Origin of the sequence: Bdellovibrio sp., assembly GCF_036384735.1 — a bacterium.
GTDB lineage: Bacteria > Bdellovibrionota > Bdellovibrionia > Bdellovibrionales > Bdellovibrionaceae > Bdellovibrio.
Genome location: NZ_DASVLT010000069.1, coordinates 1 through 42,375 on the forward strand (window position 1 = coordinate 1; position 42,375 = coordinate 42,375).

The following is a 42,375-nucleotide window of genomic DNA, read 5'->3' on the forward strand; positions in this document are numbered from 1 at the left end:
CAGCGCCACTTCTTCAGTTGTGATTTTGAAAGATGGCGTGAACTACACAGATTCTTACGAAGTGCAGGGGTTGCAAATTGTCTTCCAGAATAATCTGCCTGCGGGCAACTATACTTTAAGTTATAAATGTCAGTAATTATTGAACAGAGATGATCTCGTACTCAAGAACTTGCTCACCTTTTTCGACGATCGCAACTTGACCGACTTTTAAGCCCAATAGAGCCTCTCCCAGAGGACTATTGGGTGTAATAACTTGAATACGCTGTCCTTCAAACTCAATCGTGACCCCGCCCCCTTTAGACATAATAAAAAAGAAACTACGCTTATCGTGCAATTCAACTTCAACCAATGCGGTTGATGAAATCACATCATTAGAACCAAACTCTTTAGGTTCTAAATGCTTGTAGATAACCAGTAATTCTTCCGTTTCAACGATGCGTTTAGATTGAGCTCCGGCCAAATAGGAAGCCTCTAAGCCGCGGGTGTCGTATTCGTTTTCAGGTTTGCTTTCTTCATGAGTTGCCGCTTCCGCTGTGACACGAGCTGCTTCTTTTAAAACAGCCAGATCTTTTAGAAGCTGTTCACGAATGTGGGCAATGAATTTAATTTTATCCAAAGTAGACCCCTTAAAACTTAAGTCCTACCCTGAATTCATTCACCCTTTCATTATAGTTAAGAAGAGTTTCAGCAAAGCCATGGTAGTACTGCAAATAGAACGCTGGTACTACTTTAACTCCGCCCAAATGGAAGTCAAAGCTTAGCTGGTAACCGCCCTTATCCCATTCCGTCCCGTATTTTCCTCCGGGATTTGCGTTTAAGATAACTTCCAAATGATCCAACCAGTAATCAAATCTTTGAATGAATTTAAGCTGAAATTCAAAAGGGCTGACGTAATCAATAATATCTCTATTCGTATCATCGATATCGTAAAGGATCTGCGCCTTGGCGTCAAATTCCCACAGCCACCTTTTTGTGTCATAAATGATCTTCGCGCGAAGATAGCTATCGTCATAGGACCTAGAGTCGTCAGATCCCTTTCCATTTGAATGATGCTCCCAAAAACCAAAATCAAAGGAACGAAGCCACGGCAGATCTGATTTCATGCGATAGAAGAATTCAGGATTGTAGGTGGCATCCAAAAAAGGTTTTGAATTGGCAGTTAATTCCCAGAAAATGATCTGCGAGTAACCAAAATTTAAAGGAAACTCTTCAAACAACGGAACACGAAAACTCAGTTGAATCTTAGTCAAAGGATTTCCATAAGCAAAATACATCGGCTTGTAGGCAAGAATTTTAAGACTGTCCTGCAAATCTCGCAGATCTGGCTGGCTAGCTGCCTGTGTGTTCTGAGAAAGCTCCTCTGCAGGCTTTAGAACAGTTTGACCAAGGGAGAGCTTTGAAAATAGTAAAATTGCACACAGGCACCACGTACTTAGTCTCATAACATAAAGTGTAGGAGTTTTAGCAATTCAGATAAAGAATTGGCCAACGGAACTGCTCTATGACAACATAAAACAACTATGTCTGATTCAATTCTTGCCATTGATTTTGGTACAAGCAATTCCCTCGTAGGCGCCTATCACAACGGAAAGACCGTAGCGGCTCTTCCCTTGGATCCCAAGGCCAATGACCCAACGCTGATGCGCACGCTTTTGTATTTTCCAAATCCTGATCTTTGCTATTACGGCGTCGAGGCCATTGATCAATACATCGAGCAAGACATGGAAGGTCGACTATTTAGATCTTTCAAATCTCATCTTCCCAATCAAAATTATTTGGGCACTGTTTTAGACAATCGCATCCTGACTTTAGAAAGCATGGTGGGAATTTTCCTTCTTGAACTCAAAAAGCGTGCTGAAAAGGCTTTAGATACCTCTGTCGAGCGCGCCGTCATTGGTCGCCCCGCACGTTACTCGATGGATGCTGTGGCTGATGGCTTTGCCCTTCACCGTATGGAAAAAGCGGCTCAGTGGGCTGGTTTCAAAGAAGTTCAGTTTGTTCCTGAGCCACTCGCTGCCGCTTTTGATTACCGTCGTCAAATTGATAAAGAGAAAATTGTCCTGATCGGCGACTTTGGTGGAGGAACTTCAGATTTTACTTTAATTAAACTTCGCCCCGAAGGCTTTGACAAAAAAGATGTTCTAGCTATCGATGGCTGTCCTCTGGCGGGTGATGCTTTAGATAGTCTATTCATGAGCAACAAGCTCAACGAGCACTTTGGAGCAAAGTCTCGCTATCGTCTTCCCCTTAGTAGCAATGTTTTGACCATGCCTTTAGGTGTAAGCCAAAAACTAAATCACCCCGCCCATATTGTGCATCTCAAGGAAAAAGACACCTACGAATTTATTCGCGAAGTTCGCAAATGCACGATCACTGGTAAAGACAAGACTGCCATCGACAGACTCTTCATCTTATTGGAAGACCAACAGATCTTTCCTTTCTTTGAACGTATTGAAAAAACCAAACGCGACCTCTCTCAACAGGATCAGACCGTGTTTGACTTTAATTACCCTGGATTGGAAACCACCGAAGATTTTAAGAGCAGCCAATTCGTTGAATGGGCCCAAGATACACGCACACGTATATTTGAAGCCCTTGACCGTTGTCTTGAATCCGCAGGTCTTCGCAGCGATCAAGTGGATCTGGTATGCCTTACCGGAGGCACCGCCAAAGTACCTTTCATTCAAAAGGAGCTTCAGGACCGCTTTGGCCAACAACGCCTGCAAACGCAGTCCCACTTCCACTCGGTCTTAGGAGGCCTCGTAGAGTCAGCTGCTTTCTGGGGAAAAGGTCAGAAGGTGGTCGACTAAGTACAGCCTCTGATCAAATAAAGAACCAGCAAAACTGGGATTGGCACACCAATCAACCACAGGACAATCCAGCCGATTCTGCCGGCCCGATCTTTTAAGGTGAGGCTACGTTGAGTTTTATTCATAAAGATCCTCCCTTGTTCGTTAATCTTATCCATATCTTACCCTGTCTCATTTTTAGATGTTAGAAAATCGCGACTGTAATTTTCCTCTAGACACCTGTCTAAGGACTTTCAATTAAGAGACGTTTGCTTTGATTTTAAATTGGCTTCCTCTTTGCTTTGTAGCAACTCCACAGGGGGAATGAACCATGAAAACAAAACTTGTTCTAACGGGCACTCAAACAATTCCACGCATCTTTAAAAAGGAGAAAGATTTCGACGTGCAACTTGTAGATAGCCCGTACATTGTGAAAGATCTTGCTGCAGAAAATAACGAGCCCATGATTCTTGTCGCGTATTTGCCATTCATGGAAATGCGTCACTTCGATTTGTATTCGCATTTTCACAAAACCTATCCGCACATGCAGACCATCTTTGTCGTGAATGAGCTTTCCGCAAATATGAAATTAAAATTAAAACACAATGAAGAGTTCATAGTGCTCTGGAAAACCGAAGAAAACAGTCTTCTTGAAAATATCAAGCAGGCCTTGCATGGAAAACGCATCAAGCTTCGTCAAGACAAGCGTCAGTCCCACGACTTACGCGGGCTTTTAAGCCCTTCCGCATTGCCGTCGGGGAATAAAAATACAGGCTTCAGACCTATGTTGCCAAGCTCGTTCGAAAATATTTCCGATCACGGCTCATGCTTAAAGATTTCGGCCAAATATTACGAGCCGAAAGACTTCGTCAACTTATCTTATCAAAACAAAGAAGGCGACTTCGTCACCATTCAAGGCCAAGTGCGATGGTCAAAATGGAATGCCGACGAACAAACGCAAGAGCTGGGCTTGCACTTTGTTTCGTCGAATTAAATCTCACGACTGAGGGCTGACTCTTTCCTTTCCCTGAAGTAAGCGCAGGATTTTTAAAATCAGTGCGCGCGGTGATATACGCAAGGATTGCACCATTAACTTGTTTCCCAAGCCATGGATGGCCACCGTTTTTTTATTCATGAACGCTTTATATCCGTATTCAGCTACTGAGCGGGACGTCGGCATATTCAAGTACTGAAGAATTTTGGCTTTATCCATGTTGGCCGTTTTTTGAAAGCCAGACAATGTAGGCCCAGGGCACAATGCTGTGACGTGAACTCCCGTGCCCTGAAGCTCTTCATTGATGGCCTCTGAAAAACTTAAGACAAAGGATTTTGTCGCATAATACACGGCCATAAAAGGTCCTGGCTGAAAAGCAGCGGTGGATGCCACATTCAAAATACCTCCGCGCTTCGCGTTCACCATCGCAGGTAAAAAGGTATGCGTGATACGCACAAGACTTTCCATATTAAGCCTCATCATATCTTCTAACTTTTTCCAATCCGCATACAGGAAAGCTTCGTGGTCCCCAAAACCTGCATTGTTCACGATGTTTTCTAAAAAGATATTTCGGTCCTCGCAGAAGGTTTGAAAGTCATTACTGTTCTCAGGTTTCGTTAAATCCAAAGGCATCACATAGACATCGACGGAATGTTTCTTATGCAACTCATCTGCAAGCTCGTTCAAAACATCTTTTGAGCGAGCGGAAAGAATCAAATTATGACCGTGCTCTGCAAAGATCTTTGCAAATTCGTAACCGATTCCGCTACTGGCACCTGTGATAAGAGTAAAATTGGACATGCTGCCTCCAAGATCTAAAGAAATCCTCATTTGCTGCAGAAATCAAGAGGTCTTCCTGCTTGCCTCACCATAAAAAACATGAGTTCATTTAAAACATGATTGAAGCACTTCGCAGCAAACCTCACGTTGTCATTTCTCTTATTGTCATTTTGCTTTTGGGACTCTTTTTTTACATCAATCTTCCCTTTGCGATACCATTTATTTTGGCTGGAATTTTCGCTCTTGGCCTGCAGGACTTCGTCAGCCGCATGACCAAACGCTGGAAACTTCCGCGCTGGCTTATCATCACTCTTGTGATGATTGCAGGCCTTGCTATTTTTTGGATTCCGCTCAGCCTTGCCGTTTACCGTGGCATCATGGCAGTTAAGATTCCTGAGAATCTACAGGGTAGTCATCTCACAGAACAATTGGACATTTTAAAAAATTTCACAGTGGAACTTGTCGCAAAAGTATCAAACATTGTGGGCGTGGATTTAACCTCCCCCGTTCGTCAAACCTTGGAAAATCTAATTCGCAAATCAGGGGAATTAATTTTAAGTTTCTCGAGTGATATCATCCGCTCGGCACCAAGCATTGTTTTTAATGGCTTTATGTTCTTGGTTTTTCTAGCAGCTTTACTTGGTCAAGCCGAAGCCTTCAAAAGGTTTATCATGAAATACAGTGTTGTAGACGATACTGTCACCGAAAAGATGATCCAGGTTCTAAAGATCAGCTGCTCTGTTACATTGTTTTCAACTTTCATCGTGGGACTGATTCAGGCGGGCATCATTGGCTTCGGAAGTTTAATTTTTGGCGAAGGTGACTTCTGGCTTGTGACACCTGTTACTTTCGTTTTGTCATTCATTCCTGTCATTGGCGCTGGCCCTGTTGGTTATTTGATATCCCTACTGGCTTTCTTAGGCAATCGAACAGGGGCAGGCATCGGAATGCTTGTCATTGCAATTGTGGCAAGTACCATTGATAACGTTTTAAAACCCCTGCTTATCGGCGGGAAAGACAAGAAGATTCCAGCTCTTTTGGGTTTCACTTGTGTTCTTGGCGCCATCGTCATGATGGGACTTCCAGGCCTTCTTTTAGGGCCGGTATTATTAAATGTCGTCATTCGCGCAGTTCCTCTTTTACTTCCTGAACTTAAAAACCATGACTGATCAAAAAGGATGAGTGAGATGAAAACACTATGGGCTATTTTAGCTTTAATTGCTTTAGCACTTCCTGCCTTAGCTGATGAGGAAATCCAACGCACGACTTATGTTAGCGGCAACGGTCAATACAGTGCTTACTGTACTGCCAATGATATGTTTTGCAGTCACAATGTTCAGCAGTATGCAGAACGCCAAGGCATTCAAGACGCAGAGACAAGATGCGAAATCAACCAAGGCACTCCGCTAACCTACACGGCGACTTGCAACACATTCTGCACTCCCGCCTACATTCCCCCAGGCACAAGCACCTGGGTGTCTTGTAGAGCTGACTGCCGCATGCAATGTGATGTAAAAGACTAAAATTACAGTTTACGAATCACTGACTTGAAGAAATCATTTCCCTTATCGTCTACGATGATAAATGCCGGGAAGTCCTTCACTTCAATTTTCCAAACTGATTCCATTCCCAACTCTGGAAAGTCTAAAACTTCTACTTTGGTGATGCACTCTTTGCCCAAACGAGCGGCAGGCCCACCTATAGATCCAAGGTAGAATCCACCATATTGCTTACAAGCCTCTGTCACTTGTGGCGAACGATTGCCCTTGCCTAGCATGATCATCGAACCACCTAAGCTTTGGAATGTTCCCACATAAGGGTCCATACGCTCAGAAGTGGTTGGACCGAACGAACCCGATGCATAACCCTTTGGAGTTTTCGCTGGACCTGCGTAGTAAACCGCATATTGCTTGAAGTATTCAGGAACACCTTCACCGCGATCAACTTTTTCCTTCAACTTCGCATGCGCGATATCACGAGCCACGATCATAGGACCATTCAACATCACACGTGTCGCTACTTTTTGTTGAGAAAGAATTTTTAGATTCTCTTGAATAGGTTTATTCAAATCAATTGTGATCGCTTCTGCCGCGGCATCTTTCAAATGATTTGGAAGATATTGTTCTGGATGAAGTTCCAATTGCTCTAGGAAAATACCCTCACGAGTGATTTTACCTTTGATATTACGATCCGCAGAACAGCTCACGCCCACACCAATTGGACAGCTTGCACCATGACGAGGCAAACGAATCACACGCACGTCATGCACAAAGTATTTACCGCCGAATTGCGCACCAATACCTGTTTCACGAGCCCAGCCTTCAATCTTCTTTTCCATCTCAAGATCTCGGTAAGCGCGACCACCTTCAGAGCCTGAAGTTGGAAGACCATCCAAGTAACCCGCAGAGGCATACTTGACGATTTTCAAAGTTTCTTCCGCCGAAGTCCCACCTACACAGAATGCCAAATGATACGGAGGACAAGCCGCCGTTCCCAACGAATTCAAAGTATCGCGCACAAAAGTTTCAAATCCATCCGGATTCAAAACTGCTTTTGTCTTTTGATACAAATAGGACTTATTCGCACTACCGCCGCCCTTTGCTAGGAATAAGAAATTATACTCATCCCCTTGCTCGGAATAGATATCAATTTGTGCTGGAAGATTTGATCCGGTGTTTTTCTCTTCAAAGAAGGAAACCGGAGCCATTTGTGAAAAACGCAGATTTCTTTTTTGGTAGGTATTGTAAATACCCTTAGAAAGAAATTCTTTATCGTCAGCACCTGTGAAAACACGCTCACCTTTTTTACCAACCACAATAGCAGTGCCGGTATCTTGGCAAGATGGGAATTCCATTTGCGCTGCGATGATCGCATTTTTGATAAGATCTAAAGCAACGAAACGGTCATTGGCAGAAGCCTCGGGATCTTGAAGAATTTTTTCCAATTTCGACATGTGAGCCGGACGAAGAAGATGCGAAACATCGCTTAGTGCTTCTTGCGCTAAAAGCTCAAGAGCTTCCGGCTCTACAACTAGAACTTCCTTATCGCCGAATTTTTCGACGCGCACATGATCAGAAGAGATCTTTTTGTATTGAGTTGTATCTTTTTGCTTTTCATAGAGTGGGGAATATTTGAATGATGACATACCACAACATTAAAAGAAGCCTTACGCGCGCGCAAGCCTCGGTGCGGCTTTTAGATGGGATGTGAGGTGGGATCTGATGAGCCGTGATCACGGCATTTTGGGGACCGGGCACTCTCACGCTTGAGAGGTGGTCAAGGACCTTACCGAGGGGCGAAGGATCAATCTCTTGTCTCCTTCTGATACACAACATATCGCCCTGGACCTATAAGCACAAACAGATAATATTTGTACTTCCCATAACTTTTGCTTATGTATAACTCTACCCTGGTTTCATGTAAATTATGCCGCGCCTCTCAGTTGTGAACACTTCTGGTAACCCTAACAAAACCCTAAAGATTTCAGAGGAAAAATAGGGCTTTCCCAGATTGCAAAATCTTTATTTATCCTTTACGTTCTCCAGCGAAATTAAATCAAGGAGCCACCATGGCATTGTTTCTTGTGAGCCTATGTCTCGCTGCAGTAATCTTTCTGTATTTTGCGAACAATCCGCTAAATCATTCCCGTAAGTTCATGATGCGTCGTTTTGTAAACTGGTTCCCATTAGGAATGAGCTACGCATTCCTTTACATGGGTCGCTACAACTTGAACGTTGCGAAAAATGCTTTGGGCGACATGATGACCAAAGAGCAATTTGGTTTGATCTTCGCAGCCGGCACAATCGTTTACGGCTTCTCGTTTCTAATCAATGGTCCCCTGGTCGATAAGATCGGCGGTAAGAAAGGGATCATCATTGCCACTTTAGGCGCCTCCTTGATGAATATTTTCATGGGTATCGCAACATATCTGTATGTCATGGGCCGCATGCGCTCAAATATGGTTGCGATCTTCTCGCTTTTGTTTGCACTGAACATGTTCTTCCAAAGCTATGGTGCCGTTTCTATCATCAAGGTAAAAGCTTACTGGTTCCACGTTCGTGAACGCGGTGTCTTCGGCGCCATTTTCGGAACTTTGATTTCTTTCGGTGTGTACTTTGCCTTCGACTGGGGTCAAGCCATCGTAGAGGCGTCGAAACTTCACCCGACTGACAGTTCTTTCGTTACAAACACAATCCAACACCTTTTCGCGGTAGACACTGGAAAAACAGATGCGACTTGGTTGGTGTTCTTCATTCCGGCGATCATCTTGATTGCTTGGGCTTTGATCGACATGGTTCTTTTGAAAGATTCTCCGGCGGAAGCAAACTTTGGTGAGTTCGATACGGCGGATGCTTCTTCTGACGACGACGCTGACGTTAAAATCACAATGGGGCTTGTACTTAAAAAGGTATTTTCGAGCCCGATCATGTACACCATCGCCTTGGTGGATTTTACATCCGGAGTTCTTCGTAACGGTATTATGCAATGGTATCTTGTTTTCGCGAATGAAATGAAGGCAAGCAATCCTACTTACTATCAGGGCATGGAATTCTTCACGAAAAACTGGGGCCTTCTCTTATGCCTGACTGGCATTATCGGCGGCTTTGTTGCGGGTATGGTTTCCGACCGTCTTTTCCAATCTCGTCGTGGTCCTCCAGCAGCTATTAACAACGTGATCATGATTGTCCTTTTGATCATCATGGCGGTATTCTTGTTCCAAAGCCCGACAATCGTTGGTGGCGCTGCTGTTCTTATGGCCTTGGCGGTTATTGGCGTTCACTCTTTGATGTCTGGTACTGCGGCGGCTGACTTTGGTGGTAAGAAAATGACTGCCACTGCTTCTGGCATCGTCGATGGTTGTGTTTATTTGGGTTCTGGTTTGCAATCTTTGGCGATTGGTTACTTGTCAGCGAAGAGCTGGTATTTCTGGCCGATTTTCTTGATCCCATTTGCATTCCTTGGCCTATTCCTTTCCATGAAAATGTGGAACGAACTTCCAGAGGCGACTAAGAAGTACATTCTTAGAATGGAAAAGCAGGCTGCGAAAGAGCAGGCCGCTCAGTCTCACGTGGTAGATCCTGCGACTTAATTTTAAATTAAATTTCGATTTTTTAAGAGGATGGTCGCAAGCCATCCTCTTTTTTTATGACCATCAGGCAATAATCTGGCCTCGCTCCTGTATCGTGACACTTCATTCAGCCCACCCCTTGCGCGAAACATCCCTTATAAGGCGCAATAAAGGTAGGTCTATATTCTGAAGTTCAGAATCACAGGCGGAGGATCTATGAGAATCATTTGGGCGATGGATGCATTCGAAGACAACAAAGAGCTCAACGAAAAAATGGCCGAAAGTTTGATTCATCTTTTTGAGCAAACTCGTGCGGAAATAGAGCCTCTTTATCTTCTTCGTGAAAACGAAATCGTGCTTCCTACTTACGAAGTCCCGACCTGGGTGACGGATCACTCTCGTACGGCGGAGTCGCTTTTTAAAGAAGTTCTTGAAGATTACAACCTCCCCTTCTTGCAGGAACCTCATGTGATCCCTCACGCCTCACAATCCCATGCTGGTGCAGCAGAAGTTCTTTCCGACTATGCGGTTCGCACAAAGGCGGATCTGATTGTTGTCGGCAGCCATGGCCGCCATGGATTTCAAAGATTCATTTTAGGAAGCTTTGCAGAAAGTTTACTTCTACAGTCTGAAGTCCCCGTCTATGTCATTGGCGCTCAGTGCAATCATACGAATGGAGTAAAGAATATTCTTTTCCCTACAGAGTTCGGAGATCATTCAAAAGAAAACTTCAAACATGTCTTGAGTTTCGCACGCTTGTTCAATGCTGAAGTGACGCTCTTCCATGCGATCGCTCGTCCGATTGAAAGTTTATTTGATTTAGATACTCGTCCGAAAGTTTACAACTTCCGCGGTAAAATGCTGACCCTGGAACAAATTATCGAACATCAGATTGAACATCAAACACAACGAGCTCATCACTGGATTGACTGGGCGGCTCGCGAAGGTGTCCAAGCCGGTTTCCGTGTGGATAGCAGCTTTCAACCTATTGATAAGTTGATTTTGGATTCTATTGATAAAGACGATATTGATCTGATTATGATGGAAGCCCAGAGCGGCCCGATGAGTGCTGCTATTTTAGGAAGCTACACTCGCAATGTGGTTCGCGCCGCCCATTGCCCTGTCTATGTATTTACACGTCACTTTTACGACCAACAAGAAGACCGCTTCATCGAAACGGCTCCTTAAAAATTAGGCGCGTAACTGTGAAGGACGCATCGAAGAAGGAAGTTTCTTATACGCATTGTTTAGATGCGTCTTGAGTGTCGCTTTCGATATGAATAATTTTTCTGCGATTTGAGCGTTTGTTAATCCCTGCATCACCATCTGCATGATGCGGGCCTCGCTTTTTGTAAGACCACGATCGATAAAGAAGTGTTCCTGTTTTTCAATGCGCTCTTGATCACTTTCCAATGGGTAAAACATTGTTGTGATCTTGTCGCCGTCATTAACAACCATGGCGTCAACTTTAGAACCCTCAAGGTCTGTACTTTTAAATAGCTTCATTCCTTGAGAAAGGGCCGAGCACTCCTCGATCTGATTATAAAGTTGCATGCAGGCCTTGCTGCACACTTGCCCCGTTAGATTCCCGCACATGCGAAGGGAAACGTCATTTTGGAATAGAACGGTCTTGTCCTGATCCTTCACGCAAATACCCAGTTTGCTACCCATACATTTTAGACCATTAAATTCTTGATCTGTGCTCACATCAACCTCCAGCTGATACCATCATCATAAAAGGTTTAACTAGAACTCCGCGATGATCTGGATCATGAATTAAAAAGATTTTTTGTCTTTTATAAATGTGAGCCCGCGATTCGCAACAGCCATTGTGCATAGCGATGTATGACATATAGTGAGGATCCTTAACACTGCTTAAATCCACTGTTTTTCAGGTTTTACATAGGTGCTCTTAAAAATTTTCATTTAAAATTATGAATGTTTATTCTTATTTATAACTAATGAGTAATAACTTTTTGCTTAATATGTCGGCATTTTTATAAATTTGCACAGATTTTTGATTTCAAACTAGTAATAATAGATAAATATGGCACTCTCGTATCAGAATAAGACTATAGTTCATTAAAATGTTAAGATTTCTTTAAAACGTACCTCGTAATAACCCCGTGGTACTATATAACAATACTTTATTGTACAGTATTGAATATTAAACCCTAAACGACGAATATGAACCTGAGCAAAGTTACTGAACCTCGAAAGGAGGACATCATGGGCGCAGCTCCCGTTACTCACACAAATCCTGAAAAGAAATATATGCTTAAGATTCCGGTCCAGAAGAGATCTAAGGAGACCGTTGCAAGCATCGTAGAATCATGTGCAAGACTTCTCGTTCAAGAGCCTTACCACGCTATTACAACTGATAAAATTGCTGAAATGGCTGGGGTGAGCATTGGTTCCCTTTACCAATTCTTCGCGAACAAAGAAGCCATCGTAGCCGCAGTGATCGACGATCTTTTGCAAAAGGACTTGGTTTACATCGAAGACCAACTTTCTAAGCTACAAACTACGGATCTCGATGCAAAAGTTCACGCTTTCATCGACATCGGATTCTCAAGATTCCACGACAACCGACCTTTAAGAACTGCTCTTCAAGGCGTACAAGGTATGTTGGATTATTGGGAAACACGTCGCGTGTTCTTCGAGCACTACCAAAAGGCCGTTTTGGCTCACATGCCACAGCTTCCTGGTCGTGATCGTGACATGGTTGCACTTTTCATCGTCAGCTCCTTTAACAACATCTTGCAATTGAGCCTTCTCGGCCCCCAATCGCAAGAGAGAGAGCAGGCGGTTAAGAAAGAAGTGTACACTTTGATCAGCCGTTACTTACAACCTTAAAAAGAACTTGCCTCTTCAAACCCTCCTCGTATCCTTAGATACTAGGAGGGTTTTATTTTTTCCGCACACTTTAAATCCCCAGAACAAATTCGCATTCTTCCACAAGTTATTAAATGGCTATTTATTGCCCTTCTTGTTGGCATTTTTGCTGGAACAGCATCAGCCGGATTTCTAACGGCTCTTGATCTTGTCACTCGATATCGCGAAAGCCATGGCTGGTTGCTTTTCCTTCTTCCCGTGGGTGGAGTGATCATCGCTTTTCTCTATTCTCAATATGGCAAAGGAACTGACGCCGGAAACAATTTGATCATTGATGAGATTCACGATCCTCGCTCTGTAATTCCTCTGCGAATGACTCCTTTGGTTTTACTTGGAACTTTGGCAACCCATCTTTTTGGGGGTTCTGCTGGTCGCGAAGGAACTGCGGTACAAATGGGTGCGAGTCTCGCAGATCAATTCACGACGGTTTTCCGCCTTGATTCGGAAGATCGGAAATTGATTTTGATGGCAGGTATGTCGGCAGGTTTCGGTTCGGTGTTTGGAACCCCGTTAGCCGGCGCTATTTTTGGGCTGGAAGTCCTAAGTATTGGGCGCATGCGGTACTCGGCGCTTCTTCCCTGCTTTGCTGCTGCTATTATTGCAGATCGCGTTTGCCTTTCTTGGGGTATCACTCATACGCATTATAGTGTTGCGATTCTGCCGGCAGTGACGGCCTTAAATCTACTCTACGCTTTGATTGCGGGTGTTTGCTTTGGCCTTTGCGCCTATCTTTTTTCTTGGAGCATGCACAAGGCAACAAAGATTTTTAAAAATAGCATCCCCTCGCCGCTTTTACGTGCATTTGTCGGTGGGATTTTAGTTATTATCTCGGCTACTATTCTCCAGACGACACGCTATTTAGGATTGGGTGTTCCGGTTTTAGTGGAAAGCTTTGCTCTCCAGGTTCCACCATATGATTTTATTTTGAAATTAATTTTTACGGTTGTAACTCTGAGTTCCGGTTTTAAAGGTGGCGAAGTGACTCCTTTGTTTTTCATTGGAGCGACTTTAGGAAATGCTTTATCATTCGTCTTACCACTTCATTATAGCCTGCTTGCCTCCATGGGTTTTGTCGCGGTGTTTGCTGGCGCCGCAAACACGCCACTCGCATGCACGCTGATGGCTCTCGAGCTTTTTGGAACAACTCCGGCAGTCTTTGCCGCCATTGCCTGCGTGGCTAGTTATTTGTTTTCTGGTCATTCGGGAATTTACCATGCACAACGCCTTGAGGTGCGAAAATATGCTGAAAAAAATTGAGACTCCATTTACGAAAATGATGAATATTGATTTTCCAATTATTGCGGCGCCTATGTTTTTGGTGAGCAATGAAAATCTTGTCACCCAAGCCAGCGAAGCTGGTGGAATTGGAACTTTCCCCGCTTTGAATTATCGTCCCCTTGAAAGATATGCAGAAGCATTGAAGACAATAAAATCACAAACGAAAAAGCCCATCGGGGTCAACATCATCGTAAATAAGAGCAATACTCGCCAGAATGATGATTTGAAAATTGCCCTCGATCACGGTGTAGACATGTTTATTACTTCCTTAGGAAGTCCCAAACGCGTGATTGAAGAGGCCCATAAAAATGGAGCCAAAGTTTTTTGTGATGTAACGAACCTAGAACATGCTTTGAAAGTTCAAGACATGGGAGCTGACGGAGTCATTGCTGTGGGAGCTGGTGCTGGCGGGCACGCGGGTCCTATTTCTCCTCTTGTTTTGATTCCTTGGCTTAAGACTCGATTGCAAATCCCTATTATCGCAGCCGGTGGCATCTCTCATGGGTCTATGATTACCGCATGCTTGGCACTAGGCGCCTCTGGTGTGAGCATTGGAACACGATTTATCGCAAGCCGTGAGGCTCAGGTTGATGAAGCTTACAAAAAGGCGATCGTTGATTCAACACCTGAAGACATCGTTATGACAACTCGAGTTTCAGGAACTCCGGCAGCCGTGATCAACACCCCTTACGTGCAAAAACTGGGAACGGATCTTCCTTGGGCTTTCAAGATTTTGAAAGAACACAAGATGACCAAGAAATATATGGTACCGTTAATTCACTTAATGGGGATGAAATCTTTAGAGGAAGCCGCAATGAAGCCCACTTGGAAAACGGTGTGGACAGCGGGTCAATCCGTCGGTCTTGTGGAAGAAATCCTCACTGTTCGCGAAATCTATCAGAAATTGATTTCGGAATACGACCAAAGCGTGAAACTTGTTTCACACCTTGGTGTCGAATAACTATTGCTTCAAAGATCTGTTTTTTACAGACAGAGTCAGCTCATAAGTCATGACTGGCTCTGTTGGATTTTTAGAAGGAACAACAGCATACCCCTTCATTTTTCTTTCCACACGACCCGGATTTGTTTTTGATTCTTCTATCACACCAAGAACGTGTTCGATCTCTTCACAAATAAAATGAACGTCACCATCTGCGCGTTTTAAGAAACTTGCCTGAAAATCTTTAAACACAAAATCAATTTTCTGCTTACTTTCCGCAATGGCAGCAACCGCAGGGGCCACCAAAGAAAGCTCTGCTCCGATTCCTAAAGCCCCGAAGTACATCGAGTTCAAATGGTTTTTTGTTCTAAACGTCAGCGGAATTTTTAGAACAAATTTCTGATTTGTCATTTCAATCACACGCGGTGAACAGAATAAAACCAGAGGAATTTTTACGAGACCGTACAAATTAATAAACGCCGTGAATTTAAGATTTTTCATGTTCATAATAAACATCTTAGGACTCGAGACCAGAGAAGGACTAGAACTTTTTATTAAGCCCAGCCCATTTTGACGAAACAGATCCGCCGGAGTCTAATAAAGACATAGACAGGTTGCCCGTGAAAAGTCCCCGAGATAGTTCTCTCTCAAATTCCCTCCTTCTCACGGACACCTGCCTTTTTATAAAGTCCCCTTTATTGAGGCCCTTAAAAAAGGAAAGCATGCCGATCAGTGAAGGGGCTTTCTTAAAGATCTATGCCTAGAAAACAGCTAGCTATAAGAGCGATAAAGACCAAGAAAGCCATCAAAGCTAAGACGTAGTCTTTTTGTTTAATAAATAAGACACCCGTCATAAACACACGAGCCACAGGTAATAATACCAACAACACCATACCAATGATAGAGATCATCATCGCACGATCGTTGTTCACCAAAGACCAATGAATGCTTTCAATTAACTTAGTCGGTTCATAGGTTTGAAAACTTCGAAGGCTATCGCCATTTTTAATCCACAGCCAAACCCAACCAATCAATAGAAACACACCGGAAATCAAAACACCCACACGAAGCAAGTGGCTGATAATCAATTCAAGGCGATGAAGAGCATCGTGTCGTGGATCCGGCCTCATTACTTCAACCCCTTGATGATCATTTGAATTGAAACGATGGACAAGACCACCACAAAGATCTGACGAATTCTATGGGCTGGCATTTTCATCATCACCTTTGCCCCAATGAAAGATCCAATGATAATTCCCACGGCCACAGGAGCTGCGATTTCGGGACGAACATCACCTTTCAACAGGTAAGCACCCGCGCTGGCCGAGGCTGTTACACCAATCATAAAATTGGATGTCGCAGAAGAAACCTTGATCGGAAGCTTCATTGCCCCATCCATTGCAAGAACTTTGAAGATTCCACTGCCGATACCAAGAAGCGCCGAAAGTATGCCCGCGCCAAACATGGCAAACAACCCCAAGGGAACATGCTCAACCTTGTAGTCAACCCAGCCGCCACTTCCATCAGGCATCGCACTGTCTAACTTTAATCTGCTGGCCCAAGGATGATTTTGAGTCGAATAATGCTCTTCACGTTTTCGCAACATCATCAATGCCGAGAAGAAGAGGAACACACCGAAAAGTAAAAATAAAAACTGCGGTTTGATATATGCAGATATTAAGAACCCCACGATAGCGCCAGAGACTGTTCCAATTTCAAGAAACACGGCCAAACGCAAATTCGTCAGAGAATCCTTCAAATAACTGGCGGCCGCACCTGAGGACGTTGCAACAATAGAAATCAAACTTGCCGCAATCGCATAACGAATATTCACGTGATAAAGAAGGGTCAACACCGGGACAACGATTATGCCCCCACCCAATCCCAGCAACGCGCCAAGAAACCCAGCGCCGATGGCGGACACTAACAATAAAATTTCATACATACAAATACCTTACTTACTTAGGACATTCATACAAGCGAACTAAGCGCGCTCCGAAGTAAGTATCTTTCTTATTAAGTTGCCAAGGTGGATATGGAAGGAAAACCGCATCAGCGCATTGTCCCTTTTGAGCCACAGCCCATTGTCTATCTTCAGACGATGCCGTGTAAATCTCCCCTGTCTTTTGATCTTTAATTCCGACTGCAAACGAGAAGACTTTCTCGTTGATGTTGCTTTCCGCACGGGAAATCAACGCCACGGGAATCTCGACTCTTTCTACGGCTGTGATTTCACCTGTCACTTTTTTAGAGAAGATCACACTGTAGTTATCAATCACCGCCCAAATAATCGCGCCAATGATAACTAGAACCAACAAAAGCTTTAGAAATTTTGAGATTGCTGCCATATGCGGAAATTATGGTGACGAGCACTAAGGGCGTCAACAAAAAGCTCTTTGTGTCATATTACAGCGAGATTAGTAATCAATCTTCTTACGATTCGATTTCACTTCAGAGGCACGCTTCTTTCCCTCCAAACGCTTGCGCACAGAGCTGCGCGTGGGCTTAGTCGCATAACGTTTCTTTGGAACAAACAAAGCTTTTTGCAATAGCGCTTGCAGTTTACGAATGCATTCTGAACGATTTTGATCTTGATCACGATGAATCTCGCTTCGAATCAAAAGATCCCCTTCGCTCGTTAGTTGTGACGAAAGCTTTTCAATCAAACGTGCCTTGACATCTTCGTTAAATGCCTGGGTGTTGAACAAATTCCAGCGCAAGATCGCCGCCGAATTCGTACGATTTACATTTTGCCCCCCAGGCCCCCGGGATCTGGCATAACTGAAATTAAGCTCATGAAAGGGAATACTGATTTCCATTATATCTTTGCTTCCGCCAAGGCCTCGCTAAAATCAGCACGCCCTTCGCCGATCAATTGTTCATTTAAGAACACTTGATATTTGATTGGCGATGTCGAAACCACCATCGCACTCACACCACAGTATTTGGTCATTGAAAGGGTCACAGCTTTCATCACTTGGGCCTCTTTCGCATCAGAGCTTTTAACTCTGAATTTTAAAAGCACCTCGTTAAAAATTGCCGGATAACCTGAGGTTGTTTCCGTCTCAGATGTAATGTCACAAGCCTGAAGATCAATTCTCATTTTTTGCAAAATTGAGACGACATCGATTCCCGAACAGGCACAAATACTTGCTAGCAGGACTTCTTTGGGAGTTGGACCTTGGTCATTTCCGCCCGATTCTTTTTTCGTGTCCATCACAAAGCGATGCCCTCGAGTTTGTGCCTCGAACCCCTGGCCTCCGGTCCATTTTGTTTCACAGCTAAAGTGCCCCATTCTTCCTCCTAGTGCGTTAGAAGAGAAAGCAAGAATAACTCTGATAACGCCGGAAGTAAACAGTCGGAAAATTTGCGTGGCGCACGTCTCCGAGGTAAACTTATTAGGTTAGGAGTCTGATATGTTAGTAGTATTTGCTATAGCCCTGGTTGCCGTTATTGCCGGATGTGGTTTGGGCATGGCTTTACATAAGTTGCAAAACGCCAGAACTCTTCGCCTAGCTCGCGAAGAGGCGCAAGAAATTATCGATGAAGCAAACCAGGCCGTTGAACTGCGTCAGCTTGAAGAAAAAGAACGCATTCAAGAAATCGAAATGGAGATGTGGACCAAAGTTGAACCTGACATGTTGAAGTCAGAAGGTCGCATCGAGGACTTGCAGGAAGTTGCCAACGAGAAAAAAGCCAAAGCCGATCAAATCGTTCAGGAAGAGAAAAAGAAACTTCAAGAGCGCGAAGCCGATGTGAAATCTCAAGAACAAGCTTTGAAAGGTCAAGAAGCCGAACTCAGCAAAGTGAAGGACGTGCAAAAATCTTTGAATAAAGATTTCGTGGAAAAGCTAACCTCGAAATTGGGAACGTCTGCGGAAGATTTCAAAAATCAATTGAAAACCAAAATGGAAGAGGAAGCAAAACTTCGCTCCGTCCGCTTGGCTCAGGAACACGAAGAAGATACGAAAGAGCACGCTGAAACAAAGGCTAAGAAAATCTTGGGCCTTATCATTGATCGCTTTGCTCGTCCCTACTGCGCAGAACGTGGTATCGGTGCTGTGAATTTCCCAGACAATCATGTTCGTAAACTTTTCTGCGACCCTGCTGGCGCTAATATCAAAGCCGTTCAAGATGCGTGCGGTTGCGACATTATCGTTGAAGAAGGTTTAGAAATGGTCGGAGTGGCAGGATTCGACCCTGTTCGCCGCGAACTGACTCGCAGAACTTTAGAAAGAATTTTTAAAGAAAAGAAAAGTATCACTCCTGATTTCATCAAAAAAATCGCTGAAAACCAGAAAAAAGAACTTTTCAAAAATATCAAACACGATGGCGATTCTTTAGCAAAGGAATTGAAACTTGAAGGTTTGAATGCAGAAATCCGTCAGATGATGGGATCCTTGCGGTACCGTTACTCATTCACGCAAAATCAATACTTCCATTGTGGCGAAGTGGGTTGGCTGGCAGGCCTTTTGGCTTCAGAACTGAATCTGGATATCAAGAAAGCACGTCGTGTTGGCATGCTTCACGATATCGGCAAATCTATGGACCACGTCATGGAGGGCGGACATGCCGTGATTGGTGCTGATTTCATCGCAGCTCGCGGTGAAGCTCCGGATGTGGTTCACGCGGTGAAAGCCCATCACTTTGACGAGCAACCTTCTACAGATCACGCATTTCTGGTCATCGCAGCTGATGCGATTTCAGGCGCACGCCCTGGGGCACGTCGTTCAACGATTGAGTCTTATAATCAAAAAGTATCAGAGCTTCAGGACATTGCCCGCAGCTTCCAAGGCGTTACTGATTGCTTTGTGTTAAGTGGCGGACGCGAATGCCGCGTTATGGTCAATGGCAAAAAAGTAGATGACAGCATGGCGTTGGATTTGTCGAAAAAAATTGCCGCACGCATCGAAGAAGAGTGCAATTATCCCGGACAAATTAAAGTTGTTGTGGTCCGCGAAACAGTTGTCACAGAACAAACTCGTAAAGAGCTAGCCTAACTTTATTACATCTACTCTGATTTAATCAGGGTAGATGTGAGGTCTATCTGCGTTAAAACAGACCTTTCATTAAAAGCCCTTCATGCTTCTTCTTTTTAGAAGATTCTTAAATCCATATCGGTTCAAATTGATAAGTGCAACGCACATTGAGGAGAACCCCAATATGACACTAGAAACTTCGTCTCAAACTTCACTGGAAAAGCAACATACACCACGCGTGCTGGTGATTGATGATAGCTTGGATTCAGTGAAGCTGATGTCTCACATCCTCGATCACTACAAATGCGATGTCACAATGGCTTTCGATGGTCAAGATGCCATCCCCCTCCTTGTGAATAAGCAGTTTGATTTGGTTGTTTTAGACTGGCAAATGCCACAAATGGGTGGTCGCGATACTTTGTTGTTGATGGATCGTCTTTTGACAGAAAGGAAAGTTCACAAGATTCGCAAACCAATTCCTGTGGTGATTTACACAGGCCACAGCGAGGAGGAGTTAGATCTTCCTCTTGTACGTAACTTTTCTTATCTGGGCTTTATCAACAAACGCCAAGCATTTAGTTCGATGATGAGATCTTTCAATTTTATTTTGCGTTCGATCTAGGTCACTCTAGGAACGCTAAGTTTGTGGGGCCCTTGCATTCTAGCAAGGGCCCACAACTCCATCCACAAGTACGGAAAACTCTAAAAGCAGCCGTTTCCGGATTAGCCGGCAGGAAATTTTTAACATCTGTTATGACAAGTGACGAAAGAAAATTTATTTCTCGCGCCTGCTTTGATCTTCCTTTTATGAATTGATATCTTAAATTTATGGATCCTGATCCCTCGAAACTTTTAAGCTTTTCTTATTCTATTTCTTCCATTTTGATTTCAACGAAGGAGCACTCGTGACCGAGCTGCTGATTGTAGTTCTTTGCCTCTTTCTCAATATGATTTTATCTGGCGCCGAAATGGCCTTTGTCACTGTTCGCAAAATGCAACTTCGAAACGTAGCGGACAAAGATAAACGCGCGGCACTCCTTTTGCGTCTCAAAGAAAATCCAGAGCGTACATTAAGCGTGGTGCAAATTGGAATCACTCTTGTGGGCGCTATCGCATCCGCCGTTGGTGGCGCGGGAGCTAGCGCCGCACTGGCGCCTTATTTAATAAGTGATTTCAACCTTTCAGAACGAACAGCTGAAGCGATTTCTATCGCCATCGTAGTCATTCCAATTTCCTATTTAAGCGTTGTGGTAGGTGAACTCGTTCCTAAAACACTGGCCTTAAGAAACTCTTTGGCTATTTCTCTATGGGTCTCACGCGGCCTTTACTTAGGAGAAAAATTGCTTTCCCCTGCGGTGTGGATTTTAGAAAAATCCACACACTTGATTTTAAAGGTATTCAGCCTGACTGAAAATGCCGATAGAAATATCGAAGACGATCTTGAAATCGAAGACCTTCCCCACCAGACCAAGCAATATGTTATGAACATCGTGAGCGCAGATAAAACAATTGCTCGAGAAATTATGTTACCATGGAAGGATGTCATCTTCATTCGCAAAACCGACTCTGTAGAGGACGTCGAAACTATTATCATCAATAGCGGTCACACCCGCCTGCCCGTAATGGAAGATGGCAATATTGTGGGACTTATCAACAGCAAAGATTTTTTTGTAGCCCGCACCTATAAGGATGCTGACTGGCACAGCATTATTCGTCCTTGCTTGAAGTTTAAATCTTTCGAACCGTTATTTCGCATCTTAGTGAAGATGCAGGAACAAAAATCACATATGGCAGTAATTTACGAGCGCGCCCAAATTGTGGGCCTCGTCACGATGGAAAATATCTTTGAAGAGATTATTGGTGATATCTTCGATGAAGACGACGATGGGTACGTTAAAAAATTACTCGCAAGTCGCAGTCGCCGTAGATAAAAAAAGGGAGCTTTTCAGCTCCCTTTTTTTTATTTAGCCTTTAATAACTTTGTTGGCGTGGTATTGCTCTTCATTGAAGTCGTCTACCAAGATCGCGTCGTAGCGTACTGCATCTGCTTCAGTCAGAAGCTTCGCTTCGTCCGCTGTGATCACGTTTTTGTTACGGGCATCGTCGATTAGCAAGTTCGTTTTCTTTTTAGGAAGAACGCCTTCACGGATCGCTTTTTTGATTTTCTTTTCAGCAGCTTCTGCTCGCAAAGAAACAGAGAAAGCGTAATCCAAACGACCTACAGCTTGATCACGCTCTTTCGGCAAGTAGATGCCTTCAGTCAAACGATCACGGATACCGTCTTCTTTCATCATTGAAGAAGCGATAGCGTGTGTCCAACCGTCAGACGCTTGCGAACCGATAGAGTTGATACGAGACCATGCACCCAACCAGCCTTTGAAGAACCAACGAAGACCAGGGATCTTCAAGTTATCAAAGATACCATCGAAACCTTTTTGGATTTCAGCCATACATAGTTTCAAGTTGTAGTGTGCATATGGAAGATCTTCTTCACGACGACCTTCCGCTTCGAAACGACGAAGGATCGCCGTTGCGATGTACATATGAGCCAAGATATCAGCGAAGCGACCTGTGATTTTCTCTTTCATTTTCAAAGAGCCACCAAGTACGCCCATCGCCACGTCAGCAAGCAATGCAAACGTTGCAGATGTCCAAGACATACGACGGAAGTAGACCTTCATTTGCGGATGACAGTCTGGAGTCGCCGCCAAGTAACCGCGAGAGCATGACAACAAGATCGCGCGGCATGTGTTACGGATGATATGACCAATGTGTCCCATGAACGCTCTGTCGAACGCTTTCAAGTCATTTGCTTCGTATGCTTTTACTTCAGAGTAAGCAAACGGATGGGCACGAAGCGCACCTTGACCGAAGATGATCAATGTACGAGTCATGATATTCGCACCTTCAACCGTAATACCGATTGGTGTTGCGATATAGATTTCAGCCAAAACGTTACGAGGGCCCAAAGAAATACCGGCACCGCCCATGATGTCCATCGCATCAACGATCACTTTACGACCCATTTCAGTCGCATAGTATTTTTGCATCGCTGTGATAACACCTGGCTTGATACCTTTATCAAGAGCACCCAAGCAGTATCTTCTCATTGCCTCAAGAGCATAAGCAGAAGCACCGATGCGTGCTAGAGGCTCTTCAACACCTTCGAATTTTCCGATAGAAACACCGAATTGACGGCGAACAACTGCATGAGCAGAAGTTACACGAGCTGCCAACTTCGTACCGCCCGTTGCTTGCGCCGGAAGGGAAATACCACGACCTGCAGCCAAGCATTCCATCAACATCATCCAACCTTTACCAGCGTTAGCTAGACCACCAACGATAGCGTCTTCTGCGTCGACAACAACGTCTTTACCTTGAGTCGGACAGTTATAGAAAGGAGTATTCAATGGATCATGACGACGACCCAACACAACACCTGGAGTGTTCGAAGGAATCAGAGCTGCCGTAATACCTACGTCCTCACCTTTACCCAAAAGATTCTCTGGGTCACGAAGACGGAACGCCAGACCAATAACAGAAGAGATCGCCGCTAACGTAATCCAACGTTTATTCCAATTCAGACGGATTTTAATTTTGCCATCTGTATCTTTGAACAACACACCTGTTGAAGTGATTGAACCTGCATCAGAACCCGCTGTTGGCTCTGTCAAGCCGAAGCAAGGGATCTCTTTACCTTCAGCCAAACGAGGCAACCAGTGTTTTTTCTGAGCGTCAGTACCATAATGCGCCAACAACTCTGCAGGCCCCAAAGAGTTTGGAACCATCACTTGAATCGCAACTGCCAAAGAACGAGAAGAGATTTTCATGATCACTTCAGAGTGGCAAAGTGCAGAGAAACCAAGACCGCCGTACTCTTTCGGTACGATCATGCCCAAGAATTTTTCTTTTTTGATGTAATCCCAGATAGCTGGAGGAATTTCTTTCGTTTTATAGATTTCCCAGTGATCGATCATCTTACAAAGATTTTCAACCGGACCTTGCATGAAAGCTTTTTCTTCCGGAGTCAAATCTGGATAAGACTCTTTCATCAAATTCGAGAAATTTGGTTTACCAGAGAAAAGATCTTTCTCAACCCACACAACACCCGCATCCAGAGCCGCTTTTTCAGTATCTGAAATCTTAGGCAGGAACTCAAACTTCTTGAAGATAGCGAAAACGCCAGAAGTCACTAGAGCCGCGCGAATCGGCGCGATGTTGAAGATCACCGCCAGGACTGCGAACACTATCCACAACCAAGCCGGCGCGCCAAAGCCCGCCATGATCGCAGCAATTGCGATTGTCCAAACGATGAGAGGACTTCCGAAGAAGCCTACGAACAGCAAGAGCACCACAGAGCCCAAAACCCAAGCCCATGTGCAGCTCTCTAAAAAATACCCGTACAACGAGTTGATAGAGTCCACGATGTTTCTCCTTTTATTGCTAACCCCATTAATTAGAACTGGTAATATGAGCAAGGGCAAGGAGACAGTTTTAAAAGCCTAGGAAATTCGGTACCTTAAGAACTCTCATCAGACGCGAGGATGTGAGGCCGACTTTTAAATTTAAACAGACTTTCGGAGGGTTTGTTTCAGGTCGAAGCGAAAACTTAAAGAAAAAATCACTTCCAGAAAAAACAAAAGCCCTCCGGGGAGGGCTTTTGACTGCGTCGCTAAATTTTCAAGAAATTTCAAAAAGATTCAACGACTCACCAGTATTGTTACTTCGACAAAGTCGAAGCGTGACAACTACTTAGTTTCGCCAGCAGGTGCAGCTGGAGCAGCTGGTGTAGCAGCTGGAGCAGCTTCAGTGCCTGGAGCTGGAGCAGCAGTGCCTTCAGCTGGAGTAGCAGCTGGAGTACCTTCTGCAGGAGTTGCAGCAGGAGTTGCTTCTGTAGTTGGAGCTGGAGCAGCTTGCTCAGCAGGTTGGTTTTTAGAGCAAGTAAAACCAGTTGTGAAAGAAAGAGCTAGCAAAGCAGCGATTACGATTGCTTTCATTGTTGTTGTGTCCCTTCGTATTAATAAGTGCGCGTCCAAAGGGTCTTTGAACGCACGTTTTTGTTTTCAAACTCGACTAATGGCTAAGTTACACAACTTTTCGCGCAGTTAGCAAATATTTTTTCAAAAATTATTTTTGGCAGGAAGGACACCAATACGTGTTTCGACCACCTATCACTTTCGCTCGAATAGTGTGCCCACATCTTACGCACTTTTCTCCTTCGCGATCGTACACTTTGAAAGTGTTTTGGAAGTATCCACTCTCCCCTGAGGCATGAGCAAAATCGCTGATGGAAGATCCGCCTTTTTGAATCGACTCTTTCAAAATTCTGCGAATCTCTTTCACCAGAATTTTCGCTCTATCGAGAGAAAGTTTTTGCGCTGGCAATGATGGTTTTATGCCTGCCGCAAAAAGCGCTTCGCTTGCATAAATATTCCCAACACCCACAACTACTTTTTGGTCCATGATCGCTACTTTCAGGGCTACATTTTTTCCGCGAAGACTTCCCCACAGCGACTCTCCAGTAAAATCCTTACCCAGCGGCTCGGGACCTAAACCTACAAGTCTTGGATGCGACGCAGGATCGCTGACGAAATCAAAAATCCCGAATCTTCTTGGATCACGATAAGCCAGTCGCAAATTTCCTGAAAAATGAAGATAGACATGGTCATGAGAACGCTCATCCCCTGGCGGAGCCACTCGCCACGTCCCCGTCATTCCTAAATGGGAAAGCATGGCACCCTTGTTGGTCCATAGGAGCAGATACTTCGCGCGACGTTCCACATGTGTGACTTTTTCGCCAATCAAGGTATTGAGTTTCTTCGCAGGCATGGGATCGCGAAGATCTTTTCTTTTTAATTCAATTTTTTCTAATTTAGGTCGGTCCTCAAGAATCTTTTCCAATCCTTGGCGGACCACCTCTACTTCGGGAAGCTCAGGCATTAGGCACCTAACCTATTGTTTTTACTAGTTATTGCAGTTGCGTTAAATGCCATGTCACCCTCATGTCACCCAATTTTTTGCTCATGTCATCCTAGCTCATCTTATTTCATTTTACTTCATACTTCGCAATGGAATTACGTTCGTGTACTTCTCAGTTTCGCTCTCATAAAGTCCTAGCTGACGAATATACTCCAACACTTTGAGTGAAGTATCTCGCTGAACTTCACCATCAATTTTGGAATAATGATCCGCAAGTTTTAGATCTTTATGCCCTGTCATTGCAATAACAGAATCAAGCCCTTGCCCACCAACTTTACGAGCCAACGTCGCCATCCCATGCCGCAAACAATGCGTACCACGATAAGGAATACCACATCGCTTTTGGGCACCACGGTAGTTAACTTGAATCGTACAATAATTCAGCGGCTTTCCATCAACGTGAAACAAATAATTACATCCAGGCACTCTTGCTTTAAGGCGTCTTTCAATAATCGCTCGTAACCACGGATGAATATGAACACGACGAGTTTCACGATTTTTCGGAAAGGGTTTTAAATATTCGAACATTTTATTTTTGTTCGCCCAAACCACCACATCTTTGATAAGAATATACTCCTCTTCCAAGTAAATATTCGAAATCTGAATGCCCGCAATCTCGCTAATTCGTCCAGCACAAAAGAACTGAGCCATCGCCAAGTCTGCATACAATTCATTATTGAATGCAGAAAAAAATTTGAATGCCGCCCCAACTGGAATTTTCCGGTCTTCCGGTTTAACCGGAGTATCACGGATAAACGCCATTTTTTTGTGTCGCAGTCGAATAGGGTTAATCAGCATTGCCGACTCCTCTTCGAAAATATCTTCTGATTTGTACCAATTGAATATGCAGGTAAAGAGATTTAACTCGTTATACAGATTGCAACGTCGTGCCCTGCCTCTACTTAACCCCTCATACTTATCAGACAAATAATACTTCTTTTTTTCTTCAATCCATTCATTGATGACCTTAGAAGTAATATCCTCCATGTGAAAATCAGTAAGATTCTCTAACTGTTCAAAGCGGCGTTTCCAGATTAACTGAGTGCTCAATTCCAATGAAGGAAAATGCAGTTCTTGCATTTTCCCCCACACATGACCGAGCGTACTAGTTTTCTTCTCGCCCTCATCAGGAGCAGTTAACTTTCTTTCTCCATTAAACGTATTTCGCCAATAAATGGCATCACGTAAGGAATCAAAAGTTTCGGCGTATTGCTTGTTACCTATTTTTTTCTTTGCTTGATAACGCCCAGACTTTACATGTTTTCTGATGCCTGGATGCTTTTCAAGAACCACGTACTCACTACTCACTTCATACCTCCTTCATCAATCCAATTTTGGATCTCAAGAGGAACGAAATAGAGCTTTCCGCGCTTCTTCCTATGTGGAATCAAATTCTTAGACGTTAAGTTATACAGAGTCCCGATTGCGTATCTTGTGAACTCTGCAACGTCTTCGATAAACCATATTTTTTTGTCAAAGATCGACGGCCCATTAGCAACTAATTGACCTGTTAAATTCATACCATTTTCCTCGCAAACAAACAAATTTTTTAAGCATCAGAACGGCGCGAAAATCAGAGAGAAAATGCAGCAAAATCATCATTTATTTTGCAGCGTTTTTTCGTCCACAAACGCTGCACCAGAAAGCGACGAAAGCGACTCTTGCTTCAGTAAAATTCCGAGGAATTCGTCTTTAGAAACGTTGCCATTTTTCTTGATATAGTCGCGGTAGCTCATCTCAATGCGGTCAGCATTCGAAAGGGAGCCATCTTGTAACTTTTGAATGTGTTCTTGCTTTAGGAGGTCCAGCAGCAAATTCAGAATCTGATCGACCCGAACCTTACGTCCGAAACTCTTTTTGTTGATCTTTGCCAGCTCTGATAACAGACGCTTACGAGTCTCAATTTTCACTCGCAAATTTGCACTAGTTGCCTTTTTAGAAACTTGAACTTTTTTGACATCGGTTGATTCCATAAAAACCTTCTTTTATGAAACCTCGACCGCCTTTTTGTGGTAGGAGAGGAAATTCTTAATTTTAAAGCCCCAAACTGAGTTTGTAGGAGTTTTCTATAACTCAAGACTGATATTACGACTGCGCTCTTTTGTGACTTCCGGCGCGACAGACGTCTTCACTTCAATTTCAAAAGGCGTCAGTGCTTTACGAAAATTTGTAACAAATAATTCTTGCCGTTGTCTCAAATTCTCATTCCGACTGAATACAAATTCTACTTCGCGAATTTGCGGATTGAGCGCGACTGTCGATAACAAGGCTGAGTTAGACTTTTCATCAAACATCACCAGATGAGAACCTTTCTTCCCTCGACTACCCCGCTCAGCATCAGACAATATGAAATCAACAGGGTTGTGAAATACCGTTAACCTCTTGGACTGCTTGATTTCTGCTAAAAAGGTCTCATGTGGTTTTCCATGTCTAACTGACTTCCACGCACCTGATTCTCGATCCACTGAATACCCGACGGCAGAGTCCTCTTTTTTGTTCACAAAAAATATTATGTTATTTTTTGATACGAACATACGATCACTCTTTAAAAGAGCTTCAGTCTGACTCTCTTTGTAGCCATTTTGCTTTAAAAAAAGACTAACAAATTCTTTACTCTTTTTCGAATCAGCCTTTTGCTCTGTGGGTACATAGAACGATCTAAAGGTTCTCTTATGTTCACTCATCAATGGCTCAAGCATCATCAACCGAGGATTCTCATTGATTTTTGAAATTGCCCTCAAAAAATCAACATCATGGTGATAAGCAACGAATTCAATAATCGACCCTTGGGTGTAATTCTTGGTATTTTTCCATCCGTTCTCTGTGACATGAATGAACTCCCGTCCCTTCAAGACAGTTTGGCCTTTTTGATTTTGAATCAGAGAAATTTTATTCTCTTCGCAATACTTAAAAATACTCTTTGCTTCTGCCCTCTTCATCTCCTCATGTAAAATGCTGTCAGAGTTGCGCAAAGCCCAAGGCAACCTGTCACGAGGACTGCGGCGGTCAATTTTTGTAAACTTACCGTAATCCTTTGCTCCGACGCTTGTATTGCTTGTTGATTCAGATAGTAAATTGCCTTCAACTCCCACAGTGCCTCTGCTTCCAGATCGAATTGCTCCGACTTCTCGTTGTATTCGCTCTCGAATGTCTGGCTGTTTTGTGAATCTTGCATCATTCTCCCTAAACGCTTTTATCAAGCCTTCTTTTGTAAAGTTATCCCCAACATTTTTTCCCCGAATAGCTTTTGTGCGCTCTCCATACAGATAGCTAATGCCTTTATTCTCAATCCGCGCATGCACACCCAATACCCCTAAAATGGACACGTACTCATCGAAACTTGTGCTCGCAGCTCTTGCAAAATCCGCCTTTTGCAAGAGATCATATCTCCACGACCTCTTACCATGAGCGACCATTGCCTTTGCTCGCTCAGGCAATTTCTCTTCCCTTGATTTAATCGAAGGAGCAAGAACAGATAAACCATTTTCCCTCGCGATGTTGTCATTGATTTCTCTCGTTTTGAAAATCAATGACTTCTTATTTTCCAATAATTTGCCTGTCTCCGAGTGTACCGAGCAAATGACTACATGATTATGTATATGGGCTTTTTCTGTATGTGTGACAACCCATGCCATGTGACCAGGAGCAAGACGTTTTGCAAGCTCTTGTCCCATCTCATTGTATTTCTCTGGTGAAAACAAATTGCTCTCACTAGGGTGCCAAGACTGAATAATAGTCAACGCAAGGTTCTTTGCTTTGCTCTTAGTTCGTTCGTGCTCAAGACGAATACTCTCAGCAGCCTTTTCAGGCAGGCCATGAGAACTCGAACGAACCATTTCCGCTTCTCTTTCCTTATTCAAATAATTCTCCAATGCCTCCGGCTTTTTGACCCAATCAATTTTGACTGTTGCCATTTCCCACCGAGATCAAACGACGAATTTCAAAATAGGCTGTCGTCAAACTATTGAATGCCTGATTCCATCCCTCTCGCGAACCTTCATTCACCTTTCGAGCAATTTGGTTGAGATTGTTTCCTTGCCGATTTAACTCCACAATGAGCTTTTGTGTATCTTCTGGAAGAAACAAAGGGCGAAGTAAATCTAGCCTTTTGAACAGAGCTTTCTTTAATAAGGCCGGTTTTGACATTCCAGTAACTCGCTCCATCTTTTCAATCATACTCTGCTCGTGCGGCGAAAAACGGACACAGGTTGCATTCGATGGCTTGAGTTCTTTTTTATCACTTTCTGCACTCATATTTTTATCCAATATCAGTTCAGAAAATCCTCGGGGTATCGTGGGATTTCTAGATTGAATTTACTTTTCCCTGATCGGGATCAAGCACTAAATTAGATCCGCTGCTATTTGAAAGCAGAGAGTAACGCTTTAAAAATCGTAGTAAGCCATCCCTCAACTTCTTCATGAATCGAATCGTCTGCTAAAACGGCTTCTGAAACCATTTCTTTTGTCGCACTCAACTCTCCGACAGCTTTCATAACCTCTTCACCGGAACTAGTGGTAACTGTTTCTAATTCGTTCATTTCCATCTCCCTCTTTGTTATCTTTCAAGACCTTATTCATCATAACTTTGTTGGCCGACAAAATCTCATTCAAGCTTATCAATAAATTCTGTTCAGCTTTCATTAGTGTCTCACTTTTCTGAAGCTCTTGAATAATTTCAAAGCCCTCTCTTTGAGTTTTTAAGGCTTCGATCAAAGCCTTTTCCTTCGTCAGAATTGCTCGCAAATTCTGTTCATTTGTAGTCACTGTTGCACACCCAATCATCCCAAAACACAGACTGGTGGACACCAAAATTGTTACAAAATTGATTCGTTTTAAGTTTGTTAGTTGTCTGAGTTTTAAATTTTTTTGATTCATCTTTCTCCTTTGTATTTCGATTAAATTTTGTAGTTTTCTTTTAGGTCTTTTAGTTCGCGGCAAGCTAGGGGAGTGATATCACTTCCCCCAAAAAAGTGAGGGCAAAGCCCCCACACCCCCGAGGAAAGTGCATAGCACTTTTCCTTATAGCCAATAAAACTAGATCATAGCTTTCATAACCGATGATGCTACTCCTGTAGCCGGATCAAGGAATTCCGGCTTTTCCTCAGTGTCACTTTCTCCAAGCATCGGTTTTAAGAACATAACTACAGTCCCAGTCGTTAACGTACCCACCAAAAGTTGAACCCACGAATAAATTGAGTACACGTAATACATTCTCGAATTCACAAGAGCCGCAGAATATAGCGAAACCCCATCGTGTAAATTACCGAACGCCTGCATAACTTCACTCGACATCGCTATTCCCAGCATGATGTGATAAAGCAGGGTCCAAAGCGGTGCCCACATCAGCACGGAAAAGTAGATCCAAAACCAAATGACCAAAACTCGCCAATAGCCCGCAACAACGAAGAATATGAGCCAAGGAAATATCGCAATTAAGATCATCTTGATAAATCCGGCAACATGAGGTGCCCGTGCCAAATGCTCACTGAACTCTTGCGATCGGCTCGCCGCCTCTGAAGCCCCTTGAGTTGTCCTGAATCCTAAAGCACCAAGCCAACCGTCCCAACGAACGAACCGATTGAGCGTTTGAAAAACCGAGGAAGCCGTTCCCATTGACTCGGCTCCTTTTTGAATTCCCAATCTCCCCTCATGGTCGTCCATGTAGTAATTCACAAGAGCCATCGATGCCGTATAGTTCCAATAAGAAGTCGAATCGAAGTAGTTACCGAAATATTTTTCACGTGTAGACTCCGGCAAACCACCCACTTGCTCCGAAGCAAAATCTATAAGATGAGATCTAACCTGATCTTTCACTTCAAGACAGTTGGACTGTCTGCCGTTACCCAACTCAAGGGGAATCATGGACAGGCCCTTTTCTGCTTCATTACTGATTCTAAAGAGCTGATCCAAAGAGCTTTGACTTCCGTCCCTCTCAACCTCCGGCAAGACCTTCAGAAAACATTCATTGGTGTAGAACTGCAATTCAGATCGCAATGCCGGATTATCAATTGCAGCAGCTCCCGCATACATCACCGCCTTGTAAAAGAAGTCTGGAGTCTCTAGCTGAGAGTTTCCCTTTGCGAAGAGCCCATCGATAATTCTAGACAAAAGAGCTGAAAATTCCTCCGCCGTCCCACTGATTAGGCTGAACAAAATACTTACACGATATCCGCTGACAACATCAGTATGCTCTCGCTGAACATATTTATTGTCGGCCCAGTTCCCACCTTTAAAGTCCAAGACTTCTGAGTTAGTACCGACCCTCAAAATCGCGAGCCCCAGAAAAAGACATGCGGAAATCTTCATGAATTTCGAAAGTGGTACGTGGCGTTTTTCAACGAGTGAACCTGGAATATATCTGGAAATGAATTTCACCAGCGTTATGAAAAACATGGCTCCAAAGATAAGAAGAATCAGCCCCTTAAAAAAGCTTTCACTCGTAATCACCTCAATAAATTTTGAATGCAGCTCCAAACCAATGATCTGATAGAGAGCTTCGTAAGCAGTATTTGAAAACATGCAGTCTCCTAATTACAAAGTACGCCATCAGAACAATCGAATAACTTAGACTTTATGGATCGACCGCTTTGTTCAGCATCGTCTCGGCTCAGTTTTTCTTCACTCAGCTCTCGGCTGATCGTCAGCCCCTCTTCATTTATTTGGGCAACGACCTTATTGAGTGGACTATTTCTTTCTCTTTGAAGATCTAATGTCGCATCGATGGATTCTTTTAGAGCTTGGCGTTTATCGGCTATTTCCTTTTTTCGACGATCCGGCAAATTTGGGTTCTGACTAGCCACACTGAGAATGTCCAAAGATCTGTTCATATCTTCTGAAAACCGGGCCACCGCGATTGAACTTGCCAGGCGACGGCAATATAAGCCTCGCGTTCGCAATGGCATGATAGCCAGATTACGAAGCGTTTGGCGGTCTAATAGAGTGGAGTCATCAGTCCCAGTATATTCTTTAAGGTTTGCTGTTCGCACGGCCTCGTTTATACTAGAGACCTCATCGACCTTTCTCATAAAATTAGAACAAAGCTTTTCCTGAACTTCCTGCTCAAGTGAGGCCAAGTGAGTTCTTGGTGTTAAGGCAAAAGGCCTACCACCATACTCAACAGACACCGTACCCTTAGTTAGCACCGTATCACCTACAAGCCCCTGGACGAGCTTTAGAGACTTTCCATCGGGCTCAGAATCTAAGCCCGCCCATTTTGCTGAACTCTCAATTAGCTTGTTCGACGAAGACTTATCTCCATATTTTGAACCTGACCAATTCGCGATATCCATGTCCCAGGTTCGCCCCGAGTTACAGGTCTGCATCGCAGCTTCTATATTGCCGCCATTCTTTTCAATTTCACGGTGAACACAATCTTGTCGTTCCTCATAGTAGTCTTCGACGCGAGAATCGACGTATTTATCCATGAGGGCACATTGATTCAGTCGCATCTGTGACATGAAGTTCGCGTTAATCTGTGAATGTTTTAAAATTGCACACCAGGTTGGTGAAAAATAACATGCAACTAACATCGGAGATCCTGCGATGATGTCCTTTCCCATGTCGCCAAAGTATCGGCTGTCGAGCATGTTCTTCAATGTCGCCTGAAGAGTGCTTTTGAAATCCACGCGTCCACAATCAGATCCCACCCCTAGATTTACTCCCAAATCTACCGATCTATAATTTTCGAAAATTGGATCTTTCTTTAAACCTTGGTGCTGAAACAAATAGTCACCAGCACGAAGTTCAGTTTGATTTTTATATGAAAAATCATTGTCAGCCGAAAAGGACGAGCCGCTCACAAAGAGTGCATAAAAGAACAATACAAATTTTTTCATTAACTTGTCTCCTCATCCAAGACCTTCCGCATCCGGTTGTAGGAAGGAGACTGTTGATATATGCCGCCCAATTTGGGTAGGCTCTAGTTCGATGGGTTATTCGCTAAGATCAGCCATTTCAGCCTTCTCGCGTTCACTATTAGCAGAGGTTCTTCGATCTAATGACGACTGGATATATCTGAATGCGCCCTTGATACTTCCCGCTTTGTTTTTATAAAAGACTTCGGCATATTCTCTGTCTTTTGTATCAAGGCTTGAAACAACCTCAGCTTCTCCCTCATCCAGCACATCCGATTTTTCTCTGAGGTACTTTACATTGTCCCGACTCATCTTGAAGAAAAAGAAATTATCAGCCGCTCTCCAAATTGCTCTCCCCGCTTCCAGCTCGAAAAAGATTGCTGGGTTTGGCGCTACGCCAAGAACGAAAAATCCCATTTTACGCATACGTTCTGTGGCTTCCACGATAAAGTCTCCCACGATTGGATTGTCGCGGCCTAAACAGCCAAGCTCTTCGATATAAAGAACTCCTCCGCGAGCCAAATTTTCTGGCTTGTTCATCATGGTCATAATCTCGTAGATTATCGACATACTCATCATGACCTTCAGAGTCTCATCCGAATCCAGCGCTTCCATATCATAGGCATAAAGAAGTTTATCTAGTGATAGTGCTTTCTTTTTCTTTTTTGGAGCCTTCAAGAAATTTGCATAAATCCCATCACCATAAAAAGGCATGAGGCGGACAATAAGATCCTCAATAGATTCTTTCAATCCTTCAAATTCCTCTTCGGATGTTAGTGCAGCCATTGATGCAACCACATCATCCATTGAAACAGCTATTTCCCCCTCGCTTTTTGAATCAATTAATTCCCCATCTTTATATGTAACCCCCTTTTCTCTAGCTCGTCTTAAGTAAGCCTCCTTTAAAGCCCTTGAGACAATGCTTACGTGATGGCTCTCCATCTCAAAACTTGCTGATGTCAGCTTCACTCCGGTTAATATTAACTTTGTTAGAAATTGAACCTTATCGTCATCAAATACTCCCCGAAACGGAGAAAGGGGCATTCCCTTCTTTGGATCAAAGATGCTCAAATCGCCGTCGAAGTCTCGACAAAGAGTTTCACAGCTAGCACGCTTGTCGATTACGAAGGCAAGTCTTTCCGGCGAAAGCAACTTCATCGCTTGCACACAGTCCAATGCAAATTTACTTTTCCCCGATCCCGTATCTCCCAAAAATACAGAGTGATTTGAAATCTGATTAGCAATCCACGAAAACTGAATAAGATTATTTTCTCTGGAGAGGAAAAGCTGCATGGGATTTCCAGTCCCTCTAAACGAGTCAAAGACCGGCAAGAGCTTTACCGCATCTTTATTAAGAATGCGGATAAACCGTTGTGCGGAGTAATCCGAAGCAGGACTATAAAACAGTGGCAACGTATTGAGGCACAATCCAAGTCCAACTAATTCTTCCTGAATTACTTCACACTCTAAGTCATTGTGAAAGATCGAGATGACAGCACGCTCACGTTCATCAAGAATCTCTTCACTCTCCCCTTCGATAAGTACACAAAACGTCATAAACAGACATCGTTCGTCATGGGCTAAACGCTCCTGAATCTCCTTCAATTCATGAAGCTGACGACGAGATTTAGCATTCGGAGTACTTTGCAGAAAAAACTCTTTCACATCAAAATAGCTTTTTACCTTGTTCCTTTGCGGAAAACTAAAATTGAGTGATATTTTAAATGGGAAATTCTTCGTCAAAAAATTTGCCATCAAGCCAGGGACAACACGTCTAGGACTTGTCTTTAATGTTATTGTTCTAGTCTTTACGCCCTCTCTCTCGATTCCTTTCAATGTCCCGGTCGGCCCCGAATAGACAACTTGCTCCGAAATCGAAATATCTGGATTGAATGGGGCAAACACACGCTGCAAGTATTCCTTTGGGTTGAAGAATGCTCTTAAAAAGTCAACAAGGTCTTCACCCGATAGTCTTTTTAATCCGACCTTAGAACTCTCCAAAAACTGCAAAAGTAATTGTGAAAACTCAGCGATTTCTCCGCTCATTTCACCCATTGCATCGAACAATACTTTTTCATTTCTAGCCGCAATATTTTTCATAGTAATGAAGCTACGGGTTTCTGGAAAATAGCGAATCGACAATAAAGTTCTTCTTCTCATCGGAGAAAGTGCTGTTCTTCCTTCACAAGCATTCTTGAACATCTCAATACGCGCATCGAGAATCGCTTGAGAAAAGGGATTTGACGATGGAAAGCTATTTTTTATTTGAGTCCAAACTTTATCACGAGCAGGTATATATGATTGATCAAAGAGCACCTGAAGAGTACACTTCTCAGGAAGAAAAAACCAAGACTTCAAAGCATCTACGACATCAACGATATCAGAAGCTTTCAAAGGCTCATGCTCAACGAGATCGATTTCGTAAACCGCTCCAAGTGATCCATCTTTTAAAAGATAAATCCCATCCTTCTGAAGATATTCCTCATAAGGTAATATTTTTGCGAAAGAATCGGGTCTCTCAAAAAGTGCCTTCATAAAGAGATCCCGACCACTGAGCACTCTACTCATGACCTCGTTGCCTCCATTTAAATTAAGCTTTGTCATTAAATGCTCCTTTGCAAATTCCTACTTCTTAGATGGAATTCTTTTCGAAGTTGGTTTTGTGCTATCTGATAACTTGAGTCCTGCCTTCTTACCTTTCATATCGGGACCTGTAGCCTTTTTCATTTCCCAACTCTCCGGCGCAACCAGCACCGAAATCCAAGCCCCCCAAAAGTAATCTTTAGACGGCAGTTCTTTTGGGTGAAGCCATGCAACTACCACTTTTTCGGGCACTCTGGTCGGAACATATCGAACTCCTTTGCTGTAAACCTCACTCATCCCGTTAGGCGGTGCTTTAACATCGTATCCGGCCCTCTCTTCTAGTAGTGACTTCTCCGTCTTGGTCGCACAGCCCATAAAACAGCTAGTCAAGAACACGAGTAAAATATGAATAAATACCTTCATTCCCTTTAACCCCTTCTTTCTTGAAATATTCTTCTGGCAAAGAAACCTTTTCGCTCATCACGATCCATACGTCTCTTCCTGAACCGACCGATACAGTCGGAGCCAAGTTCTGCGCTTGCTTTAAATACCATTGCGCAACCATGCTCGCAGCATTCGCGGCCCCACCAGCGACCACATACTTTTCCGCATCACCAGTCATCGCACTTTGAGTGCCACCAAAAGCGTTAGTACTTTGTGTCGTTTGAGTTGCTTGGACAGCCTTTCCAACGCCTTCAATCACACTTGCTAGGAAAGCCATAGATGCGACGCGCCCCTGTTTAGATTGAACCTTCCCTTGCATGGCAAACGAGTTATCTTTGTCATCCGCTACAAATCCCTTCACGGCCCGCTCAAACATCTTTCCGTGCTTCGAAACACAACTCATTTTTGTCGGCTGCATTTGAACTCGCTCGGTAGAAAGATCTCCTTCTGCTTTTGCAATCATGAAACAGCCAGATAAATCAATTTTGTGATCGTTCGGCGCAACATAGGAGTAATCTAAAACCATTAAAACTGGGTAAGTCCGTCCCTCCGGCACATCAACACCAGTTAAGATTTTAGCCTTTACATAACTACCTGCTGGCAACACCACACCTTGTCCTTTCACGTCACTTTTAACTGGAAAGGAAATGACATCTGGTCCCTTTGCCTTGATGAGAACGTGACCTCCATCTTTTTGATTTTTTCGATTCGGTGAAGCCGCCAAATCCACTCTTTGCTCCTCCGCCATCGTCGAAGGATAAAGTTGAATAGGTGTTTCCGTACTGTTCGTCGTGGTACTTAAAGCCGTCTGACTGCCAGAGGGTACTCCACTTATACTTTGCTGATTTGCGGTTGTATTTTGATTTGCTTGCGTCTCAAGCTTCTTTTCCAATTCCGCAATTCTCGTTTCTAATTTCGACTGTGAATCAATCAAAGACTGTGCCTTTTGCGATAGTAACTTTTCTTTTCCGCGATAAAAGGTTCCCTCTCTATCGTTCAAAATTCGACCGTTTTGAAAACTTACTACTTTGGTACTTTCAATGATCCGTCCTTCTTTTCCTCGATTTAAGGAGAGAAGGTTGAAAGACATCAAAATCCCCAGAAAAACTAAACCGCCTGCAACTGGTCTTGCTTTCAGCATTTCTCTCAATCGATTGAAATACTTTTTTAGGTCTTCCATTTTCAACTGGGGCACTGTTTCAGTTATACTCATATACTCCCCCCTCTGTCTTAATCCTCATTTTCAGTCTTTGACTTGTGTTCCTCCGCCTCCATCGGCATCACAACGTCATTACTTGTCGCCGTATTCTTTGCGACGACGCGAACAAGAGTTTTATATGTTCCCTTTCCTTTTGGTTTCAAAATAGACTCATCGCTTTGTGAAAGAATTGCGAGGCCATCGTCACCCACAGTGAATTTACGAACGTCAACCTCAATATCATTTCGCCAACTCGTATTCGTCACTAAGAAGACATATCCGTTATAAGGACTTCCTTTATATATTCGTGTAAGTTCAACGCTTATACCTGACTGCTTTGATGGCATTCTCTGAGACGTTTTAATTATCTGATATCCAGAAATCGCCGAGTCACTAACAAGTGCCTTTAGTAACTCCACCTCAAATGATGATTCACCTCTATCCGCTGGTCTCTCGTTACTTTTTGCATCCGCGGATTTAAAATCATAAAAGCTGTCGGATAGCGGATCATTGACTTCGGCTACGATCTTTACCCTGACAACTGTTCCGTCAGATAAAATGAAAGATACGTCGTTGGAAACTCCAGCAAATCTCGGAGTTACAGACAAAACCGAGTAGCTAGAATCCTTTGGATTGGCGGATTTTACCTCAAACCTACTAGCCCCAGAAATTGTCTGTACAGATTTTGGAAATCTAAAGATGGTAGGACCCGTGTGTTTAATACGGATCGTTTCAATCTTCTCACTCGTATAAATCACCTTTGCATTCGCCTCTTCGGACAGCATTGCCACGAAAAGAAGAGACAGAACTACATAGGCTAACAACGCAAATGTATTCAAAGCTGTCAGTAAATTCACTTTGACTTTTAGTTGATTCATTCCATCTCCTATTGATGTTTCTTTTTGTCTTTTTCTTTCAAGGGGTCTTGCGCTTTAAATCCGTCAGACTTAGAGCGCTTTAGGCTCGTAATCTCCAAGTACCATTGTTTTCCTTGCACCGGAGGAACAAGCTTTAGGGTCATCTCGATCACTTCATCAGCTCGTCCGAGATTTTCTCCATTCGAATAGCGTTGCCGTTGCGCCAGAGCCGTTACCTTATAAAAACCATCACCCGAAGAGATAATTTCTCGATCTGTTACAGTCAGTGTTTCGGAGATATTCTCGTTCTTTACAGCCTCAAGCCATTCAGCACTTTCCTCTGCGAACTGCACCCCAAGATCGGGGGACATGAAATTCGCAAGTCGTTTGTACTGCTCGACGGCGTTTACAGAATTGATATTTCCGAGCATACTAATAAAACTCATTGCCGCATCGGTAACGTAGGAGTCACTGACGGTTTGAGGAGACGCTGGGGTGAAATCAATCACCCCAGGCGCTAAAATGTATTCCTTCTCTCTTAACTGCTTCTCAAGTCCGTGAATCTCATATCGCGAACAGGCGAAGGTCGCCGCAAATGCCGCAAGATGAATCGCTAAGACATACTGTAAAGTCATTTTTTCCTTTAGCAGTGCTGCCTTAAAGCAGATGAACTTCGGCAATACTCTCAGATCAACCCCCTTGTACACTCCCACCGGAGGTGCTTGCACCTTCGCTGCCTCTATCCCCTTTTCCATTGCTGTTATCATTTCGTGTCCTTTGCTTTTTACCTTTTCCACCATCGGCTTGAGCTTTAGCCGCAGGATTTTCAATAGCGTGATTTTCAGCGATAACATCAAGGTAACGACGAGGCAGAATCCACGTTTCGACTCGTTTGACGATCCAGTACTTTCCGTCTTTTGAGAGTCCGACCTGCATATCGAAGTTTGGTTTTCGCTCAAATCCTCCATTTTGTTTTGCGTTTTCTTTTCCTTCTTGCATCCACATCCCTCCTCTGGGTTGTTTGGTTGGTCCATCTGTTCTCCTTAGTCTGAATACTTTCTCTTTTTTCCTTTTGGATTCACGAGGCCCGGCAATTCCATTTGAAAGTTGGCGTATGGCCAATGTAGAAAAATTCCTTTTGGATAACGGCGTTTAACAATCGGTCCAGCTCCCAGAAATACACTGAGTAATACAATCATTGTTCCCCATGAATAAAAGAGGACTCCGAAAATTAATATAATAAATAGACCGATGAATACGTCCGACAGCTCCCAGAAATCTAAAACCGTAATAGGCGAATCTATAGTTTGACTGACGAGAGTCGAATACTTCGTCTTCAAGATGTCATTCTTAGACATCACTTCCTCCAAGCGGAACACTTAGAAGAGAAAACACACTACCACCGCCCCCAATGTCGAAAATATTTTTGACCCACATCGGAGCTGTACCTAAAATAATGGCGGCAACGACGCACAAAACTGCGATGCCAAATCGCTGTTCTTTAAGATTCCAACCAGCAGACATCACTGCAAGGCCTGCAAAGATTCGCGCTCCCCATGAAAAAAGCATTGAATCGACAATTCTTAAAACAGTGCCAGCAGCTTCCAATTTATCGGAAGCATCTGATCCGGGGATCTTTACCCCTGCATGTGCGTATGAATTCATAATCCACGAAATTAGGAGCGCGATTAAAATAAAAAGAAACCACTTCTCCCTCTTATTTCGAGGATCTCCAAGGCGGTATTGCCCACAATAGACGAGCGAACCACCAGCGTATAGACGTTCTCCGAGCATAGAAACTCCCTCATGTGCTCGAAGTCACTCTCCTAACGTGGTGGAGGACTTCTCTAATTTTTATTTTAATTAACTTTTAGAGCGTTTGTGGTTTGCTCTCGTGTTCAAAGACTACTGACACCTTCTAGCATCTCTACGATCTCAGAATATTCGTGATATCCTTCTATTGCTGGAAGAAGTGCCTTTCTTTTTGTATCCGCAATAAGTAAAAAAGGAACTCCCTTAATACCGTGAGCTTTTAGGTCTCTACGATCCGCTTTCAGAATTGGTACTATTTTCTCAGCGATTGGAACAGGACCATCATCAATCTGTAAAGCCTGGACCTCATATCCTTGGTCGCTAAATCTTTTTAAAACGCCAAGCATCCTGCGACAATGTGGACAAGTGGATTCGAAATACATTCGAAGGCGAAATCGCTTCGGATCTATCTCCACATTTTTTGCAACTCGCCTCAATCTATCAACTTTTAAAGACGGTTCCTTATATGATGACTGAATGCCAATATCTGAAGATGGTTGATTCTTTGCTAAATACTCTTGCATACGAGCTTGGAGCCTTGAAGAAAGCTCATTCTTCTTTCTAATGTAATCAAACCATTGCTTCAAATTATCATCACTCGGGTTGCGAGCAATTTCCATAAAAGGCTCTGGCGGTGTATAATCACCCTCTTTAAAAAACTCCTTATTTTTAGGATCTAGATACTTCTTCCAAGGAAAGTCATTTTTACTATTTTCATCTCGCTCAATACTTAGAGGAGCTTTAGGCGACGCCGCTTTTAACGGTTCACCATCTCCCCAAAAATCAATTTTTCTTGCAAAATAATTTATTTCATTAGCATTTACTTTCATCGAGAAGAAAAATGCTGAGTATATAAGACACAGTAAAAGACATGAAATTTTATGTTTCATCATTTCGACTCCCGGCAATCGATATCTCCTTGTCGAATCCTTGCAAGTTTTGACTCCGCGAGACTGCGTGCAAGCACTAATCTTTTAGCATCAAATAATGCCCATTCCAAAATAGGAACTCGTCCCAAAATTCCCTTATTGCACGCAGAACACCCTTCAATTTCCCTCACCCATAAACCTTCCTTATCTGTCGGCATCCGACAAGAGAGACACAATTTCTGTTCCAGCCTCTGCGCCAGAGATAATCTTAAATTTGACTCTAACACTAAGGGCTCGACGCCAAGACCGGCTAAACGCTCAACAACTTCTATCGCCCCATTTGCATGAAGTGTTGTAAAAACTAAATGTCCTGTTTCCGCGGCCTGAAAGCAAAGTCTCGCCGTTTCAGGATCACGAATCTCTCCCACTAGAATTACATCGGGGTCTTGCCTCAATACTGACCGTAATGCTTCAGCAAATGAGATTTTTTTACTGATCTGCACCTGATTTAGACCCTGAATGCGATACTCAACTGGATCTTCCAACGTGATGACGTTACACTCCTTAGGATTCACAGCTTGAAGCAATGAATATAGCGTTTTACTTTTACCGCTTCCCGTCGGACCCGAAATTACAACTACGCCGTTCTCGTAAGAGATTGCCTTTCTCAAAATAATTTGCTCATCTTCAGTAAATCCCAATTTTTCAAGCTCAAAGGTTGCATCTAAATCAAGTAATCGCATCACAACCTTTTCACCAAATAGAGTCGGCAATAGGCTCACCCGCAAATCCAACATTAAATGTGGAAAAGACACGCGAGAATCTTGCGGCCTGCCACTGATTCCAATGGGAAGACCAAAAGTCCTTTTAACCTCCAAAATCAAACTGTTCTTATGTTCAACTCCAATAGTTTTATAAGAAGTGATCTCACCATCAATTCTCAATCGAAATTCGACTGCCGCCTCCTGTGGCTCAATATGGATATCGCTTGCGCGCTTTTCTTTCGCATCGACAACCAGGTCATGCAAAAGTTGCGCATAGGGGCCTTCATCAAGAA

At 43.5% G+C, this 42,375-nt stretch carries 45 protein-coding genes; 12 read left to right on the forward strand and 33 right to left on the reverse strand.

The window, feature by feature from the left end; translation table 11 throughout:
• Positions 1–136: 136 nt before the first annotated feature.
• Positions 137–616: a GreA/GreB family elongation factor gene (locus tag VF412_RS19125; RefSeq protein ID WP_331340877.1), complete on the reverse strand. Its 480-nt coding sequence runs from the start codon at positions 614–616 to the stop codon at positions 137–139.
• Positions 617–626: 10 nt separating this feature from the next.
• Positions 627–1,442: a phospholipase A gene (locus VF412_RS19130; protein WP_331340878.1), complete on the reverse strand. Its 816-nt coding sequence runs from the start codon at positions 1,440–1,442 to the stop codon at positions 627–629.
• A gap of 78 nt (positions 1,443–1,520) precedes the next feature.
• Here VF412_RS19130 and VF412_RS19135 point away from each other — a divergent pair, with 78 nt between their 5' ends.
• On the forward strand, positions 1,521–2,810 hold the full coding sequence (locus VF412_RS19135; protein WP_331340879.1) for an Hsp70 family protein: 1,290 nt from the start codon (positions 1,521–1,523) through the stop codon (positions 2,808–2,810).
• Here VF412_RS19135 and VF412_RS19140 read toward each other — a convergent pair.
• Positions 2,807–2,935, reverse strand: a complete 129-nt coding sequence (locus VF412_RS19140; RefSeq protein ID WP_331340880.1) for a hypothetical protein — start codon at positions 2,933–2,935, stop codon at positions 2,807–2,809. The two genes, VF412_RS19135 and VF412_RS19140, sit on opposite strands and share 4 nt — an antisense overlap.
• Positions 2,936–3,120: 185 nt before the next feature.
• Here VF412_RS19140 and VF412_RS19145 point away from each other — a divergent pair, with 185 nt between their 5' ends.
• A complete protein-coding gene (locus VF412_RS19145; protein ID WP_331340881.1) occupies positions 3,121–3,783 on the forward strand; it encodes a PilZ domain-containing protein in 663 nt (220 codons plus the stop codon).
• A 3-nt stretch (positions 3,784–3,786) separates the two neighbouring features.
• Here VF412_RS19145 and VF412_RS19150 read toward each other — a convergent pair whose 3' ends face one another.
• Entirely contained in the window at positions 3,787–4,584 is a 798-nt protein-coding gene (locus VF412_RS19150; RefSeq protein WP_331340882.1) for an SDR family oxidoreductase, read from the reverse strand.
• 95 nt (positions 4,585–4,679) lie between these two features.
• Between VF412_RS19150 and VF412_RS19155 the strand changes: the two genes are divergently transcribed.
• Together VF412_RS19155 and VF412_RS19160 are read left to right on the forward strand one after the other, a co-directional pair.
• The gene (locus VF412_RS19155) at positions 4,680–5,732 is read left to right on the forward strand and encodes an AI-2E family transporter (RefSeq protein WP_331340883.1); all 1,053 of its coding nucleotides are present in this window, start codon (positions 4,680–4,682) and stop codon (positions 5,730–5,732) included.
• Between the two features lie 18 nt (positions 5,733–5,750).
• Entirely contained in the window at positions 5,751–6,086 is a 336-nt protein-coding gene (locus tag VF412_RS19160) for a hypothetical protein (RefSeq protein ID WP_331340884.1), read from the forward strand.
• A 2-nt stretch (positions 6,087–6,088) separates the two neighbouring features.
• Here VF412_RS19160 and VF412_RS19165 read toward each other — a convergent pair whose 3' ends face one another.
• Positions 6,089–7,708, reverse strand: a complete 1,620-nt coding sequence (locus VF412_RS19165) for a fumarate hydratase (protein WP_331340885.1) — start codon at positions 7,706–7,708, stop codon at positions 6,089–6,091.
• 423 nt (positions 7,709–8,131) lie between these two features.
• Between VF412_RS19165 and VF412_RS19170 the strand changes: the two genes are divergently transcribed.
• Both VF412_RS19170 and VF412_RS19175 read left to right on the forward strand, forming a co-directional pair.
• Positions 8,132–9,652 carry an MFS transporter gene (locus VF412_RS19170; protein ID WP_331340886.1) on the forward strand — a complete coding sequence of 507 codons (1,521 nt, stop codon included), beginning with the start codon at positions 8,132–8,134 and terminating at the stop codon, positions 9,650–9,652.
• A 195-nt stretch (positions 9,653–9,847) separates the two neighbouring features.
• The gene (locus tag VF412_RS19175; RefSeq protein ID WP_331340887.1) at positions 9,848–10,819 is read left to right on the forward strand and encodes a universal stress protein; all 972 of its coding nucleotides are present in this window, start codon (positions 9,848–9,850) and stop codon (positions 10,817–10,819) included.
• A 3-nt stretch (positions 10,820–10,822) separates the two neighbouring features.
• On the opposite strand, the gene VF412_RS19180 is transcribed toward VF412_RS19175, so the two are convergent.
• Entirely contained in the window at positions 10,823–11,338 is a 516-nt protein-coding gene (locus VF412_RS19180; RefSeq protein ID WP_331340888.1) for a helix-turn-helix transcriptional regulator, read from the reverse strand.
• A 522-nt stretch (positions 11,339–11,860) separates the two neighbouring features.
• Between VF412_RS19180 and VF412_RS19185 the strand changes: the two genes are divergently transcribed.
• The 3 genes from VF412_RS19185 (at position 11,861) to VF412_RS19195 (ending at position 14,765) form a co-directional block, all read left to right on the forward strand.
• Positions 11,861–12,487 (forward strand): TetR/AcrR family transcriptional regulator, encoded by a 627-nt coding sequence (locus VF412_RS19185; protein WP_331340889.1) that lies wholly within the window; start codon positions 11,861–11,863, stop codon positions 12,485–12,487.
• Between the two features lie 246 nt (positions 12,488–12,733).
• Complete coding sequence (locus tag VF412_RS19190) at positions 12,734–13,783, forward strand: voltage-gated chloride channel family protein (protein WP_331340890.1); 1,050 nt, start codon at positions 12,734–12,736, stop codon at positions 13,781–13,783.
• A complete protein-coding gene (locus tag VF412_RS19195) occupies positions 13,767–14,765 on the forward strand; it encodes a nitronate monooxygenase (protein WP_331340891.1) in 999 nt (332 codons plus the stop codon). Before VF412_RS19190 ends, VF412_RS19195 begins: the two co-directional genes overlap by 17 nt.
• Here VF412_RS19195 and VF412_RS19200 read toward each other — a convergent pair whose 3' ends face one another.
• The 6 genes from VF412_RS19200 to VF412_RS19225 all read right to left on the reverse strand — a co-directional run bounded on the left by VF412_RS19200 (position 14,766) and on the right by VF412_RS19225 (position 18,039).
• Positions 14,766–15,251, reverse strand: coding sequence for a DUF4442 domain-containing protein (locus VF412_RS19200; RefSeq protein WP_331340892.1), 486 nt, complete (start codon positions 15,249–15,251; stop codon positions 14,766–14,768).
• 239 nt (positions 15,252–15,490) lie between these two features.
• Positions 15,491–15,874 (reverse strand): DUF1634 domain-containing protein, encoded by a 384-nt coding sequence (locus VF412_RS19205; RefSeq protein ID WP_331340893.1) that lies wholly within the window; start codon positions 15,872–15,874, stop codon positions 15,491–15,493.
• Positions 15,874–16,689, reverse strand: a complete 816-nt coding sequence (locus VF412_RS19210; RefSeq protein ID WP_331340894.1) for a sulfite exporter TauE/SafE family protein — start codon at positions 16,687–16,689, stop codon at positions 15,874–15,876. Before VF412_RS19210 ends, VF412_RS19205 begins: the two co-directional genes overlap by 1 nt.
• 13 nt (positions 16,690–16,702) lie before the next feature.
• The gene (locus VF412_RS19215) at positions 16,703–17,092 is read right to left on the reverse strand and encodes a hypothetical protein (RefSeq protein ID WP_331340895.1); all 390 of its coding nucleotides are present in this window, start codon (positions 17,090–17,092) and stop codon (positions 16,703–16,705) included.
• A gap of 69 nt (positions 17,093–17,161) precedes the next feature.
• Positions 17,162–17,563 (reverse strand): alternative ribosome rescue aminoacyl-tRNA hydrolase ArfB, encoded by a 402-nt coding sequence (arfB, locus tag VF412_RS19220; protein ID WP_331340896.1) that lies wholly within the window; start codon positions 17,561–17,563, stop codon positions 17,162–17,164.
• Positions 17,563–18,039, reverse strand: a complete 477-nt coding sequence (locus VF412_RS19225) for an OsmC family protein (RefSeq protein ID WP_331340897.1) — start codon at positions 18,037–18,039, stop codon at positions 17,563–17,565. The genes arfB and VF412_RS19225 overlap by 1 nt, the downstream gene beginning before the upstream one ends.
• A gap of 121 nt (positions 18,040–18,160) precedes the next feature.
• Here VF412_RS19225 and VF412_RS19230 point away from each other — a divergent pair, with 121 nt between their 5' ends.
• The 3 genes from VF412_RS19230 (at position 18,161) to VF412_RS19240 (ending at position 21,654) form a co-directional block, all read left to right on the forward strand.
• On the forward strand, positions 18,161–19,744 hold the full coding sequence (locus VF412_RS19230; protein ID WP_331340898.1) for an Rnase Y domain-containing protein: 1,584 nt from the start codon (positions 18,161–18,163) through the stop codon (positions 19,742–19,744).
• Between the two features lie 163 nt (positions 19,745–19,907).
• On the forward strand, positions 19,908–20,345 hold the full coding sequence (locus VF412_RS19235) for a response regulator (protein WP_331340899.1): 438 nt from the start codon (positions 19,908–19,910) through the stop codon (positions 20,343–20,345).
• Positions 20,346–20,628: 283 nt separating this feature from the next.
• Positions 20,629–21,654: a hemolysin family protein gene (locus tag VF412_RS19240; RefSeq protein ID WP_331340900.1), complete on the forward strand. Its 1,026-nt coding sequence runs from the start codon at positions 20,629–20,631 to the stop codon at positions 21,652–21,654.
• Between the two features lie 33 nt (positions 21,655–21,687).
• Here the strand turns inward: VF412_RS19240 and VF412_RS19245 are convergent, their stop codons facing one another.
• From VF412_RS19245 to VF412_RS19345, 21 genes are all read right to left on the reverse strand, one after another.
• Positions 21,688–24,147, reverse strand: a complete 2,460-nt coding sequence (locus VF412_RS19245) for an acyl-CoA dehydrogenase (protein WP_331340901.1) — start codon at positions 24,145–24,147, stop codon at positions 21,688–21,690.
• A gap of 324 nt (positions 24,148–24,471) precedes the next feature.
• On the reverse strand, positions 24,472–24,720 hold the full coding sequence (locus VF412_RS19250) for an acylneuraminate cytidylyltransferase (RefSeq protein ID WP_331340902.1): 249 nt from the start codon (positions 24,718–24,720) through the stop codon (positions 24,472–24,474).
• A 130-nt stretch (positions 24,721–24,850) separates the two neighbouring features.
• Entirely contained in the window at positions 24,851–25,663 is an 813-nt protein-coding gene (gene mutM, locus VF412_RS19255; RefSeq protein ID WP_331340903.1) for a bifunctional DNA-formamidopyrimidine glycosylase/DNA-(apurinic or apyrimidinic site) lyase, read from the reverse strand.
• Between the two features lie 111 nt (positions 25,664–25,774).
• Positions 25,775–27,010, reverse strand: coding sequence for a site-specific integrase (locus tag VF412_RS19260; RefSeq protein ID WP_331340904.1), 1,236 nt, complete (start codon positions 27,008–27,010; stop codon positions 25,775–25,777).
• The gene (locus tag VF412_RS19265) at positions 27,007–27,222 is read right to left on the reverse strand and encodes a helix-turn-helix domain-containing protein (RefSeq protein WP_331340905.1); all 216 of its coding nucleotides are present in this window, start codon (positions 27,220–27,222) and stop codon (positions 27,007–27,009) included. The genes VF412_RS19260 and VF412_RS19265 overlap by 4 nt, the downstream gene beginning before the upstream one ends.
• Before the next feature lie 78 nt (positions 27,223–27,300).
• Positions 27,301–27,675 carry a hypothetical protein gene (locus VF412_RS19270; protein ID WP_331340906.1) on the reverse strand — a complete coding sequence of 125 codons (375 nt, stop codon included), beginning with the start codon at positions 27,673–27,675 and terminating at the stop codon, positions 27,301–27,303.
• Positions 27,676–27,768: 93 nt separating this feature from the next.
• Positions 27,769–29,616, reverse strand: a complete 1,848-nt coding sequence (locus VF412_RS19275; RefSeq protein ID WP_331340907.1) for a relaxase/mobilization nuclease domain-containing protein — start codon at positions 29,614–29,616, stop codon at positions 27,769–27,771.
• Complete coding sequence (locus tag VF412_RS19280; RefSeq protein ID WP_331340908.1) at positions 29,597–29,968, reverse strand: plasmid mobilization protein; 372 nt, start codon at positions 29,966–29,968, stop codon at positions 29,597–29,599. Before VF412_RS19280 ends, VF412_RS19275 begins: the two co-directional genes overlap by 20 nt.
• 92 nt (positions 29,969–30,060) lie before the next feature.
• Complete coding sequence (locus VF412_RS19285; RefSeq protein ID WP_331340909.1) at positions 30,061–30,240, reverse strand: hypothetical protein; 180 nt, start codon at positions 30,238–30,240, stop codon at positions 30,061–30,063.
• Entirely contained in the window at positions 30,212–30,577 is a 366-nt protein-coding gene (locus VF412_RS19290; protein WP_331340910.1) for a hypothetical protein, read from the reverse strand. The genes VF412_RS19285 and VF412_RS19290 overlap by 29 nt, the downstream gene beginning before the upstream one ends.
• 159 nt (positions 30,578–30,736) lie before the next feature.
• Entirely contained in the window at positions 30,737–32,221 is a 1,485-nt protein-coding gene (locus VF412_RS19295; RefSeq protein WP_331340911.1) for a conjugal transfer protein TraG N-terminal domain-containing protein, read from the reverse strand.
• Positions 32,222–32,229: 8 nt separating this feature from the next.
• Positions 32,230–33,537, reverse strand: a complete 1,308-nt coding sequence (locus VF412_RS19300) for a hypothetical protein (protein ID WP_331340912.1) — start codon at positions 33,535–33,537, stop codon at positions 32,230–32,232.
• Positions 33,538–33,633: 96 nt separating this feature from the next.
• Positions 33,634–36,159, reverse strand: coding sequence for a TraC family protein (locus VF412_RS19305; RefSeq protein WP_331340913.1), 2,526 nt, complete (start codon positions 36,157–36,159; stop codon positions 33,634–33,636).
• A 21-nt stretch (positions 36,160–36,180) separates the two neighbouring features.
• Positions 36,181–36,561 carry a hypothetical protein gene (locus VF412_RS19310; protein WP_331340914.1) on the reverse strand — a complete coding sequence of 127 codons (381 nt, stop codon included), beginning with the start codon at positions 36,559–36,561 and terminating at the stop codon, positions 36,181–36,183.
• On the reverse strand, positions 36,521–37,795 hold the full coding sequence (locus tag VF412_RS19315; protein WP_331340915.1) for a TraB/VirB10 family protein: 1,275 nt from the start codon (positions 37,793–37,795) through the stop codon (positions 36,521–36,523). Before VF412_RS19315 ends, VF412_RS19310 begins: the two co-directional genes overlap by 41 nt.
• Before the next feature lie 17 nt (positions 37,796–37,812).
• Positions 37,813–38,658, reverse strand: coding sequence for a hypothetical protein (locus tag VF412_RS19320; RefSeq protein WP_331340916.1), 846 nt, complete (start codon positions 38,656–38,658; stop codon positions 37,813–37,815).
• Between the two features lie 8 nt (positions 38,659–38,666).
• Positions 38,667–39,671 carry a hypothetical protein gene (locus VF412_RS19325; protein WP_331340917.1) on the reverse strand — a complete coding sequence of 335 codons (1,005 nt, stop codon included), beginning with the start codon at positions 39,669–39,671 and terminating at the stop codon, positions 38,667–38,669.
• 9 nt (positions 39,672–39,680) lie between these two features.
• Positions 39,681–39,995 (reverse strand): hypothetical protein, encoded by a 315-nt coding sequence (locus tag VF412_RS19330; RefSeq protein ID WP_331340918.1) that lies wholly within the window; start codon positions 39,993–39,995, stop codon positions 39,681–39,683.
• Positions 39,988–40,302 (reverse strand): hypothetical protein, encoded by a 315-nt coding sequence (locus VF412_RS19335; RefSeq protein ID WP_331340919.1) that lies wholly within the window; start codon positions 40,300–40,302, stop codon positions 39,988–39,990. The genes VF412_RS19330 and VF412_RS19335 overlap by 8 nt, the downstream gene beginning before the upstream one ends.
• 233 nt (positions 40,303–40,535) lie before the next feature.
• Positions 40,536–41,342 (reverse strand): conjugal transfer protein TraF, encoded by an 807-nt coding sequence (gene traF / locus VF412_RS19340; protein ID WP_331340920.1) that lies wholly within the window; start codon positions 41,340–41,342, stop codon positions 40,536–40,538.
• Positions 41,339–42,375: GspE/PulE family protein (locus VF412_RS19345; protein ID WP_331340921.1), on the reverse strand; the 1,037-nt coding region annotated here is incomplete at its 5' end. The genes traF and VF412_RS19345, both read right to left, overlap by 4 nt.

Excerpts from the sequence above, each read along its gene's own strand:
- VF412_RS19135 (WP_331340879.1), top strand. The coding sequence starts at position 1,521 with ATGTCTGATTCAATTCTTGCCATTGATTTTGGTACAAGCAATTCCCTC.
- VF412_RS19205 (WP_331340893.1), bottom strand. The coding sequence starts at position 15,874 with ATGAGGCCGGATCCACGACACGATGCTCTTCATCGCCTTGAATTGATT.
- VF412_RS19130 (WP_331340878.1), bottom strand. The coding sequence starts at position 1,442 with ATGAGACTAAGTACGTGGTGCCTGTGTGCAATTTTACTATTTTCAAAG.
- VF412_RS19275 (WP_331340907.1), bottom strand. The coding sequence starts at position 29,616 with ATGGCAACAGTCAAAATTGATTGGGTCAAAAAGCCGGAGGCATTGGAG.
- arfB (WP_331340896.1), bottom strand. The coding sequence starts at position 17,563 with ATGGAAATCAGTATTCCCTTTCATGAGCTTAATTTCAGTTATGCCAGA.
- VF412_RS19155 (WP_331340883.1), top strand. The coding sequence starts at position 4,680 with ATGATTGAAGCACTTCGCAGCAAACCTCACGTTGTCATTTCTCTTATT.
- VF412_RS19145 (WP_331340881.1), top strand. The coding sequence starts at position 3,121 with ATGAAAACAAAACTTGTTCTAACGGGCACTCAAACAATTCCACGCATC.
- VF412_RS19175 (WP_331340887.1), top strand. The coding sequence starts at position 9,848 with ATGAGAATCATTTGGGCGATGGATGCATTCGAAGACAACAAAGAGCTC.
- VF412_RS19195 (WP_331340891.1), top strand. The coding sequence starts at position 13,767 with ATGCTGAAAAAAATTGAGACTCCATTTACGAAAATGATGAATATTGAT.
- VF412_RS19265 (WP_331340905.1), bottom strand. The coding sequence starts at position 27,222 with ATGAATTTAACAGGTCAATTAGTTGCTAATGGGCCGTCGATCTTTGAC.
- VF412_RS19210 (WP_331340894.1), bottom strand. The coding sequence starts at position 16,689 with ATGTATGAAATTTTATTGTTAGTGTCCGCCATCGGCGCTGGGTTTCTT.
- VF412_RS19165 (WP_331340885.1), bottom strand. The coding sequence starts at position 7,708 with ATGTCATCATTCAAATATTCCCCACTCTATGAAAAGCAAAAAGATACA.
- VF412_RS19215 (WP_331340895.1), bottom strand. The coding sequence starts at position 17,092 with ATGGCAGCAATCTCAAAATTTCTAAAGCTTTTGTTGGTTCTAGTTATC.
- VF412_RS19305 (WP_331340913.1), bottom strand. The coding sequence starts at position 36,159 with ATGACAAAGCTTAATTTAAATGGAGGCAACGAGGTCATGAGTAGAGTG.
- VF412_RS19270 (WP_331340906.1), bottom strand. The coding sequence starts at position 27,675 with ATGGAATCAACCGATGTCAAAAAAGTTCAAGTTTCTAAAAAGGCAACT.
- VF412_RS19290 (WP_331340910.1), bottom strand. The coding sequence starts at position 30,577 with ATGAATCAAAAAAATTTAAAACTCAGACAACTAACAAACTTAAAACGA.
- VF412_RS19185 (WP_331340889.1), top strand. The coding sequence starts at position 11,861 with ATGGGCGCAGCTCCCGTTACTCACACAAATCCTGAAAAGAAATATATG.
- VF412_RS19160 (WP_331340884.1), top strand. The coding sequence starts at position 5,751 with ATGAAAACACTATGGGCTATTTTAGCTTTAATTGCTTTAGCACTTCCT.
- VF412_RS19335 (WP_331340919.1), bottom strand. The coding sequence starts at position 40,302 with ATGAATTCATACGCACATGCAGGGGTAAAGATCCCCGGATCAGATGCT.
- traF (WP_331340920.1), bottom strand. The coding sequence starts at position 41,342 with ATGATGAAACATAAAATTTCATGTCTTTTACTGTGTCTTATATACTCA.
- VF412_RS19320 (WP_331340916.1), bottom strand. The coding sequence starts at position 38,658 with ATGAATCAACTAAAAGTCAAAGTGAATTTACTGACAGCTTTGAATACA.
- VF412_RS19230 (WP_331340898.1), top strand. The coding sequence starts at position 18,161 with ATGTTAGTAGTATTTGCTATAGCCCTGGTTGCCGTTATTGCCGGATGT.
- VF412_RS19325 (WP_331340917.1), bottom strand. The coding sequence starts at position 39,671 with ATGGACCAACCAAACAACCCAGAGGAGGGATGTGGATGCAAGAAGGAA.
- VF412_RS19315 (WP_331340915.1), bottom strand. The coding sequence starts at position 37,795 with ATGAGTATAACTGAAACAGTGCCCCAGTTGAAAATGGAAGACCTAAAA.
- VF412_RS19150 (WP_331340882.1), bottom strand. The coding sequence starts at position 4,584 with ATGTCCAATTTTACTCTTATCACAGGTGCCAGTAGCGGAATCGGTTAC.
- VF412_RS19300 (WP_331340912.1), bottom strand. The coding sequence starts at position 33,537 with ATGAAAAAATTTGTATTGTTCTTTTATGCACTCTTTGTGAGCGGCTCG.
- VF412_RS19170 (WP_331340886.1), top strand. The coding sequence starts at position 8,132 with ATGGCATTGTTTCTTGTGAGCCTATGTCTCGCTGCAGTAATCTTTCTG.
- VF412_RS19250 (WP_331340902.1), bottom strand. The coding sequence starts at position 24,720 with ATGAAAGCAATCGTAATCGCTGCTTTGCTAGCTCTTTCTTTCACAACT.
- VF412_RS19140 (WP_331340880.1), bottom strand. The coding sequence starts at position 2,935 with ATGAATAAAACTCAACGTAGCCTCACCTTAAAAGATCGGGCCGGCAGA.
- VF412_RS19285 (WP_331340909.1), bottom strand. The coding sequence starts at position 30,240 with ATGAACGAATTAGAAACAGTTACCACTAGTTCCGGTGAAGAGGTTATG.
- mutM (WP_331340903.1), bottom strand. The coding sequence starts at position 25,663 with ATGCCTGAGCTTCCCGAAGTAGAGGTGGTCCGCCAAGGATTGGAAAAG.
- VF412_RS19330 (WP_331340918.1), bottom strand. The coding sequence starts at position 39,995 with ATGTCTAAGAATGACATCTTGAAGACGAAGTATTCGACTCTCGTCAGT.
- VF412_RS19310 (WP_331340914.1), bottom strand. The coding sequence starts at position 36,561 with ATGAAGGTATTTATTCATATTTTACTCGTGTTCTTGACTAGCTGTTTT.
- VF412_RS19235 (WP_331340899.1), top strand. The coding sequence starts at position 19,908 with ATGACACTAGAAACTTCGTCTCAAACTTCACTGGAAAAGCAACATACA.
- VF412_RS19295 (WP_331340911.1), bottom strand. The coding sequence starts at position 32,221 with ATGTTTTCAAATACTGCTTACGAAGCTCTCTATCAGATCATTGGTTTG.
- VF412_RS19225 (WP_331340897.1), bottom strand. The coding sequence starts at position 18,039 with ATGGGGCACTTTAGCTGTGAAACAAAATGGACCGGAGGCCAGGGGTTC.
- VF412_RS19200 (WP_331340892.1), bottom strand. The coding sequence starts at position 15,251 with ATGAACATGAAAAATCTTAAATTCACGGCGTTTATTAATTTGTACGGT.